Annotated in this window: 54 protein-coding genes, 2 tRNA genes and 1 riboswitch (2 of these 57 cut by a window edge); of the genes, 26 read left to right on the top strand and 30 right to left on the bottom strand. The window is 42.7% G+C overall.

From position 1 onward, the window contains the following. The 3 genes from murJ to ileS form a co-directional block, all read left to right on the top strand. Positions 1-312: the end of a murein biosynthesis integral membrane protein MurJ gene (gene murJ, locus J5A60_RS07440; protein WP_212509950.1), read on the top strand. 1266 nt of this gene lie to the left of the window's left edge; 312 of the gene's 1578 nt are visible here — the last part of the coding sequence; its start codon lies off the left edge, out of view; the stop codon is at positions 310-312. 81 nt (positions 313-393) lie between these two features. Further along, positions 394-1332: a bifunctional riboflavin kinase/FAD synthetase gene (gene ribF / locus J5A60_RS07435; protein ID WP_212509949.1), complete on the top strand. Its 939-nt coding sequence runs from the start codon at positions 394-396 to the stop codon at positions 1330-1332. Positions 1333-1371: 39 nt separating this feature from the next. Further along, positions 1372-4194 carry an isoleucine--tRNA ligase gene (ileS, locus tag J5A60_RS07430; RefSeq protein ID WP_212509948.1) on the top strand — a complete coding sequence of 941 codons (2823 nt, stop codon included), beginning with the start codon at positions 1372-1374 and terminating at the stop codon, positions 4192-4194. Between the two features lie 68 nt (positions 4195-4262). Here the strand turns inward: ileS and J5A60_RS07425 are convergent, their stop codons facing one another. From J5A60_RS07425 to J5A60_RS07410, 4 genes are read right to left on the bottom strand one after another with little or no spacing between them, the layout of a single operon-like run. Beyond that, on the bottom strand, positions 4263-5210 hold the full coding sequence (locus J5A60_RS07425; RefSeq protein ID WP_109104063.1) for an ABC transporter substrate-binding protein: 948 nt from the start codon (positions 5208-5210) through the stop codon (positions 4263-4265). A gap of 18 nt (positions 5211-5228) precedes the next feature. Further along, complete coding sequence (gene tenA, locus J5A60_RS07420) at positions 5229-5876, bottom strand: thiaminase II (protein WP_212509947.1); 648 nt, start codon at positions 5874-5876, stop codon at positions 5229-5231. An 8-nt stretch (positions 5877-5884) separates the two neighbouring features. Beyond that, positions 5885-6631: an ABC transporter permease gene (locus J5A60_RS07415; RefSeq protein ID WP_212509946.1), complete on the bottom strand. Its 747-nt coding sequence runs from the start codon at positions 6629-6631 to the stop codon at positions 5885-5887. Beyond that, entirely contained in the window at positions 6628-7350 is a 723-nt protein-coding gene (locus tag J5A60_RS07410; protein WP_109104060.1) for an ABC transporter ATP-binding protein, read from the bottom strand. The genes J5A60_RS07415 and J5A60_RS07410 overlap by 4 nt, the downstream gene beginning before the upstream one ends. A 71-nt stretch (positions 7351-7421) precedes the next feature. Beyond that, positions 7422-7509, bottom strand: a riboswitch (TPP riboswitch). A gap of 177 nt (positions 7510-7686) precedes the next feature. Here J5A60_RS07410 and lspA point away from each other — a divergent pair. Continuing rightward, positions 7687-8187, top strand: coding sequence for a signal peptidase II (gene lspA / locus J5A60_RS07405; protein WP_006719296.1), 501 nt, complete (start codon positions 7687-7689; stop codon positions 8185-8187). Beyond that, positions 8184-9128 (top strand): 4-hydroxy-3-methylbut-2-enyl diphosphate reductase, encoded by a 945-nt coding sequence (gene ispH, locus J5A60_RS07400; protein WP_109104059.1) that lies wholly within the window; start codon positions 8184-8186, stop codon positions 9126-9128. Before lspA ends, ispH begins: the two co-directional genes overlap by 4 nt. A gap of 184 nt (positions 9129-9312) precedes the next feature. On the opposite strand, the gene J5A60_RS07395 is transcribed toward ispH, so the two are convergent. Further along, entirely contained in the window at positions 9313-12120 is a 2808-nt protein-coding gene (locus tag J5A60_RS07395) for an autotransporter outer membrane beta-barrel domain-containing protein (RefSeq protein ID WP_109104058.1), read from the bottom strand. Between the two features lie 211 nt (positions 12121-12331). On the opposite strand from J5A60_RS07395, the gene J5A60_RS07390 reads away from it, so the two are divergent. The 8 genes from J5A60_RS07390 (at position 12332) to J5A60_RS07355 (ending at position 19624) form a co-directional block, all read left to right on the top strand. Beyond that, on the top strand, positions 12332-12850 hold the full coding sequence (locus J5A60_RS07390; protein ID WP_109104057.1) for a SprT family zinc-dependent metalloprotease: 519 nt from the start codon (positions 12332-12334) through the stop codon (positions 12848-12850). A gap of 239 nt (positions 12851-13089) precedes the next feature. Next, entirely contained in the window at positions 13090-14244 is a 1155-nt protein-coding gene (locus J5A60_RS07385; protein WP_006719285.1) for a bifunctional tRNA (adenosine(37)-C2)-methyltransferase TrmG/ribosomal RNA large subunit methyltransferase RlmN, read from the top strand. Between the two features lie 24 nt (positions 14245-14268). Continuing rightward, positions 14269-14820, top strand: coding sequence for a type IV pilus biogenesis/stability protein PilW (gene pilW, locus J5A60_RS07380; RefSeq protein WP_212509945.1), 552 nt, complete (start codon positions 14269-14271; stop codon positions 14818-14820). Between the two features lie 215 nt (positions 14821-15035). Beyond that, positions 15036-16076 carry a RodZ family helix-turn-helix domain-containing protein gene (locus J5A60_RS07375; protein ID WP_109104055.1) on the top strand — a complete coding sequence of 347 codons (1041 nt, stop codon included), beginning with the start codon at positions 15036-15038 and terminating at the stop codon, positions 16074-16076. Between the two features lie 10 nt (positions 16077-16086). Continuing rightward, positions 16087-17190, top strand: a complete 1104-nt coding sequence (gene ispG / locus J5A60_RS07370; RefSeq protein WP_021615982.1) for a flavodoxin-dependent (E)-4-hydroxy-3-methylbut-2-enyl-diphosphate synthase — start codon at positions 16087-16089, stop codon at positions 17188-17190. A gap of 25 nt (positions 17191-17215) precedes the next feature. Then, positions 17216-18493, top strand: coding sequence for a histidine--tRNA ligase (gene hisS / locus J5A60_RS07365; protein WP_006719281.1), 1278 nt, complete (start codon positions 17216-17218; stop codon positions 18491-18493). Between the two features lie 9 nt (positions 18494-18502). Further along, positions 18503-19117, top strand: coding sequence for a YfgM family protein (locus tag J5A60_RS07360; protein WP_048749277.1), 615 nt, complete (start codon positions 18503-18505; stop codon positions 19115-19117). A gap of 54 nt (positions 19118-19171) precedes the next feature. After that, positions 19172-19624, top strand: coding sequence for an isoprenylcysteine carboxylmethyltransferase family protein (locus J5A60_RS07355; protein WP_212509944.1), 453 nt, complete (start codon positions 19172-19174; stop codon positions 19622-19624). A 6-nt stretch (positions 19625-19630) separates the two neighbouring features. Here J5A60_RS07355 and hda read toward each other — a convergent pair whose 3' ends face one another. The 6 genes from hda to J5A60_RS07325 form a co-directional block, all read right to left on the bottom strand. Further along, positions 19631-20335: a DnaA inactivator Hda gene (hda, locus tag J5A60_RS07350; RefSeq protein ID WP_212509943.1), complete on the bottom strand. Its 705-nt coding sequence runs from the start codon at positions 20333-20335 to the stop codon at positions 19631-19633. Between the two features lie 114 nt (positions 20336-20449). Then, a complete protein-coding gene (locus tag J5A60_RS07345) occupies positions 20450-21694 on the bottom strand; it encodes an NCS2 family protein (protein WP_212509942.1) in 1245 nt (414 codons plus the stop codon). A 132-nt stretch (positions 21695-21826) separates the two neighbouring features. Continuing rightward, complete coding sequence (gene upp, locus J5A60_RS07340; protein WP_006719274.1) at positions 21827-22453, bottom strand: uracil phosphoribosyltransferase; 627 nt, start codon at positions 22451-22453, stop codon at positions 21827-21829. Positions 22454-22578: 125 nt separating this feature from the next. Next, positions 22579-24426, bottom strand: coding sequence for a peptidylprolyl isomerase (gene ppiD, locus J5A60_RS07335; protein ID WP_212509941.1), 1848 nt, complete (start codon positions 24424-24426; stop codon positions 22579-22581). Between the two features lie 126 nt (positions 24427-24552). Next, the gene (gene lon / locus J5A60_RS07330; protein ID WP_212509940.1) at positions 24553-26970 is read right to left on the bottom strand and encodes an endopeptidase La; all 2418 of its coding nucleotides are present in this window, start codon (positions 26968-26970) and stop codon (positions 24553-24555) included. A 193-nt stretch (positions 26971-27163) separates the two neighbouring features. Further along, positions 27164-27253 (bottom strand) — tRNA-Ser (locus tag J5A60_RS07325). 156 nt (positions 27254-27409) lie between these two features. On the opposite strand from J5A60_RS07325, the gene dauA reads away from it, so the two are divergent. Next, positions 27410-29158 carry a C4-dicarboxylic acid transporter DauA gene (gene dauA / locus J5A60_RS07320; protein ID WP_212509939.1) on the top strand — a complete coding sequence of 583 codons (1749 nt, stop codon included), beginning with the start codon at positions 27410-27412 and terminating at the stop codon, positions 29156-29158. A 32-nt stretch (positions 29159-29190) separates the two neighbouring features. Then, complete coding sequence (locus J5A60_RS07315; RefSeq protein ID WP_212509938.1) at positions 29191-29832, top strand: bifunctional 4-hydroxy-2-oxoglutarate aldolase/2-dehydro-3-deoxy-phosphogluconate aldolase; 642 nt, start codon at positions 29191-29193, stop codon at positions 29830-29832. Between the two features lie 71 nt (positions 29833-29903). Here the strand turns inward: J5A60_RS07315 and serA are convergent, their stop codons facing one another. The 6 genes from serA to J5A60_RS07285 all read right to left on the bottom strand — a co-directional run bounded on the left by serA (position 29904) and on the right by J5A60_RS07285 (position 34493). Continuing rightward, positions 29904-31136: a phosphoglycerate dehydrogenase gene (serA, locus tag J5A60_RS07310; protein WP_212509937.1), complete on the bottom strand. Its 1233-nt coding sequence runs from the start codon at positions 31134-31136 to the stop codon at positions 29904-29906. An 18-nt stretch (positions 31137-31154) separates the two neighbouring features. Continuing rightward, positions 31155-31811 (bottom strand): ribose-5-phosphate isomerase RpiA, encoded by a 657-nt coding sequence (gene rpiA, locus J5A60_RS07305; protein WP_212509936.1) that lies wholly within the window; start codon positions 31809-31811, stop codon positions 31155-31157. Between the two features lie 95 nt (positions 31812-31906). Beyond that, positions 31907-33076 (bottom strand): radical SAM family heme chaperone HemW, encoded by a 1170-nt coding sequence (hemW, locus tag J5A60_RS07300; RefSeq protein WP_212509935.1) that lies wholly within the window; start codon positions 33074-33076, stop codon positions 31907-31909. After that, a complete protein-coding gene (locus J5A60_RS07295) occupies positions 33076-33399 on the bottom strand; it encodes a YbjQ family protein (protein WP_212509934.1) in 324 nt (107 codons plus the stop codon). Before J5A60_RS07295 ends, hemW begins: the two co-directional genes overlap by 1 nt. A 42-nt stretch (positions 33400-33441) precedes the next feature. Further along, positions 33442-34041, bottom strand: a complete 600-nt coding sequence (gene rdgB, locus J5A60_RS07290) for an RdgB/HAM1 family non-canonical purine NTP pyrophosphatase (RefSeq protein WP_212509933.1) — start codon at positions 34039-34041, stop codon at positions 33442-33444. 122 nt (positions 34042-34163) lie between these two features. Beyond that, entirely contained in the window at positions 34164-34493 is a 330-nt protein-coding gene (locus J5A60_RS07285; RefSeq protein ID WP_212509932.1) for a helix-hairpin-helix domain-containing protein, read from the bottom strand. Between the two features lie 392 nt (positions 34494-34885). Here J5A60_RS07285 and glpE point away from each other — a divergent pair, with 392 nt between their 5' ends. Next, complete coding sequence (glpE, locus tag J5A60_RS07280; RefSeq protein ID WP_212509931.1) at positions 34886-35212, top strand: thiosulfate sulfurtransferase GlpE; 327 nt, start codon at positions 34886-34888, stop codon at positions 35210-35212. On the opposite strand, the gene J5A60_RS07275 is transcribed toward glpE, so the two are convergent. Beyond that, positions 35209-35523: a DUF5389 domain-containing protein gene (locus tag J5A60_RS07275; RefSeq protein WP_109128229.1), complete on the bottom strand. Its 315-nt coding sequence runs from the start codon at positions 35521-35523 to the stop codon at positions 35209-35211. The genes glpE and J5A60_RS07275 overlap by 4 nt on opposite strands. A 41-nt stretch (positions 35524-35564) precedes the next feature. On the opposite strand from J5A60_RS07275, the gene J5A60_RS07270 reads away from it, so the two are divergent. The 3 genes from J5A60_RS07270 to J5A60_RS07260 all read left to right on the top strand — a co-directional run bounded on the left by J5A60_RS07270 (position 35565) and on the right by J5A60_RS07260 (position 40282). Next, on the top strand, positions 35565-36440 hold the full coding sequence (locus tag J5A60_RS07270) for a rhomboid family intramembrane serine protease (RefSeq protein ID WP_212509930.1): 876 nt from the start codon (positions 35565-35567) through the stop codon (positions 36438-36440). A gap of 64 nt (positions 36441-36504) precedes the next feature. Continuing rightward, entirely contained in the window at positions 36505-37260 is a 756-nt protein-coding gene (locus tag J5A60_RS07265; RefSeq protein ID WP_109431940.1) for a DeoR/GlpR family transcriptional regulator, read from the top strand. A gap of 247 nt (positions 37261-37507) precedes the next feature. Next, positions 37508-40282, top strand: coding sequence for a TonB-dependent receptor domain-containing protein (locus J5A60_RS07260; protein WP_212509929.1), 2775 nt, complete (start codon positions 37508-37510; stop codon positions 40280-40282). A 13-nt stretch (positions 40283-40295) separates the two neighbouring features. Here the strand turns inward: J5A60_RS07260 and J5A60_RS07255 are convergent. From J5A60_RS07255 to rpsU, 4 genes are all read right to left on the bottom strand, one after another. Further along, a tRNA-Ile gene (locus J5A60_RS07255) sits at positions 40296-40372 on the bottom strand. 126 nt (positions 40373-40498) lie between these two features. Continuing rightward, entirely contained in the window at positions 40499-42364 is a 1866-nt protein-coding gene (rpoD, locus tag J5A60_RS07250) for an RNA polymerase sigma factor RpoD (protein WP_109859617.1), read from the bottom strand. Positions 42365-42439: 75 nt separating this feature from the next. Beyond that, positions 42440-44200, bottom strand: coding sequence for a DNA primase (gene dnaG, locus J5A60_RS07245; protein ID WP_109859618.1), 1761 nt, complete (start codon positions 44198-44200; stop codon positions 42440-42442). Positions 44201-44321: 121 nt separating this feature from the next. Beyond that, on the bottom strand, positions 44322-44537 hold the full coding sequence (gene rpsU / locus J5A60_RS07240) for a 30S ribosomal protein S21 (protein WP_005701713.1): 216 nt from the start codon (positions 44535-44537) through the stop codon (positions 44322-44324). A 224-nt stretch (positions 44538-44761) separates the two neighbouring features. Between rpsU and tsaD the strand changes: the two genes are divergently transcribed. From tsaD to J5A60_RS07225, 3 genes are all read left to right on the top strand, one after another. Continuing rightward, positions 44762-45790 carry a tRNA (adenosine(37)-N6)-threonylcarbamoyltransferase complex transferase subunit TsaD gene (tsaD, locus tag J5A60_RS07235; protein WP_212509928.1) on the top strand — a complete coding sequence of 343 codons (1029 nt, stop codon included), beginning with the start codon at positions 44762-44764 and terminating at the stop codon, positions 45788-45790. A 70-nt stretch (positions 45791-45860) separates the two neighbouring features. After that, positions 45861-46094, top strand: coding sequence for a hypothetical protein (locus J5A60_RS07230; RefSeq protein WP_111305210.1), 234 nt, complete (start codon positions 45861-45863; stop codon positions 46092-46094). After that, positions 46094-46672 carry a thymidine kinase gene (locus tag J5A60_RS07225; RefSeq protein WP_212509927.1) on the top strand — a complete coding sequence of 193 codons (579 nt, stop codon included), beginning with the start codon at positions 46094-46096 and terminating at the stop codon, positions 46670-46672. Before J5A60_RS07230 ends, J5A60_RS07225 begins: the two co-directional genes overlap by 1 nt. A 104-nt stretch (positions 46673-46776) precedes the next feature. Here the strand turns inward: J5A60_RS07225 and ligA are convergent, their stop codons facing one another. Both ligA and zipA read right to left on the bottom strand, forming a co-directional pair. Then, the gene (gene ligA / locus J5A60_RS07220) at positions 46777-48792 is read right to left on the bottom strand and encodes an NAD-dependent DNA ligase LigA (RefSeq protein ID WP_212509926.1); all 2016 of its coding nucleotides are present in this window, start codon (positions 48790-48792) and stop codon (positions 46777-46779) included. A gap of 103 nt (positions 48793-48895) precedes the next feature. Next, positions 48896-49921: a cell division protein ZipA gene (zipA, locus tag J5A60_RS07215; RefSeq protein WP_212509925.1), complete on the bottom strand. Its 1026-nt coding sequence runs from the start codon at positions 49919-49921 to the stop codon at positions 48896-48898. A gap of 140 nt (positions 49922-50061) precedes the next feature. On the opposite strand from zipA, the gene cysZ reads away from it, so the two are divergent. After that, positions 50062-50886, top strand: coding sequence for a sulfate transporter CysZ (gene cysZ / locus J5A60_RS07210; protein WP_212509924.1), 825 nt, complete (start codon positions 50062-50064; stop codon positions 50884-50886). Positions 50887-50984: 98 nt separating this feature from the next. Further along, complete coding sequence (gene cysK, locus J5A60_RS07205; protein WP_048749326.1) at positions 50985-51932, top strand: cysteine synthase A; 948 nt, start codon at positions 50985-50987, stop codon at positions 51930-51932. Between the two features lie 75 nt (positions 51933-52007). Here the strand turns inward: cysK and J5A60_RS07200 are convergent, their stop codons facing one another. The 4 genes from J5A60_RS07200 to epmB all read right to left on the bottom strand — a co-directional run bounded on the left by J5A60_RS07200 (position 52008) and on the right by epmB (position 55539). After that, a complete protein-coding gene (locus tag J5A60_RS07200) occupies positions 52008-52589 on the bottom strand; it encodes a uracil-DNA glycosylase family protein (RefSeq protein ID WP_212509923.1) in 582 nt (193 codons plus the stop codon). Positions 52590-52696: 107 nt separating this feature from the next. Continuing rightward, complete coding sequence (locus J5A60_RS07195) at positions 52697-53074, bottom strand: MliC family protein (protein WP_212509922.1); 378 nt, start codon at positions 53072-53074, stop codon at positions 52697-52699. 61 nt (positions 53075-53135) lie between these two features. After that, a complete protein-coding gene (gene oapA / locus J5A60_RS07190; RefSeq protein ID WP_212509921.1) occupies positions 53136-54350 on the bottom strand; it encodes an opacity-associated protein OapA in 1215 nt (404 codons plus the stop codon). A gap of 169 nt (positions 54351-54519) precedes the next feature. Beyond that, positions 54520-55539 carry an EF-P beta-lysylation protein EpmB gene (epmB, locus tag J5A60_RS07185; protein ID WP_212509920.1) on the bottom strand — a complete coding sequence of 340 codons (1020 nt, stop codon included), beginning with the start codon at positions 55537-55539 and terminating at the stop codon, positions 54520-54522. A 31-nt stretch (positions 55540-55570) separates the two neighbouring features. Here epmB and efp point away from each other — a divergent pair, with 31 nt between their 5' ends. Beyond that, on the top strand, positions 55571-56137 hold the full coding sequence (efp, locus tag J5A60_RS07180) for an elongation factor P (RefSeq protein WP_005544066.1): 567 nt from the start codon (positions 55571-55573) through the stop codon (positions 56135-56137). Between the two features lie 58 nt (positions 56138-56195). Here the strand turns inward: efp and J5A60_RS07175 are convergent, their stop codons facing one another. Beyond that, positions 56196-56702, bottom strand: a complete 507-nt coding sequence (locus J5A60_RS07175; RefSeq protein ID WP_212509919.1) for a DUF2301 domain-containing membrane protein — start codon at positions 56700-56702, stop codon at positions 56196-56198. Next, on the bottom strand, positions 56695-57426 hold the full coding sequence (gene lpxH / locus J5A60_RS07170; protein ID WP_212509918.1) for a UDP-2,3-diacylglucosamine diphosphatase: 732 nt from the start codon (positions 57424-57426) through the stop codon (positions 56695-56697). Before lpxH ends, J5A60_RS07175 begins: the two co-directional genes overlap by 8 nt. A gap of 108 nt (positions 57427-57534) precedes the next feature. On the opposite strand from lpxH, the gene J5A60_RS07165 reads away from it, so the two are divergent. Continuing rightward, positions 57535-57671 carry the 5' portion of a 1-acylglycerol-3-phosphate O-acyltransferase gene (locus J5A60_RS07165; RefSeq protein WP_212509917.1) on the top strand. It continues 616 nt past the right edge of the window, so only the first 137 of its 753 coding nucleotides appear in the window; the start codon lies at positions 57535-57537; its stop codon lies off the right edge, out of view.

Here is a 57671-nt window from a genome sequence, read left to right as displayed (position 1 = left end):
TTGGCGATGGCGTCTGCCATGTCGGCAACATTGAACGCGTATCTGCTTTATCGTGGTTTGGCAAAAGCGGACGTTTATCATTTTAGCCGTCAAAGTGCGGTGTTTTTTCTGAAAGTTTTTTGTGCCGCTGCCATGATGGGACTGTTGGTTTGGTATAACAGCCCAACACTCATTGAATGGAATGCCATGAGTTTTCTTACCCGCGTGCATTGGCTAGCGTGGTTGATCGTTTTAGCCGCAATGGTTTATGGTGGAATATTAGTGTTGTTAGGTATTCGTAAACGGGATTTGATGGGCGTGCACACCACATGAAATTCGCTTTTGTGACGCCTTAATTTATGCGTATAATACCGAAATCTTTTTTCACTGAAATTAAATGGAACAAATTTAATAATGCAGCTGATTCGTGGCTTGGGAAATTTACCGCAAAATTTGCACGCTTGCGCGTTGACTATCGGCAATTTTGACGGAGTGCATTTGGGACATCAAGCCATTCTGCGTCATTTGCGGACAAAAGCCGATGAGTTGCATTTACCCATGGTGGTGATGTTGTTTGAACCGCAGCCACGCGAGTATTTCTGTGCTGAAAATGCGCCTGCACGCTTGATGCGTTTACGTGATAAATTGCGTTATCTCAAACAGGCAGGCGTGGACATGGTGATTGTGGCAAAATTCGACCGCACTTTTGCCAATTTACCCGCGCAACAATTTATTGAAGATTGTCTGGTGCGCAAATTAAATGTGAAGTTTTTAAGCATTGGTGATGATTTTAAATTTGGTGCTAAGCGCCAAGGCAATTTTGCACTGTTGCAACAAGCCGGTGAAAAGTTTGGTTTTACCGTAGAGGATAACCGTAGCTTTTGCTTAGATGAATTGAGAATCAGTAGTACAGCGATTCGCGAGGCGTTGGCAAACGACGATTTAACGTTGGCGGAAAAATTACTTGGACGTCCTTATCGTATTTTAGGTCGCGTGATTCATGGCAATGAGCTTGGTCGCACCATCGGCTTTCCGACCGCGAATATTCGCTTGCATCGTCAGGTGAATCCGGTCAAAGGCGTGTATGCCGTCAAAGTGCGGTTAAAATCCGGCGCGTTTTTTAATGGGGTCGCGAATATCGGCACCCGCCCGACCATCAATGGTGTGAATCAATTACTAGAAGCACATTTATTTGATTTTCAAGGCGATCTTTATGCCCAATGGTTGGATGTAGAACTCTGTCATAAAATCCGCAATGAAATGAAATTTCCCTCTTTTGACGATTTAAAAGCACAAATTGCGAAGGATGTAGAAACGGCAAAAAACGTTTTCAAAACTGACCGCACTTTATAGAACACAAATTTTAATTTTTACATAACACTGGAATATAAAATGACTGATTATAAAAATACCCTTAACCTCCCTGAAACGGGCTTTCCAATGCGCGGCGATTTAGCCAAACGCGAGCCTGTGATGTTGAAAAACTGGTATGAGAAAAATCTCTATCAAAAAATTCGTGAAACTTCAAAAGGCAAAAAATCCTTTATTTTGCATGATGGCCCTCCGTATGCGAACGGCAACATTCATATCGGTCATGCGGTGAATAAAATTCTGAAAGATATTATCGTGAAATCCAAAACCGCGTTAGGTTTTGACTCGCCTTATATTCCGGGTTGGGACTGTCACGGTTTGCCGATTGAATTAAAAGTAGAAGGCTTAGTGGGCAAACCAAACGAGAAAATTTCTGCGGCCGAATTCCGGGCGAAATGCCGTGAATATGCAGCGGAACAAGTGGAAGGACAGAAAAAAGACTTTATCCGTTTAGGCGTGTTGGGCGATTGGGATAACCCTTATTTGACCATGAACTTTGATACCGAAGCACACATTATTCGTACGCTTGGCAAAGTGATTGCTAACGGCCACTTATACAAAGGATCTAAACCGGTGCACTGGTGTTTGGATTGCGGTTCTTCTTTGGCTGAAGCGGAAGTGGAATACGAAGACAAAGTTTCTCCGTCCATTTATGTGCGTTTCCCTGCAGTAAGTGCGGTAGAAATTGAAGAGAAATTTAACGCAGTAGGCAAAGGCCATGGCAAATTATCTGCAGTCATTTGGACAACAACACCTTGGACAATGCCATCTAACCGTGCGATTGCGGTAAATGCAGAATTAGAATACAACCTAGTCCAACTTGGTGATGAGCGTGTGATCTTAGCCGCTGAATTAGTGGAATCGGTGGCGAAAGCCGTGGGTGTAGAACAAGTTGAAATTTTAGGGGCCGTAAAAGGTCAAGCGCTTGAGTTAGTACGCTTTAACCATCCGTTCTATGATTTCACTGTGCCGGTGATTTTAGGCGATCACGTGACTACCGATGGCGGTACAGGTTTAGTACACACTGCACCGGATCATGGTTTGGACGACTTTATTGTAGGACAAAAATATAATTTACCAATGGCGGGTCTTGTATCGAATGACGGTAAATTTATTTCAACCACTGAATTCTTTGCAGGTAAAGGCGTATTTGAAGCGAATCCATTGGTTGTTGAAAAATTGCAAGAAGTGGGCAACTTATTAAAAGTTGAGAAAATCAAACACAGCTACCCACACTGCTGGCGCCATAAAACCCCAATTATTTTCCGTGCGACACCACAATGGTTTATTGGCATGGAAACACAAGGTTTACGCCAACAAGCCTTAGGTGAAATCAAACAAGTTCGCTGGATTCCGGATTGGGGTCAAGCGCGTATCGAAAAAATGGTGGAAAACCGCCCGGACTGGTGTATTTCCCGTCAGCGTACTTGGGGCGTGCCGATGACGTTATTCGTGCACAAAGAAACCGAAGAACTTCACCCACGCACCTTAGAATTACTTGAAGAAGTGGCTAAACGCGTAGAGAAAGCCGGTATTCAAGCATGGTGGGATTTAGACGAAAAAGAATTATTAGGCGCCGATGCAGAAACCTATCGTAAAGTGCCTGATACCCTTGACGTATGGTTTGACTCAGGATCAACCTATTCTTCTGTGGTGGCGAATCGTCCGGAATTTAATGGTCAAGATATCGATATGTATTTGGAAGGTTCCGACCAACACCGTGGTTGGTTTATGTCTTCTTTAATGCTTTCTACCGCAACAGACAGCAAAGCACCATACAAACAAGTATTAACTCACGGCTTCACCGTGGATGGTCAAGGCCGCAAAATGTCAAAATCCATCGGCAACATCGTGACGCCACAAGAAGTGATGGATAAATTCGGTGGCGACATTTTACGTTTATGGGTGGCTTCTACCGACTATACCGGTGAAATGACCGTTTCTGATGAAATCTTAAAACGTGCGGCGGACAGCTATCGTCGTATTCGTAACACGGCACGTTTCTTATTAGCTAACTTAAATGGTTTCGATCCGCAACGTGATGCAGTTAAACCGGAAGAAATGATGAGCTTGGATCGTTGGGCGGTGGCTTGTGCATTAGAAGCACAAAACGAAATCAAAGATGCTTATGATAACTATCAATTCCACGCCGTGGTGCAACGCTTAATGCGTTTCTGTTCGGTGGAAATGGGCTCGTTCTACCTTGATATTATCAAAGATCGTCAATACACCACCAAAGCAGACAGCCTTGCGCGCCGTAGTTGCCAAACCGCTTTATGGCACATCGCGGAAGCATTGGTACGTTGGATGGCACCGATCCTTTCCTTCACCGCAGATGAAGTGTGGGGCTACTTGCCACAAACGGCAACTGCACGTGCAGAATTCGTCTTCACTGAAGAATTCTATGAAGGCTTATTCGGCTTGGGTGCGAACGAAAAATTAGATGATGCTTACTGGCAGCAACTGATCAAAGTACGTTCTGAAGTGAACCGTGTGTTAGAAATCGCCCGTAACGACAAAGTGATCGGTGGCGGTTTGGAAGCGGAAGTGACCGTTTATGCTAACGATGAATATCGTGCCTTGTTAGAACAATTAGGCAATGAATTACGTTTCGTGTTAATTACCTCAAAAGCGGAAGTGAAAGCATTAGCAGACAAACCGGCAGATGTGGCTGTTGGCGAGTTAGAGGGGATTGCAGTAAGTGTTGTACGTTCTAACGGTGAAAAATGTCCACGTTGCTGGCATTATTCCGACAAAATCGGCGTGAATCCGGAACATCCGACACTTTGCCCGCGTTGCGTAGAAAACGTTGCAGGTAACGGCGAAGTGAGACGTTTCGCTTAATCATGCAGTAAAGTCTAAATAAAAGTGCGGTCAAAATTGACCGCACTTTTTGATCGTAAAGCATTTATTTATTTTTTCAGTTCCGTGGCGTAATGTTCTACCGCCGTTTTCGATTTCAATAATCCTTGTTGCAACATAAAGTCCGCCATTTTTTCATAGTTCGCTTTATTAAAGCTACCCGGTTGTTTACTCAAATAAGGCAGCGTGTCTTTCCAGGCGCGGCGGTTAAGCTCGTTATCCAATTCTGTCGGTTTATAGCTGACAAAAAGCTGCCAACTTTCTTCCGGGTGTGCATAAAGGTAATCGGTGGCTTGTTGTAGCGCGCTGATAAAATCTTTGTATTTCGCTTCATGAATCTTGTCTTTATTGGCGACGATAATTAATTCATCATAGGTCGGCACGCCATGCTGTTCAGGGAAAAACGCCTTACCTTGATAACCTTCAATGGCTAATTGATTCAATTCAAAATTGCGGAATGAACCTATAACCACATCCACTTGTTTGCTAATTAAAGAAGGGGAGAGAGACCAATTCACGTTAATCAGTTGGACATCTTTATTACTTAAATTGGCCGACTTCAACATGGCATCCAGCAGTGCTGTTTCAAAACCGCTAACGGAATAGCCAATTTTCTTTCCTTTCAAATCCGCTAAGGTTTTGATGCCGCTGTTTTCTAACGTGACCAAGCTGTTTAGCGGAGAATCTGCCAATGTCGCAATACGCACTAAAGGTAGTTTTTCATCTATTTGAATATGCAGTTGCGGTTGATAATCTACGGCTAAATCTGTTTTGCCGGCGGCGACCAATTTAGGCGGTAGCGATGGATCGGCAGGCTCAATAATATCCACTTCCAGATTATGTTCGGCAAAAAAGCCTTTTTGCTGTGCAACGATCAACGCCGCGTGATCCGGGTTGACAAACCAATCCAGCATTAAAGATAGTTTTTGTTTTTCAGCGGCTTGAACGCTAAGTGAAAGCGCGCCGATAATCAATGTTGAAAGAATATGTTTTTTCATAGTAGCTCCTTTTTGTGGTTAAGCGAGATCCAACCCCATTTGCCAGAAGGCAATTTCCATGCGGGTGGCCGTCGTAAAGATGTGTTGAATCTGGTTTTGTTGGGATGGCGTAAATTCAGCACAAAGTGCGGTCAAAAAGTTAGACGTTTCTTCCGCTTCTTGTTGAAAAGCCTCCGAAGCATAGGTGTCGATCCAAGTTTGATACGGATTATTGGCTAAGCGCGGGTAGTTTTCTGTGATATAGCGTGCGATTTGTGCGTAGCCTACGGCACAAGGCGTAATGGCCGCATAAATTTCAGCTAAACCGCCGCTGGCACCGCAATCTAATAAATAGCGAGTATAGGCAATACAAGCGGCGCTTTCTTGGGTGGCAAATATTTCCGCTTCACTGATGCCCCATTGTCGGCAATAGGCCAAATGTAATTGAATTTCCTGACAAATACTTTCAAGGCTTTTTCGAGGTATTTCCATTTGGCTAAAGTCTTTGGCTTTAAAGATACCCAAGGCAAATGCACGACTGTAATGAAACAGGTAAAGGTAATCCTGTTTTAAATAATGACGAAAGCACTCTGCCGGCAAGGTGCCATTTGCCAACTGTTTGACAAAGTCATGTTCTACATATTGTTGCCAATAAGGCTGGGCGTTTTTAATCAGTTGGTTGAGCATTTTTCCTCCTAATGCACATAGCTTACCCACGGCAGGGCTTTGCGCAGTAATTTATCCACGATGAAATACAGGCAAAGCGCCATGAGTAAAAGTAAAAATAGCGCCGCAAACATTAAGTCGATTTGTATTCGGGCATTGGCTTGTAACATTAAATAGCCCAATCCTTCCGAAGAACCGACCCATTCCCCCACAATGGCGCCAATGGGCGCAATGGAGACGGCAATGCGTAATCCTGATGCTAATGCGGGCAATGCCGCCGGTAAACGCACTTTAAATAGCATTGCCGCAGGTGAAATACGCAAGGTTTGGGCAAGTTGAAGCCAGGGTTTCGGTGTGTTGCGTAGGCCGTCATAGCAGGCTGCCGTGACGGGAAAATAGATAATCAAAATCGCCATGGTGATTTTGGATGCCATGCCATAACCAAGCCACAACACCAGTAATGGCGCGATAGCAAACACCGGAATAGCTTGTGAAATCACTAATAATGGCATTAAGAAAGCCGAGATTTTGCGGGAAAGAGTAAGTAGTAGCGCAGAGGATAGCCCGAATAGAAAACCGAAAAATAAGCCTAACAAAATTTCCAGCAACGTAATTTGGGCATGCATGAAGAGCAAGTCCGCTTGCGTCATTAATCGTTGCCATACAGCAAGCGGGGTAGGCAATAAGTAGGGCGGCACATCAAACAGACTGATAATGCCTTGCCAGAACGCAATGAACAGGGCGCTTAATAAGATAAGACGGGCTATTTTTTTCATGTTGGCTCCGCCATTAATTGTTCGATAAGCTTATTTTGTAGCGACCACAGCGCCTCTTGGTGAAGCTGATGGGGCTTTATGGGATCTAATTGAGCAACCTGTTTTATTTGCACCGGTTGTCCTTGCAATACATAAATTTTTTCGCCTAAACGAATGGCTTCTTGCGGATCATGGGTTACCAAAATCACCGTTTTCCCTTGCAACAGTTCGCAGGCAAGATTTTGTAACTGTAAACGGGTGACCGCATCCAGGGCGGAAAAGGGTTCGTCCATTAAAATTAAATCGGCATCTTGCATTAAGGTGCGGGCCAGTGCCACCCGTTGACGTTGTCCGCCGGAAAGTTGATAACAAGGTTTATGCCAATGAGCCGCCATGCCGACGGCATGTAATAGTTCTTTGGCTTTCTCTTGGGTTTTGGCATTTTTCTGACCGCTAAGGTGCTGCGCCAACTGCACGTTATTCAACACAGAAAGCCATGGGAATAAACTGTCTTGCTGTGCTAACCAAGCCGCTTTGGTATGAGGGGCAAATTGGATATGCCCTTGTGTAATCGCTGCATTTTCCAATCCTGCAATGGCGCGAAGTAAGGTGGATTTCCCTACACCGGAACGCCCAAGTAGCACAACCCATTCCCCTTGTTCTACACGAAAATGAAGATCGACAAACAGCGGCTTGTGATCGAATTGCAAGCATAGATGTTGGATATCGAGACAATGCATCGCAGGCTAACTTAGCGAGGGAGGCAGAAAAGTGCGGTGGATTTTAAGAATGTTTTTAAAAAGAATGGCAATATAGACATGATTTAGTTTCCTACGTCAGTGTTAACTGTTTCAGGTTCACGGGTATTATCTCAGCCAATGGCACCCCGACTAATAATGGCGCAGAGTCTATCGAAAAAGAGCAGGAAAAACAAATTGCGCTGTTAAATTTTGTGATCCCCGTCATAGAGAAATTCTGTTCTTTCATGATGTTCCAAATCAGTTTTTCTGTATAAAACCTTGCCTTGTGCTAGAATGGCAACCTAATTTTGATAATGATTTTATTTAGGAAAAACTATGTCCCAACAAAAATCCGGACTCTCTTTTCTCTGGCTAAGTGCGGTCGCTTTTTTGCTTGATTTGCTGACGAAATATATCGTGGTACAAAAATTTGATTTGTATGAAAGCGTGAATGTTCTGCCGGTGTTTAATCTCACTTATGTACGAAATTATGGCGCGGCATTCAGCTTTTTGGCGGATCACGATGGTTGGCAAAAATATTTCTTTATTCTGTTGGCGATTAGTATTTCTCTGATGCTGGCGTATTTCATGAAGAAAAATCGTGCCGACCAAAAATTACAAAATTCAGCTTATGCCCTGATTATTGGTGGTGCACTTGCTAATATGGTGGATCGTGCCTACAACGGTTTTGTGGTGGATTTCTTTGATTTTTATTGGGACATTTATCATTACCCGGTTTTTAATGTGGCAGATATTGCCATTTGTATCGGCGCCGGTTTACTGGCATTAGATGCCTTTAAAGGTGATAAGAATAAACAAAAGAGCGGTCAAAAATGAAGATAATTTTAGCCAACCCACGCGGTTTTTGTGCCGGCGTCGATCGTGCCATCAGTATTGTTGAATTGGCGTTGGAAATTCATGGTGCGCCCATTTATGTACGTCACGAAGTGGTGCATAACCGTTTTGTGGTGAACGGCTTGCGTGAGCGTGGGGCTATTTTTGTAGAAGAACTGAGCGAAGTGCCGGATGGTGCCATTGTAATTTTCTCCGCTCATGGCGTATCCCAAGCAGTACGCCAAGAAGCCAAAGATCGTCGCTTGAAAGTCTTTGATGCAACTTGTCCGTTGGTGACCAAAGTACATATGCAAGTGGCGCGTGCCAGTAAAAAAGGCACGAAAGCGATTCTCATCGGGCACAAAGGCCATCCGGAAGTGGAAGGCACCATGGGGCAATACGGCAACCAAGAGGGCGGCATTTATCTCATTGAAAGTATTGAGGATATTGCTAACCTCCCGGTGAGCCACAACGATGATTTAACCTTTATGACGCAAACCACGCTGTCTTTAGATGACACGGCGGAAACCATCAGCGCGTTAAAAGAAAAATATCCTGCGATTCAAGGCCCGCATAAAAACGACATTTGTTATGCCACAACCAATCGTCAACAGGCGGTGCGTGAACTGGCAAAACAATCGGATTTAGTGGTCGTGGTAGGCTCCAAAAACTCCTCTAACTCTAACCGTTTGGCGGAGTTGGCTTCTCGAATGGGGGTGGCGTCCAAGTTAATTGATGATCCCAATGATATTCAGCCGGATTGGTTTAATGGCGTGCAAACCATTGGTGTCACCGCGGGTGCTTCCGCGCCGGAAGAATTAGTGCAATCGGTGATTGCGCGTATGAAAGAATTTGGCGTCACGGATGTAGAAGAATTGCAGGGGCTAGAAGAAAATATGTTCTTTGAAGTGCCAAAAGAATTGCGCGTAAAAGAGGTGAGTTAATTCTCTCCAACACTTGCTAAAGATGAAAAGAAAGTACGGTCAATATTTGAAACGTTTTGAATATTGACCGCACTTTTTCTTTGTTAAAAAGCGTAAAGAGACAAGCTGAAATAAAAAGCGGATAAATGTTATTGTCATTTATCCGCTTTAAATTAAGAGTAACTTACGTTAATTCACACTTGGATTACCAAGAATATTTAATGCCGACAGAGCCTTTATAGCCTTGACGTTTTGCGCCACTTAAAGAGTGTTCGTAGCGAACATCTGCATAAATATGTGAGTTAGCACTAGTTGCAAGTTGAGTACCTACACCAAATTCCCCCCAAGTTTTCGCAAATTTTTCATTGATATTATCTGCACCAATGTTGCTACCGGCAGTATTTCTGAAGTCATGCCATAAGTTTGCAGTGAAATAAAGGGTTCTGACTTTTTCACGAGCGGTTAGATCGTTGTAAGCAAGACGTGCACCTACGCGACCACGTAAACCGTGTTGTTTGTCTTGGTGTACAGAACGTAGATCATCGTTGAAGCGGCTTAATCCTAGGTATTGATAGATTAACTGTGCTTGCGGTTCAATGATCCAGCTGTCACCGTTATTCATTTTTTCTTTACCTAAAGCAAATGGATGACCAACTTCGCTTGATAATGCAACGCCGAAACCGTGGTTTTTAGCTTGTGAATCAAGAGCGTAATATTTATTTTTCACCCAAGAAAGTTGACCCACTAAGTCTAAGTAGCTGCCATTTTCAGCATAACGCGTATGTGTTACGCCGGCATGGAAGTTTTCGGTTTTCGCTTTGCCGGTGTATTTGTCATTAAGGACAACACCATTTTCAGCACGATATTCGTCATAGAATTTTGAATTTGCGTGCGTGTAACCCGCATAAATACCGGTTAAACGTTTTCCGCCGTTTTCAGTAGAAGTAACATCAAAGTCGTGACCGAATTGGAAACCGGAAAGGTTAGCCGTTAGGTTCAAACGCTCTTTACCATCCAAAGCAAGGTGTTTACCGATAATACGTCCCCAAGTTTGGTTGTTTGCTTGAGATTTTTCCCAAGAAAGCGCCTGATTTTCACCGCGACGTTGGTGTAATGTGCCGACTGTTTCATAGCCCACTTCTAAGTTCAATTTTGGCGCAAGTGTGTAGCCCGGTACGGAAGGTACATAAATTGCGTCACCATTTGTTGAAGTCACTGTCCAGAAATATTCGGTTGCGTTACCGACTCGTTTAGAAGCTAATTGTAGTTCACCTGCACCGGTGGTTCTTGTCATACCGGTAAAGTTATGTAAATTGCTTGAGCCTTGGACACGAATAACTGCGGTACTGTTTTTGCCTAAATCTGAAGCGATAGAGCCAATAGAACCGTCAACTAAGTTTTCCGCACCATTTGCTTTTAGGCTCACAACTTTTGTTACACCTTCTACATTGCCGGTGACTTCTAACAAGTCAGATTTGCCGTTATTCGGATCATTGGTATTCCACTGAGTATTCACTTTTAGAACGCCGTTATTCGCTGTGTAGTTGCCTTCCACAGTGAATTTGTCTCCGTAAGAACCATTGGCAAGTGTGATTTCACTATTATTATTGGTTAATGTGCCGTCAGAACCGTCTTGTTTAACCAGTTTGACTTTATAATCTGTTCCGGCAGAGCCTGTAGGGATGTGTTTAGAAGCATCCAATACACTACCATTATTTAGCGTTAACGCATTAATGGTAGAACGTTGTTCAGCTTCATCTTCTTTTTGGGCCAGTTCCCAAGTAGCTTGATTGTCTAATTTAACATCTAATTTAGAGTTCTCGTTGGCATTAGAACCTTGATGCATTAAACCAATAACTTTTGCTTGATTATCGATAGCAACACTGAGGTTAGATGTTCTCAATTGACCGGCTTTTGCTTCTACTAACCAACCATTTTTAGCAGCTTTCGCTTCACTTTCTTTACCCTTGAGGAGGAATTTAGCATCACCGTCTTTTGCATCGTCTAAATTTTCTTGTGCAACAATGAGGGAAGCGTCATCTGAAACCGTTTTGATTTTAGTATTATTTAAACGAACTTCTTGTTCTCTATATTTTTCTCCACGTAGGAGGACATCCATTGTGTCAAATACGATAGCCGAGCTGCCTGATTTAATTTCACCACTACTTGTGTCTGAATCAGCAATTAAGCGGGATTTTGTGCCAAAGAGACGAACGGCTGCAGAATCTTTCGTTGCTGTCGTATCAAGCACCATTTTTCCGGTAGAGTTGACTACAGCACCTTTATAATCGGCAGGTATATTATCACCAGGTTTGCCGATTTTTATAGCGGCGGAAGAAGTACCATTAGCTTTGATTGTAATCTCTGAATCTTTTAAATTGGCTTCTGCACCATTACCATTAATGTAAATGCCGACTAAATAACTGCCATTTTTGGCGGTTGTTTTATCTTCCACATTGATGGTGAGTTTTTTCTTGGAATTAAAAATTGGAACAGCCCCATTTTTTTGGAAAACTCTTACTCCGGATAATTGGTGACCAAATAAAGGTCTAGTACCTGGCCCGTTATCAACGTTGATTTCAGCATCATCATGTAAAGTCAATTTTGCTGTATCGGTTGGTGCACCACCACGCCAATCATAACCGACTGCAATGCCATAAGCTGCATTGGTATCAGCTGAGGCTAAATCAAGCCAGTTTTCATTGACAAAGGTGACATCAACATTGGTTTTACCTTGAATATCTAATGTTCTATCACCACGGACAATAATGCCTTTAGGACGAGTTTTGTCATGTTTGTTCTTATCTGCTGTGATATCAATCTTAACATCGTTGGTAATAACCGTGTTTTTATCTGTCGGTTCATATCCTACAGGCTCTCCCGTTTCTTGGGTTTTATCAATAGGAGCCAACGTGATATCAGCAGCAACGGCCAGTGTAGGAATTGATAAAGAAGAGACAATCAATGTGCTCAGAAATGTCTTTCTGAATTTTTCCTTGGTATTAAGTAACATAATGTGTTTCCTCCTGTTATGTTATATAGAAATAGAAAAGAACATTTTGTTGGTATAAAAATTATGCTAATTGTAGCAGGAAAATCAATTTAATGCATATGGAATGTTGATGTATAATTAATTGAAATCAAAAGAATAAATTAATTTTTAATTTTTAATTTTTTTATTATATTTAAAAAATGCAACAACCTTTAAACTCAATTTATTTGTTATGCAAACTGAAAATCATTTTCGTATTGTAAAAATGCAAATTCTCCGCCGTATTCAATATGGTTTACAGGTGACGGAAGAATATTTCAAACAAGTTTTTATACCTCCGCAAATTCATTATGAATTAAAAGGTGTCAAGGCAGGTGTTGCCTATTTGCAACGAAATACCATCAATTTTAACCGCACTTTATTGTTGGAAAATTCGGAAGAATTTATTCAGCAAGTGGTATTGCATGAGTTGGCCCATATTGTGGTTTATCAGCATTATGGCCATGTGCAACCTCATGGCAAAGAATGGCAATTTGTGATGCAAGAGATATTCCATTTGCCCGCAGAAACCTACCACCAATTTGATTTATCTTCCGTGCAGGGAAAAACCTTTACATATCACTGTGCTTGTCAAACTCATAAGCTCAGCGTCCGCCGTCATAATAAAATTCAGCGTGAAAGTGCGGTGTATTTCTGTCGCAAATGTAAAACCCAATTAAATTGGATTGGGGTGGAAAATGAAGAAAACTAACCGCTCCGTTTATTGCTTCGTTTCGGCTTATTTCCCATAAAAAAACACCTTCTTTTTTCTCGTTTCTCGATCTGCTTCACAAAAAAGTGCGGTCATTTTTCTGAACGTTTGTGCGGTGCATACAAAATCGCTAGATTAATGAAACCGAAATCAGTACAATCGCACCCTTATTTTTTCTATTGTTTAAAATGTAACCAAGAAATTTCGGTATCCGCCGTAATGTGTAATAACGAGGCTCCATGTCAGAACAAACAGTATCAGCGCAAGCTGTTGCCGAACCGGCAAAAAAAGTCAATTTAATGAATTTAACCCGTGCGCAGATGCGTGAATTTTTTGCCGAATTAGGTGAAAAACCGTTCCGCGCCGATCAGTTGGTGAAATGGATTTACCATTTTGGTGAAGACAATTTCGACAATATGACCAATTTAAACAAAAAATTACGGGAAAAATTAAAGTCCGTGGCAGAAATTAAAGCCCCGGAAGTGGCGGTGGAACAGCGTTCTGCTGACGGCACCATTAAATGGGCGATGCAGGTCGGCGATCAGCAAGTAGAAACCGTGTACATTCCGGAAGCGGATCGCGCCACGTTATGCGTTTCTTCACAGGTTGGTTGCGCATTGGCTTGTACTTTTTGTTCTACCGCGCAACAAGGTTTTAACCGTAATTTAACGGTGTCGGAAATTATTGGGCAAGTATGGCGCGCATCGAAAATCATCGGCAATTTTGGTGTGACAGGCGTGCGCCCGATTACCAATGTGGTAATGATGGGCATGGGCGAACCGCTATTGAATGTGGCGAATGTGGTGCCGGCGATGGAAATTATGTTGGACGATTTTGCCTACGGACTATCCAAACGCCGTGTGACATTATCCACTTCAGGTGTGGTACCGGCGCTCGATAATTTAAGCAAAATGATTGATGTGGCATTAGCGATTTCCTTGCACGCACCAAACGATGAATTGCGTGATGAAATCGTGCCACTAAACAAAAAATACAATATCAAAACCTTGATTGATTCGGTGAATCGCTATTTAAGCGTTTCCAACGCCAACCATGGCAAAGTGACCATCGAATATGTCATGTTGGATCATGTGAATGATCATGTGGAACACGCGCATCAATTAGCAGAAGTGTTAAAAAATACGCCATGTAAAATCAATTTGATTCCATGGAATCCGTTCCCGGAAGCACCTTATGCGAAAAGTTCTAATACGCGTATTGACCGATTCCAAAAAACCTTGATGGAATACGGTTTAACCGTGATTGTGCGCAAAACCCGTGGCGACGACATTGATGCTGCCTGCGGACAATTAGCCGGCGATGTCATTGACCGGACTAAACGTACTGCACAGAAAAAACGTTTTGGCGAGGCGATTGCCGTTCAAGTTCAGTAACCATTCAAACTCGGAGGAAAATAAATGGTTCATTTCTCGTTCTTTACTCGAATCATACCGTTTATTTTCCCCTTTCTGTTTTCTGCCTGTGTTTCCCAACAGGTATCATCTGATTTTGATAAACAACAGGCGGCAAAAGCTCGTGTTGAATTAGCGCTGGGCTATTTGCAGCAACGAGATTACAATCAAGCCAAGGCAAATTTAGATCGCGCGCTTTCTTATGCGCCCGATGACTATTTAGTGCATGCGGTGCGCGCTTATTTTTATCAGCAACAGGGCGATGTGATTCAAGCAGAGAAAGCCTATTTGACTGCTATTAAGTTAGACAAAAAGCAAGGTGATGTTTTCAATAATTTCGGTACCTTTCTTTGTTTGCAAGGTAAATATTCTGCCGCCTATGAGCAATTCCATAAAGCATTAAAGGCGCCTAATTATTATCGGCAGACTGATACTTACGAAAATCTTGCACTCTGTGCTTTATCAGCAAAGGATTTAACGGTTTATCAGGAAAATCTGTTAATGCTTGAAAAAATGGATCCGGAAAGAGCAAAAAAATTAGCTTTGCGGGCACAATAGTCGATCAAAGTGCGGTCATTTTTGCCAGTGTTTTTAGCCAATTATTTTGTGATTGCTTTTGTTCTCCGAAAATAGGTGAAAATGCCATTTAAAATTGATTTTGTACAGTGTGACAATTTCCATGTCAGATAACAATAACGCCATATAACTGTTGCAAAACCTGCCTTACCACCTTAAACTTTAGCACTTAATTTTTAGCTAAAAATACCATTCCTATGAATACATCTAAAACAACTCAAGAATCACAACATAGTGCACAAGAAATCACCATTGGTGATAAATTTCGTTTGGCAAGAGAAGCTTTAAATCTTTCATTGGAAGCCGTTTCTCAAGCCATTTCATTACGTCCTTCAATTCTGCAAGATATTGAAAATAATCGATTTATTCATGGCTCAACGCCTGCAACTTTTGTACGTGGCTATGTGCGTAGCTATGCAAAATTTCTCAAGATTGCAGACAGCGAATGGCTGAATGTGATTGATTTTGGTGACGAGCAACAAAATGACTTAGGTAAAAATGCTCGTGCGACCAGCTCTGTTAATCAATATTCCTCTCATAATCGTTGGGTAGGTTATTTGACCACCTTAGTTGTGCTTGTGGTGCTTGGCATGACAGGCATGTGGTGGTGGGAAAGCCATCAGCAATCCAATGCAGAGCGTGATAATTTAGTGAATTCTTATACCCAATTCTCAACAGAAACGCCAGCGACAGTAACCAATGTTGATAATGTGTCTGTGGTGACACAGCCGATTAGTCAGGCAGAAAATCATCTTGTTGAACCAGTATCGACTGAGGCTACTGTTGAAGTTAAGCCGCAAGAGAATGTGGTTGCGACACCAGTAGTTGTTGAAACAGAAGTCACACCGGCAAATGTGTTGCAATCGGAAATGACCAAAATCAACGGTGCAGAGCAAACGGCAGCCATGCCTGAAAGTTCACCAATGGAAACCGCCGCTACAACTACAACATCTTCTGTAACTGAAAGTGCGGTGGAAAATCCAAATGTTTCTGCGGTCGCGACAAATGATAATTTATACATTGAAGTGATCGGTAATTGCTGGATTAGTGTAAAAGACAAAAATCGTAAGGTGTTAGCACAAAAAGAATATAAGCAAGGCGATGTGTTAAGTTTTAACGAAGAAGAGCCTTATTCTTTAATTATCGGTGCGCCGGGGAATGTCAAAATTATTTATAGAGGCGAAGCTTTCCCATTAACACTTGACGGGCGTGTCGCAAAATTTAAATTACCTCAATAATGGGCGAACAATGTTAGAAAAGCCAAAAATTCAGCGTAGAGAATCCACGAAAATTTATGTGGGGAATGTACCTATCGGTGGTGATGCACCGATTGCGGTACAGTCTATGACCAACACAAGAACTACCGATGTTGAGGCCACGGTCGCGCAAATCAAATCGTTAGAGCGCGTAGGTGCCGATATTGTACGGGTGTCCGTGCCAACCATGGAAGCGGCGGAAGCCTTCAAATTAATTAAACAGCAAGTGAGCGTGCCATTAGTCGCTGATATTCATTTTGATTACCGCATTGCGTTGAAAGTCGCCGAATATGGTGTGGACTGTTTGCGTATCAATCCGGGTAATATCGGACGTGAAGATCGTATTCGCGCCGTGGTGGATTGCGCTAAAGATAAAAATATCCCAATTCGTATTGGGGTGAATGCCGGTTCACTGGAAAAAGACATTCAGGAAAAATACGGTGAACCGACGCCACAAGCCTTGTTGGAATCGGCATTGCGCCATGTTGAAATTTTAGATCGTTTGAACTTCGATCAATTTAAAGTGAGTGTTAAAGCCTCCGATGTGTATTTGGCGGTGGAATCCTATCGTTTACTTGCCAAGGCGATTAAACAGCCCTTGCATTTAGGTATTACTGAAGCCGGTGGTGCGCGTGCCGGTGCAGTGAAATCTGCCATCGGATTAGGTATGTTATTGGCTGAAGGGATCGGTGACACGTTGCGGGTGTCTTTAGCTGCGGATCCTGTAGAAGAAATCAAAGTGGGCTTTGATATTTTAAAATCACTGCGTATTCGTTCTCGTGGCATTAACTTTATTGCTTGCCCAACCTGTTCTCGTCAGGAATTTGATGTGATTGGCACGGTAAATGCGCTGGAACAACGTTTGGAAGATATTATTACGCCGATGGATGTGTCAATTATCGGCTGTGTCGTCAATGGTCCGGGAGAGGCGTTGGTGTCTGATTTAGGTGTCACCGGCGGCAATAAGAAAAGCGGCTATTATCTTGACGGTGAGCGCCAGAAAGAACGTTTTGATAACGATGATTTGATTAATCAATTAGAAGCAAAAATCCGCGCTCGTGTTGCGCAGCAAGATCCTAAAAATCGTATTCTTTAATTTTTAATAAACACAGGAAGTTATTGTGGCAAAAACTATTCAGGCAATTCGTGGAATGAACGATTGCTTACCAACAGAAACTCCCCTATGGCAATGGGTTGAGAATAAAGTGCGGTCTGTTTTAAGTGCGTATGGTTACGCGGAAATCCGTATGCCAATTGTGGAAAGCACACCGTTATTCGCCCGCGCTATCGGTGAAGTCACCGATGTGGTGGAAAAAGAAATGTTTACGTTTGATGACCGTGATGAAGAAAGTTTGACTTTGCGTCCGGAAGGCACGGCAGGTTGTGTTCGCGCCGGTATCGAGCACGGTTTGTTGTACAACCAAGAACAACGTTTATGGTATATGGGGCCGATGTTCCGTTATGAACGTCCGCAAAAAGGTCGTTATCGTCAGTTCCATCAAGTGGGCGTGGAGATTTTCGGGATTCCTAATCCGGAAATTGATGCGGAGCTTATCGCCTTAACCGCCCGTTTATGGAAGGATTTAGGCATTTTTGACCATGTTACGCTTCAACTTAACTCCATCGGTTCATTAGAGGCGCGTAAAAATTATCGTCAAGCCTTAGTCGATTTTTTACAAAATCACATCGATATTTTAGATGAAGACAGCAAACGTCGTTTAACCACCAATCCGTTACGGATTTTGGACAGTAAAGATCAACGTGTTCAAGAAGTGCTAAATGATGCACCGAAATTACACGATTATCTTGACGATGATTCCCGCGAACATTTTGCGCAATTATGCGCCTTGCTTGATAATTTAGGGATTCAATACGAAATCAATCAAAAATTAGTGCGCGGCTTGGATTATTACAACAAAACCGTATTTGAATGGGTGACATCCGCTTTAGGCGCGCAAGGTACCGTCTGCGGTGGTGGTCGTTACGATGGGTTGGTTGAACAGCTAGGCGGTCATGCCACAAGTGGTGTTGGCTTTGCTATGGGCTTGGAGCGTTTAGTCCTGTTGGTACAGGAAGTGAATACACAGATTACCTTGCCAAGTGCGGTGGATATTTACATCGTTTATCAAGGCGAAGGCACTACCGTAGCAGCCTTTAATTTGGCGGAAAAACTTCGTTCAGAATTACCGCACTTACGTACGCTTTTACACTGCAGTGGTGGGAATTTCAAAAAACAATTTAAACGAGCCGATAAAAGTGGAGCGAAGTTAGCCTTGGTCATCGGCGAAGATGAAGTGAAAAACCAACAAGTGGTGGTAAAAAACTTGTTGCAACATAGTGAACAAGCGGTTGTGGCATTAGGCGACATCATTAATCACATTCAAAACACATTCAAATAAGGAAAAAACATGGCGTATACCATTGAAGAAGAACAAGAACTCAGTGCTATTAAAGCGTGGTGGCAAGAAAACTATAAGTTTATTATTGTTTGTTTTGTCATTGCATTTGGTGGCGTATTCGGTTGGAACTACTGGCAATCTCATCAGTTACAGAAAATCCACAATGCCTCTGCCGAGTATGAGCAAGTGTTGTTTAACTATGCAAAAGATCCGAAAGCACAAGAAGAGCAGTTTTCTCAATTTATCAAAAATAATGAGAAAACCGGCTATGCGGTGTTAGCGTTGTTAGATAAAGCAAAGATTGCGGTAGAGAATCAAGATTTTGCACAGGCTGAAGACGCGTTAAAACAGGCAGTAGCACAATCAACGGATGATGTTTTATCTTCTGTCAGTGCATTACGTTTGGCTGCGGTGCAATTCCAACTTGGGCAATTTGATCCTGCGTTGGAAAGTTTGAAGTTAGTGAAAGATCAAGCTTGGAATGGCGCTAAGAATATGTTGGTCGGCGATATTCAGTTGGCGAAAGGTGATAAGGACGCAGCGAAAAGCGCTTATCAGCAAGCTCAACAGAATGCTACGCCGTTAGAGCAACAACTCATTCAAGTGCGGTTAAATAATTTATAGTTTTTGAGGCTTGGTTTTCCCAAGCCTTTCTTTTGTCCTGAATAAGGTATGCCTATGTCATTGAATAAATGTCACATCCCCGTTCCACCGCCATTAATTTTTGTTTTTTGTGCATTGTTGATGAAATTCCTTCCGCCTGTTTTGCAATTTCCCTCTTCTTTGTGGTTGGTGATTGTATTCGGCGGAATGGGTTGCGTCATTGGAGCAGCCAGTGTTTTGCAGTTTTTATTGACGAAAACAACCTTGAATCCCTTTCAACTTGAAACGGCTTCTCAATTAGTCACCGGTGGTATTTATCGTTTGAGCAGAAATCCGATGTATCTCAGCCTTGTTTTTATTTTATTGGCTTGGATGGTTTATCTCGGTTCACTGTCGGCGTTGTTTGGTGTAGGGTTATTTATTTGGTATGTCACCAAATTCCAAATTAAACCGGAAGAAGAGGGACTCAAGCGTTTATTTGGGGCTGAGTTTACAGACTATTGCCAGCGTACGCGTAGATGGTTATAACAGCAATTATAAAGATAAAATTTCTTTAACGAAGGGAATCGTTAGTTTACGTTGCGCCTGTAATGAAGCTTGATCGAGTTTTTCTAACGCATTAAATAAGGTTTTCATATCCCGTTCTAAACGTTTGAAGAGAAAATTAGCCGTTTCGTCAGGTAATTCAATGCCGCGTTGATGTGCCGCCAGTTGTAAGACCGCTATCTTTTGTTGATCATTTACCGGCATTAATTGATACACTTCGCCCCATGTAAGACGAGACGCCAAATCCGGTAAATGGGCTGATAAATTGGTCGGAGATTGATCCGCGCTGATCACTAAAAGCGTTTTTCCGGTTTCTCGGATTCGATTAATTAAATCGAAAATAGCCACTTCCCAATCCGGATTGCCAATCACTTCTTGTAAATCATCCAAACACACTAATTCTTGTTGCTCTAGATTTTCCAGTACTGCCGGAGAGAAATATTGTGCTTTATTCAAAGGCACGTATAGCGCAGGTCGTTGATGCGTTAAGTAATGATGACAAATAGCTTTTAATAGATGGCTTTTCCCGTAACCACGCTGACCCCAAAGATAGAAAAAAGGTTGGCTGAGATGGGAAAAGTTTTTTTGTAGAGAGCTGAGCAGAAGCTGATTGTTTTCCGCGTAGAAATTTTCCAGGGTGTCATTATCAAATTGATGAATAGGGAGAGGAAGTTGGAAATATGGCTCGCTCAAATCAAATACCGAAAATGCTGAAATAAAGTCTGGTAAGAATAAACGAAATTTTTAAAATTAGAAAGTCATTAGCGGATATTTTTCCTTTCCGCTAATGACTGTTACATATGCCTTTTATGCGGCTTCGTTTTTCGCTTTAGGTAATACCAAGTTCAAAATGATGGCAACCACGGCACAAAGGCTGATTCCTTTTAAGGACACACCACCGACGTCAACGAACATGTTACCGATACCAAATGTCATGACCACCGCAATGATGCAAAGGTTACGTGCCTCGGTGACATCGACTTTGGCGCGGATCAAGGTGCTCATGCCCACAACGGCAATGGAACCAAACACCAACATCATGATACCGCCCATCACGATGGTTGGGATGGTAGATAAAAAGGCACCGACTTTTCCACAGAAGGAAATGGCAATTGCCCAGACCGCCGCCCAAGTCATGATATTTGGATTGAAATTACGGGTGAGCATGACTGCACCGGTGACTTCTGCATAGGTTGTATTTGGTGGACCGCCTAATAATGATGCTGCGCTCGTTGCGATACCATCACCCAACAAAGTACGATGTAAGCCCGGTTTTTTGATGAAGTCTTTGCCGGTGACGGAACTAATCGCCATAATGCCGCCTACGTGTTCCACGGCGGGCGCAATGGCAATTGGCAGTAAATATAAAATGGCTTCCAATTTAAATTCAGGTGTGGTGATGTTTGGCAGACTAAACCAAGGCGCCTCTAAAACCGGTTGGAAATTAATGAGCCCCATGAAAAGGCATAGAACATAACCGACGGTGATACCGAACATAATTGGGATAAGTTTCATTAGCCCTTTGGAGAAGACCGCCACGCACAAGGTTGTGATGAGGGTTACCATAGACACTAAAACAGCATCATTGTATTGGTAAGCGCTATTTTTACCGAGTGCCATATCGACAGCGACCGGCGCTAAGCCCATACCGATGATAATAATGACCGGACCCACGACTACTGGAGGGAAAATGCGTTCTAATGCTGCAGCACCACGTAATTTGACTAATGTACTCAGCGCTAAATAAACCAAGCCTGCACAGGCTAAACCGCCCATTGTGGCAGGAATACCCCAAGTGGCGACACCATATTGAATCGGGGCAATAAAGGCAAAAGAAGAGGCCAAGAAAATCGGCACTTGTTTGCCGGTACAAAGTTGGAATAATAAAGTACCGATACCAGCGGTGAGCAAGGCTGTATTGGCATCTAATCCGGTAATTAACGGTACTAAAACCAATGCACCAAAGGCAACGAATAGCATTTGTAAACCCACAAATGCTTGTTTAATGGAGCTCTGTTGCTCCGTGATTGCAGCTTGTGTTGTATGTGCCATGTAAGTTTCAACTCTCTGTCTGAATTAACTTAAAAAGTGCGGTCATTTTTCGAAACATTTTCATTTCTTTTGACCGCAAAAGAGGCGGATAAAAATCCGCCTAACGTGTTAATAAAATTTCCGGTTTCAGGATTATTTCGTACCGAAAATTTTATCTCCTGCATCACCTAAACCCGGAATGATATAACCGTTTTCGTTTAAGTGATCATCAATTGCCGCGGTGTATAATTCAATGTCCGGATGCGCTTTTTCTAATGCAGCAAGACCTTCTGGTGCGGCAACTAATACTAAAACTTTAATGTGTTTGCACCCTTTTTGTTTGAGCAAATCGATGGTTGCAATCATGGAACCACCGGTTGCTAGCATCGGGTCAACAACGATAGCTAAACGTTCATCTAAATCGCTGGCTAATTTTTGGAAATAAGGCACCGGCTCAAGGGTTTCTTCATTACGGTACATACCGACAACGCTGATACGCGCACTTGGAACGTGCTCTAACACACCGTCCATCATGCCAAGGCCTGCACGTAGAATCGGTACAACAGTGACTTTTTTACCTTTGATTTGGTCAATCTCAACCGGACCGCACCAACCGTCAATAATGACTTTTTCCGTTTCTAAATCGGATGTCGCTTCATAAGTTAATAGACTTCCGACTTCTGTTGCCAATTCACGGAATTTTTTCGTGTTAATTTCTGCTGCGCGCATTAAACCCAATTTGTGTTTCACTAAAGGGTGTTTGACTTCAACTAATTTCATTTTTATCTCCTTAATATTAGACGGTTCGCTGCGAAAAATAAATCGCGGAATAATATATCAAAGCCTGTTGCTTCTCAAATTTAGCTCAAAAATAATGCCTATGACATCATAGGCATTACGCTTGATTATTGCTCTTGGTTAATAAATGAGTCGTTTATCTCAATTTTCGCTTTAGTGCGTAGTGCATTTAATAAACTGTTTTGTAAGCTCACTTGAGAGAGTTGCTCAATTTGCACGGCAAATTGCTTTTGCTCTTGTTCGGTTAATTTGCCATCAACCACTTTATCTAATGCAATGATAACGACATCACCATTTGCATTGCTAGCGGCTTTATAGGTAGTTTTACCTTCTTCCGGCTTCGCCATGGAAAATACCGTATTGTTTAACACAGGATCTTTATTTTCGGCAAAGACCCAAGTTTGTTCTGCACCAAATTTTACGCCTTCAACAGACTTGCCTTCAGATAAATTTTGGACAATTTGTTCTGCTTGAGCTAATACGACTGCTTCTGCTTTTTGATGTTTTAAATGTGCGGTAATGTCAGCTTTGGCTTCATCTAATGTTTTGATGCTTTGAGGTTTATGATCAAGCACACGAACGACGACAGAATGTTGTTCACCCACGTTCATCGGTTCAGAGTTGCTACCGCCTTGGGAAAGATCAGAATCGAAAACCGCAGAAACGACATTAGGATAATTCAGTTCAGCAGGAATATCATCACGAGAAAAATATGCCGTTTCTTGTACTTTGACACCGCCTACTTCTGCAGCCGCATTCAATGAAGAAGGATCTTCAAATGCTTTTTCTGCAACACGTTTTTCAACGGAATAAAATTGTGTATTGACTAAGTTTTGACGGATTTGTGCCGCGATCTGCGCTTTTACGCTTTCTAATGGTTGTAACTGTGGCTCTTTGCGTTCTTCCACCAAAATAATATGGTAGTGATTGTCAAGATTTACCGGTTGGCTATATTGACCAACAGCTAAGGCATTTGCAGCATCTTCAAAAACTTTTGGAAATTCACCCGCACTTACCCAGCTTAAATCCCCACCGCGCTCTGCACTGGTTGGATCAATCGAGTGATTTTTTGCCAAATCTGCAAAATTTGCTCCATTTTGTAGCTGTTGGTATAGCTCTTGTGCTTGCTGTTCTGTTTTTACTTGAATATGGGCTAAGCGTTGTTGTCCTTGGGTTGTGAATTGGGGTTTATTATCTTGATAATATTGTGCAATTTCTACATCAGTAATGTTGATATTGTTCTCCATCGCCGCGCCGGATAAGTCGAGGTATTGTACTTTTACAGTTTCCGGAATGGTAAACTCAGCTTTGTGTGCATCGTAGTAAGCTTGAATTTCTTCATCGCTAACTTCTTGTTTGGCAATTTCATTGGCTAAAGGTAAATTTGCTAAACGAATTTGACGGCTTTGGAAGAAAAGTTTTGCTAATTTTTCTTGTTGAGCAGGGACGCTAAAGGTAGTAGTGCCTAAACCGCTTTGTAATTGTTCTAGGCGTAATGCTTCGCGAACATAACCGGCATAGGTTTCAGCAGAAATCCCATTATTTTGTAGTGTTTGTTGATATAGCGTATTGTCAAATTTGCCATTATTTTGGAAAGTTGGCGTGGTGACGATTTCTTGTTTAATACGTGCATCGCTAACACCTAATTTAAGTTCGTTAGCGTATTGGCGTAGTAGTTCTTGATCAATTAAAGAGGCAAGTACTTGACGTTTAAGATTGGCCACTTGTGCCGGTGAATCGATTTCTTGAGGCGTTAAATTACGTGATGCAATATTGTATTGATTTTGAAACGCTTGTTGTGAAATTTCTTCTCCGTTCACTTTTGCTGCTGAGTTATCCACTCGGGTATAAAGATAACCTGCCATCGAGCTGATAACAAATGTGACAGTAATAAAACCAAAAAGAAACTTGGAGGCCCAGTTAGTTGAGGCTCCGTGTAGTTTTTCCATTACCATGAAACGTATCCTATAAAAATAAAGCAAAAGTTTGCACGATTATAATCTAAAGCGCCTTTACACGCACTAGCAAAATAAAAAAAGCCAAATTATTCGATGATAATTTGGCTTTTTAAAAACGTTTAATTAATTGACCGCACTTGGAGAAATACTTTTCTTACGACGACTGCTTTTCACCGCAGAAATCGGTTCAAGCTTTACGAACTCAACACTGCTTGGTGGGTTTTCCAACGCAATGGTTAACACTTCATCGATGGTTTCTACCGCATGAATGTTCAAATCACGTTTGGCGTTTTCCGGAATATCTTCCAAATCTTTCACATTGTCTTTTGGAATAATCACTGTTTTAATGCCGCCACGGTGGGCTGCCAATAATTTTTCTTTTAAACCGCCAATTGGTAATACTTTGCCACGTAGGCTGATTTCACCGGTCATCGCCACTTCCGATTTCACCGGATTACCGGTTAAGCAGGATACCAATGCGGTGCACATGGCAATCCCTGCGCTCGGACCGTCTTTTGGTGTCGCACCGTCCGGAACGTGAATATGAATATCGCGTTTTTCGTGGAATTCCGGATTAATGCCTAATTTATCTGCACGGGCGCGTACGACAGTCATTGCCGCTTGAATGGATTCTTTCATTACATCGCCCAAGGAGCCTGTGTAACTGAGTTTACCTTTCCCTAGCACTGAGGCGGTTTCAATCGTCAGTAAATCGCCGCCGACTTCCGTCCATGCCAAACCGGTGACTTCGCCAACACGATTTTGCGTATCTGCACGACCAAATTCAAAGCGTTTCACGCCAAGGTAATCGTGTAGATTTTTCGCCGTCACTTTGATGGATTTTAATTTCTTATCTAACAGTAACGTTTTTACGGCTTTACGGCATATTTTTGAAATTTCACGTTCTAAATTACGCACACCGGCTTCGCGAGTGTAATAGCGGATAATATCCACGATCGCACTGTCATCAATGGTTAATTCACCAGCTTTTAACCCGTTGCGTTCCATTTGTTTGTTGATCAAATGGCGAGTGGCGATATTCAGTTTTTCATCTTCTGTATAACCGGATAAACGAATCACTTCCATACGATCTAATAATGGCGTTGGAATGTGCATGGAGTTTGAGGTCGCCACAAACATGACATCGGATAAATCGTAGTCCACTTCCAAATAATGATCGTTGAAATGGGCGTTTTGTTCCGGATCCAATACCTCTAATAAAGCAGAAGCTGGATCGCCACGCATATCAGAAGACATTTTGTCGATTTCATCTAACAAAAAGAGTGGGTTTTTTACACCGACTTTTGCCATTTTTTGAATCAATTTGCCTGGCAAGGAACCAATATAGGTTTTACGGTGACCACGAATTTCTGCTTCATCACGCACGCCGCCTAATGCCATACGCACATATTTACGCCCTGTTGCATTGGCAATAGATTGTCCTAAAGAGGTTTTACCGACACCAGGAGGGCCTACCAAGCAAAGAATTGGCCCTTTTAATTGATTTAAACGGGTTTGCACGGCAAGGTATTCCAAAATACGCTCTTTCACGCGCTCCAAACCATAGTGATCGGCATCTAAAATTTCTTGTGCTTTAGCGAGATCTTTTTTCACTTTGGTGCGTTTATGCCAAGGCACTTGAATCATCCAGTCAATATAACTGCGCACAACAGTGGCTTCAGCCGACATTGGCGACATCATTTTCAGTTTTTGCAATTCAGCTTCGGCTTTTTCACGTGCTTCCAAAGGCATTCTTGCCTCTTCAATTTTTTGACGAAGCTGTTCAATTTCACTTATCGCATTTTCTTCTTCGCCAAGTTCTTTTTGAATGGCTTTAATTTGTTCGTTTAAGTAATAATCGCGCTGACTTTTTTCCATTTGTTTTTTCACGCGACTACGAATGCGTTTTTCCACCTGTAATAGATCCGCTTCGGACTGCATTAAACCCAGCAAATACTCAAAACGTTCCACTACATTGGTCATTTCTAGTACGGTTTGTTTTTGGGCAACGGAAACCGGTAAATGGGAGGCTAAGGTGTCACTAACTTGTTCCAAATTTTCAATTTGTTGAAGTGCGGAAAGGATATCCGGCTGTACTTTCTTATTCAAATTCACATAGTTTTGGAATTCATCTAAGGCTGCTTTGTGAACAACTTGTAATTCTTTTTTATTACCAAGCGTGCTATTAAGCGGCTCTACCTGTGCTTGAAAATGTTCACCGGAATCTTCAATTTGATGAATTTTGGCGCGCTGTTGTCCTTCCACTAACACTTTCACGGTGCCATCAGGAAGTTTGAGCAACTGGATAATATTGGCAATGGTGCCGACATCATATAAATCGTCAATGGACGGTTCTTCTAATTCTGCCTGTTTTTGCGAAACCAATAACAGCTGTTTGCCATTATTCATGGCATCATCAAGGCTGCTAATGGATCTTGGTCTGCCTACAAATAACGGCATGACCATAAAAGGAAACACGACGACATCGCGCAATGGCAATACCGGTATGGTTTGTAATTCTGATTTTTTTGCTCTCATCATGTACTCTCTTATCTAAATTCCGTTGATTTCGCCTAATATTGGGGTGGATTCCGTAAATTCAAGCATCAAAAGGATATGCCAACACATAAAAGTGCGGTGATTTTTTAACGTGTTTTTATTGTTGAAAATGTTGCTCAGTATAACTGAAATAGATTGGAACAAATAAAGATTAAAAAAGAAAATTCATTAAGAATGGCGGTGAGAGAGGGATTCGAACCCTCGATGCAGTTTCCCACATACACGCTTTCCAGGCGTGCTCCTTCAACCACTCGGACATCTCACCGTGATTAGGACGTGCGAACTATAAGGATTTCATTGAGCCTCGTCAAGTATTTTTGTGATTTGCCCCATCAGACGATAAAAATTTCGCCAATAATCAGGTAAAATAAGCATCCACTCATGGTTATTCCATTCAATTTCTCATCTACGATTATGAATTATGTTAAAAAAATGGTTTCTTTCTAAAAATGTGTTTCTTGCGGTGAAACCTTTCAGTGCGTTGAAAGACAGCTTTCACGCGGGCTATAGCTCCCGTCATTTGGTTAAAGATATTATTGCCGGTTTGACTGTGGGGATTATTGCTATTCCGCTTTCCATGGCATTGGCGATTGCCAGTGGTGTGCCGCCGCAACATGGTTTGTACACGGCAATTATTGCGGGAATGATTATTGCGTTAACGGGGGGATCCCGTTTTAATATTTCGGGGCCTACCGCCGCATTTGTAGTCATTTTATATCCTGTGACGCAACAATTCGGACTAAGTGGCTTGTTGATGGCGACATTATTGTCAGGCATTATTTTAGTATTAATGGCGCTGTTCCGTTTAGGGCGACTAATTGAATATATCCCGTTGCCGGTGACACTCGGTTTTACATCGGGGATCGGTATTGTGATTGCCACGTTGCAAATTAAGGATTTTCTCGGTTTAAGTATTGAAAAGATGCCTTCTCATTACCTTGAAAAAGTACAAGTTATTTTGACCGCACTTTCAAGTATCAGCTGGGCGGATACCGCAGTAGGCATTATCACACTCATCGTATTAACCCAATGGCATAAACTTCGTTTACCGATTCCGGGTCATTTACCGGCAGTCATTATTGCGACTTTATTATCTTTAGGCTTAACTCATTTTGGCTTTTCTGTGGCGACGATCGGAACCGAATTCCAATATACGCTTTCCGATGGCAGCACAGGTTTTGGTATTCCAAATGTTTTGCCTGAATTTGTACTGCCGTGGAATATTCCTGATCTTCATGGCAACGTAATTGACTGGAATTTCGATACCATTCAACGACTGCTTCCTGCAGGGTTCTCAATGGCGGTTTTAGGTGCCATTGAATCTCTCTTATGTGCTGTTGTGTTAGATAACATGACGGACACCAAGCACCATTCCAATAACGAATTATTGGCGCAAGGATTAGGCAATATCGCATCACCGTTCTTCGGTGGTATTACCGCCACTGCGGCAATTGCCCGTTCAGCCGTTAACGTTAAATCTGGTGCGGTGTCACCACTTTCCGGCGTGGTGCATGCGCTATTAGTGCTGTTTGCCTTGTTATTTTTTGCGCCGGCGCTTTCTTATTTGCCGTTGTCGTCTATGGCAGCATTATTGCTGGTGGTGGCTTGGCACATGGCGGACTTGCCACAAATTATTCAGTTAATTCGTCGCTCCGGGCGTAATGAAATCACCGTGTTATTGGTTTGCTTGGTATTGACCGTGTTATTCGACATGGTGATCGCCATTTCTGTGGGCGTGTTGTTGGCAAGCTTGCTGTTTATTCGCACCATCGCTGAAATGACCAAATCCATCAGCATTGCTGTGCCGGAGGATTTAGATGATGTCTTAATTTATCGTATTAGCGGACCGCTCTTTTTCGCTGCAGCAGATAATTTATTTGCTGATTTACATGATAAGACTGTACACACCGACCACGAAATTAAACACATTGTTTTACAATGCGATGCGGTGACGGTATTGGATACCGGGGGAATTCACGCACTTACGCGTTTTGTGCAACATATGCTCCCACATCAACAGCTTTATATGTGCAATATGCAATTCCAACCGTTACGTACTATCGTGAAATCCGGTAGCTTACCGGAAATTAAAAAAATTAATTTCACGGCGGATTTGGCGGAGGCACTGAATAAAATTCTGGAATTTGAGGGCATCGAAATTAAACACTAGCCCGACAATAAAAAGATAAAAAAGGAGAGAGTATGTCTTTGACGTTAGCCCAAATTACCGAGCAACTTCGTGAACTTAAAGTCGTGCCGGTGATTGCCTTGGATCGAGCAGAAGATATTTTGCCACTGGCAGATACGTTAGCAAACAATGGTTTACCGGTAGCGGAAATTACATTTCGTTCGCCAGCCGCTGCGGAAGCCATCCGTTTACTGCGCCAACAACGACCGGACTTTTTGATTGCTGCTGGAACAGTGTTAAACGCTGAGCAGGTTGTCGCCGCGAAAAACAGTGGGGCTGATTTTGTGGTCACACCGGGGTTTAACCCGAAAATTGTGCAATTATGCCAAGATTTAGATTTACCGATCACGCCGGGGGTCAATAATCCGATGGCTATTGAAGCGGCATTAGACATGGGGATCGAAACCGTGAAGTTCTTTCCGGCAGAGGCTTCGGGCGGAGTAAAAATGATCAAAGCCTTGTTGGGGCCTTATTCTCAGTTAGACATCATGCCTACAGGAGGCATTGGGATGCAGAATATTAAGGAGTATTTGGCGATTTCAAATGTATTGGCATGTGGTGGTTCTTGGTTTGTTGAGAAGAATCTGATTAATGCGAAAAATTGGCAGGAAATTGGGCGATTAACAAAAGATGTTGTGGAATGGGTTAATTCCTAGTTAAAGGTAATAAAAAGTGCGGTGGGTTTAAAAACAGGTTCAAAATCCACCGCATTTTTTTTATTTTATTTTTAGAACAACACGCGTGTGCGAATTGTGCCCTCAATATGACGCAATTTATCGATCAATGGTGCGGAATCGTCGGTTTCCACATCAATGACAACATAGCCGATTTTCGGATCGGTCTGTAAATATTGCGCAGCGATATTAACATTGGCCTCAACGAAAATTTGGTTGATTTTGGTCAAGATACCCGGACTGTTTTCGTGAATGTGCAACAAGCGTTTGGAGCCTTCGTGTTCCGGTAGAGACACTTCCGGGAAGTTAACGGAAGATAAGGTTGAGCCGTTGTCGGAATATTTCACAAATTTTCCGGCGACTTCAAATCCAATATTTTCTTGTGCTTCAGCGGTAGAACCACCGATGTGCGGCGTTAAGATCACATTATCGAATTTGCGTAATGGGGAAATAAATTCTTCGTTAATGGATGCCGGCTCTTCCGGGAATACGTCGATTGCCGCACCGCGTATTTTGCCTTCTTCTAATGCTTTGGCTAACGCGTCAATGTCCACAACGGTTCCGCGTGCCGCGTTAATCAGAATGGCGTCTTGTTTTAATTGGGCAATACGTTCTGCGCTGATTAAGTTGCGGGTAGATGGCAATTCAGGTACGTGCAGGGAAATGACATCGCAAGAACCGAGCAATTCTTCCAAGCTACGAACTTGTTTGGCGTTGCCTAGAGGAAGTTTGTTTTCAATGTCGTAGAAATGGACATCCATCCCCATGGATTCGGCAATAATACTCAGTTGTGAACCGATATGGCCGTAACCCACGATCCCTAATTTTTTGCCACGTACTTCGTGTGAACCCACCGCCGATTTATTCCATAAACCACGGTGCACATCGGCATTGGCTTGCGGAATGTTGCGCATTAATAATAGGATTTCACCTAACACTAATTCTGCCACAGAACGCGTATTAGAGAACGGCGCATTAAAGACCGGAATACCGCGTACTTTCGCCGCATTTAAATCCACTTGATTGGTACCGATACAGAAACAGCCGATGGCGATCAATTTCGGTGCGGCTGCAATCATTTCTTCGGTTAAATGGGTGCGCGAACGTAAGCCGATAAAGTGGGCATCTTTGATGGCTTCTTTTAATTCATCACCGTCTAACGCTTTTTTGTAGTAATCAATGTTGGTGTAGCCTGCGGCGTGCAAGGTGTCTAGAGTGCTTTGGTGAACTCCTTCCAACAACACAAATTTGATTTTATTTTTATCTAATGAAACTTTTGATGTCATATTTGTCTCCGATTATTTTTAAATGATTTTTGCACCTTCCGGTGTGCCGACAATCACGGTGTTTGCCGGGCGTAAAGCGAATACGCCGTTAGTAACGACGCCTGCAATGTTATTTAATTCTTTTTCCATTTCCACCGGATTCATAATAGCAAAATTATGTACGTCTAAAATGATGTTGCCGTTATCGGTGACGACGCCTTCGCGGTATTCCGGTGCGCCGCCAAGTGTGACTAATTTACGTGCCACTTGTGAACGTGCCATTGGGATAACTTCAATCGGTAACGGGAAAGTTGAGCCTAACACATCCACTTGTTTGCTGCTATCCACGATGCAGATGAAATTTTTTGCAAGTGCAGCCACAATTTTTTCACGGGTTAATGCCGCGCCGCCGCCTTTGATCATCATTTTTTGTGGGTTGATTTCATCCGCGCCATCCACATAAATATCTAAACTGGAAACGTCATTTGTACTAAAAACTTCAATACCTTGCTGGCGGAGGCGTTCTTCTGAATTTTTCGATGCTGCCACCGCGCCTTTAATTTGATCTTTTAGCGTTCCCAAGGCTTCGATAAAGCAATTCACGGTCGAACCGCTCCCCACGCCTACGATCATATCCGGCTTCACAAATTGCAAAGCCGCTTGCGCGGCGATTTTTTTCATTTCAAGTTGATTCATTTTTTCTCCTTACATCACAAAATTACGCGGTTAAATCGCGTAAACGATTGCGTTTACTTTAATCAGTTTCCTTGGCATAAACAAGTAGAGATACGTTATTCCGGCAAAAAGGCTTCTAATAGCTCGTTTAAAAACAGTTTTCCATGCTCGGTGACTTGCCAAGTGCGGTCGGTTTCCGTGATGAATTTTTGATCCAGCGCCCAAGCCATCGTCTTATCTACCGCACTTAATGACAAGCCGGTGAATTGTTCAAATTCACCTTTCGGCACGGCTTCCAACAAGCGAAAACGATTCATAAAGAATTCAAAAGGGCGATCTTCAGCGCTGACGTCCCGTTCTTCGTACAAATATTCGCCGCGCATGTAGCCTTTTGGGTGTTTGGTTTTGCTGTAACGCAAAATTTTCCCGTTTGGAAAACTGAGTTTGCCGTGTGCACCGCAACCAATGGCAAGATAATCGCCGAAGCGCCAATAATTTAAATTGTGTTGGCACTGAAAGCCCGGTTTGGCGTAGGCTGAAGTTTCGTATTGTTGATAGCCTGCAGCCGTTAATAACTGATGACCTTGCTCAAAAATATCCCACAATTCATCGTCATCAGGCAGTTTCGGTGGACGGTAGGCAAACATCGTATTCGGCTCGATGGTGAGCTGATACCAAGACAAATGCGGCGGTGCCAGTTCAATGGCTTGATGTAAATCATCTAAGGCTTCGTTTAATGTTTGGTTGGGTAAACCGTGCATTAAATCCAAATTAAAACTACGCAGAGAAGAAACACGGGCAAAACCTACCGCACTTTTCGCCTCGGCAGCATTATGAATACGCCCGAGTTTTTGCAATTTTTCATCAGAAAAACTTTGAATGCCCATGGAAATACGATTGACGCCGGCTTGTACATAACCTAAAAAACGTTCGGCTTCAGCCGTACCAGGATTGGCTTCGAGGGTAATTTCAATGTTGGGTTCAAAAGGAATGCGTTGCTCGATTTGATGTAATAAATAGGCGATGTTTTCTGCGCTAAACAGGCTCGGTGTGCCGCCACCGATAAAAATAGAATGTAATGGGCGCTGTTGCACGCTTTCCTGATAACGTGATAAATCCGCCGTTAAATCGGTAAGTAAATGGCGCACATACGCCTGTTCGGGAATAGTGCCTTTTTGCGCATGCGAGTTGAAATCGCAATACGGGCATTTTTGCACACACCAGGGAATATGAATGTATAAACTCAGCGGTGGTAACCGCAACGGATTTAACGGCGGTGTTATCATTAGTGAACGACCACCGCAGTACCGCTTGCCACAATCATAAACATGCTTTTGGCATCGGAGGTGATGGTGGTGTAATTAACTTCTACGCCCACAACGGCATTAGCGCCTAATGCTTGAGCATTTTTTTGCATTTCATCTAACGCTTCTTTGCGCGATTTGGTAATGCGTGATTCATACATGCCTGAGCGTCCACCGATAATGTCGGTAATGCCGGCAAAAAAGTCGCGGATAAAATTCGAACCGGCAACCACTTCGCCGAACACCAGTTGTTTATATTCGACAATTTGTTTGCCTTCGATGTGAGGCGTAGTGGTAATAATCATCTTTTACTTTCCTTAAAATTCATTGTGAAAACTGACCGCACTTTAGGCGCCCAATTTGGCTTTAAGTACGGCTAATGCACGGGCACGGTGGGAAATTTTCTTTTTCTCGGCAGTTTCCAGTTCGGCAAAGGTGCAACCTGTCTCCGGGCTGAAAAAGAGTGAGTCATAACCAAAGCCATTGTCGCCTTTTTCTTCAAAAGTAATGACACCGTGACATGCGCCTTGCGCAATAATCGGGGACGGATCGGTTGGATGTTGTAATAACACGATGGTGCTAACAAATTGCGCACTGCGGTGCTCGGTTGGCACATTCGCCAATTCCGCTAACAATTTTTCACGATTTTTCGCATCAGCCTGTTCACCATCTACGCCGGCATAACGTGCGGAATATAAGCCCGGCGCGCCGTTTAACGCTTCAACCACTAAGCCGGAATCGTCAGCAATCGCCGGTAAACCGGATTTTTCCGCTGCATAGCGGGCTTTTAAAATGGCGTTTTCTACAAAGGTTAGGCCGGTTTCTTCCGGGCTGTCGATGCCTAAGTCGGTTTGGGCGATAACCTCAAAACCGAAATCTGCTAACACATCTGCCATTTCTCTGACTTTACCCTGATTGCCGGTGGCTAAAACAATTTTTTGTTTCATGCTTGCTCTCTTACTTGTTTTGTGAAGTGCATTTTGAAAAATGCCTCGTATTATAACGCACCCAATAAAAAAGACGAGGCGCATTGCCTCGTCTTACATAAAAACAAAGTAGAGGAGAGAGATTACAGTGCGATGCGATCGCGATTTTTTTCGAGCGTAGCTTTGCCGATGCCTTGCACTTCTAATAATTGCTCGATAGCACTAAACGCGCCGTGTTTTTCACGGTATTGCACAACGGCTTCCGCTTTTTTCGCCCCGATACCCACAAGCGCTTTTTGAATTTCAGCGGCGGAGGCGGTGTTGATGTTGACTTTCTGGCTAACGGTGGTCGTTGCGGCAGTTTGCTCTGTTTGTGCTGCAGGTTCTGCCGCCTTTTCTGTTGCCATGGCAGTGCCGGTAAACACCGTTCCTAACACGAACAGAGAAGCCAAAAGATGTTTCATTACTTTCATAGTGATTCCTTTTCAGACTAAAGTTAAATACACGTTGAATTAATCAACGGGCGTACTTTGCCGAAAATCGAAAAAATGCACGAGAAAACGACCGCACTTTTGGGAGCTTGATCGCAAAACAAAAAAAAGTGCGGTAGAAATAGGGGCGGTTTTGTCAGAGGTGATGATTTTGAATGCTGTTTTATTTGTTAAAAAAACGTTGAGTTTTTGGCTGAAAAAGGTTAATTTTGCCCACCTTTTATACTGATATTTGGAAGAAAATCGTTTATTCGTAAGTCAATCGTTACTATTTTTACTTTATGTTGAAAGGTAGTGCTTAAACATCGTTGTTGATATATACGGCTAAATACCTTACGACATAAGCTTCAATACGTATTAATGAATAAAATGTTATGACAGATTTTATTGAAATCACGCCACAACAAGCGTGGGAAATGTTACAAAAGGATGAAAATGCTGTGTTGGCGGATGTGCGGGATTCGGCGTGCTTCAGTTATTCTCATGCTCAAGGTGCGGTGAATTTAACAGAACACACTTGGCCGGATTTTGAAGCGGAATATGACTACGATCAGCCGATTCTGGTGAGTTGCTATCATGGCGTGAGCAGTCGCAGTGTTGCCACGTTTTTACTGCAACGTGGCTATGAAAAGGTTTACAGTGTGCAAGGCGGATTCGCCGCTTGGGTGGGCGCTAACTTACCGCTGGAAACGGCATATTAATTAAATCCAACGGCGATGATATAACCTAAAACGCCGTAAAATATGACCGCACTTAAGGCTAAACCTCGACGTGCAAAAGCTGGTTTACGTTGATGTAGTCGATAAAAAATCCGCGCTAGGATGACTAATGCCAATGGATAACACCAGAGAAAAATCGACATGACGCGGACTTGAATGTCGCTGAGGTGCGGATTGTTCAATAAATGCGGTGAAACCAATTGTGCCAAAGGCCAAAGTAAAATTGGCAAACAAAAGAGAGCAATTGCCCAACTGAACGGGCTAAATCCTTGAGGCAAATTTGAATTTCTCATTTTTTCTCCATCGGTTAAATTTTGGAAAAGGAATATAGCAAATGCAGCATTTGTTTGGTAGTGAAATCCCTGACTTAGTGCGTGATTTTCAGGCGCATATTCGTACGAAATATCACGCGGAAGTGCTTGTTGAAGAAAACCGAAATGCGCAGGGCAAGATCGTCTATGATGTTTTTCTATCGGAAAACACACCGCACTTTTTTGCGATTGAACAGGAAACCGACGTTTTTTTAATGGAATGGCTGGGCCGAAAAAATGCGCAAGCGTGGCAAAACGGCACCAGTCCACTCAATGTTTTTCATGAAGTGCCTTCCGCTAACTCTCAGGCAAATAGTCGCTTTTCTTTTTTATCTTATTTCCAACAGCAAAAAATAACCGTCTTTCTGACCGCACTTTGTGCCTTGATTTACCTTTTGATGTTTTTAGGTTTTGCCGAACCTATTTTATTACTCTCCCATTTCCCGGCTGAACTGGGGCAAGAAGACGAGATTTGGCGTTATCTCAGCCATACGTTAGTGCATTTATCCAATATGCATATTCTGTTTAATCTCACCTGGTGGTGGATTTTTGGTGGAGCGATTGAACGGCAGTTAGGGAGCATTAAATTACTTCAGATTTATCTACTTGCCGGGGTGGTCAGTGGCGTGGCGCAAAATATCGCAAGCGGACCGGCATTTTTCGGTTTGTCTGGCGTGGTGTACGCCGTATTGGGCTATGTGTTTGTATTGGACAAACTGAATAAACAGACCGATTTTGAAGTGCCGGATGGCTTTTTTTATATGTTAGTGGTGGGGATTTTGCTCGGTTTTGCCGGCCCGTTAGTGGATATCAATATTGGGAACACAGCGCATATTTCCGGTTTATTGGTGGGAATGTTAGTGGCGTTTTTGGATCGAAATATTCGCGTAAAGTCGTGATCTTCGAGTAAAAATAAGATAAATTAACAGCCCGAAGTGTTATTTTAACAACTAAGGAATACACATGAGACAATCTCTTCGTCATCAAAAAATTGTCGAATTGGTTAAACAAAAAGGATATTTAAGTACAGATGAGTTGGTGGCGTTATTTGATGTGAGCCCCCAAACAATTCGACGTGATTTAAATGAACTGGCAGAAGCGAACGTGATTCGCCGTCATCATGGTGGCGCGGCCTCACCTTCTACCGCAGAAAATAGCGATTATCACGATCGCAAACACTTTTTCTCTCAAGAAAAAAATCGCATTGCGAATCAAGTGGTGCAACTTATTCCTAACGGCGCTTCACTCTTTATTGATATCGGTACGACCTCTGAAGCGGTTGCCTTTGCCTTATTAGCCCATCAAAAACTGCGTATTGTGACCAATAACCTCAACGCGGCACATATTCTCATGCAAAATGACTCTTTTGATATCACCATCGCCAGTGGGTCTTTGCGTCAAGACGGCGGCATTATCGGTGAGTCAACGGTGGAGTTTTTATCACAGTTCCGTTTGGATTTCGGGATCTTAGGTATCAGCGCCATTGATTTGGACGGTACGTTGTTGGATTACGATTATCATGAAGTACAAGTAAAACGGGCGATCATTGAAAATTCCCGTAATACCTTGTTGGTAACAGACCATTCTAAGTTTAGTCGACGCGCGATGGTCAAACTGGGCTCCATTACAGATGTAGAGTATGTGTTCACCGATTCGGATGTCCCGCCAAGCATTGATGAGTTATTAAAAAATAAGAACGTCAATCTTGTTGTTTGCTAGCGTTTAACTCGCTTTCCTTTCATTTTCAGTAAAAAGTGCGGTGGATTTTCACCGCACTTTTTTTATTTCTCTTTCCTCTCCTTTTATTTTTTATTTGCTTATATCTTATTTTTCAACTTAAAATAAGTCCATCATCAAAAATGGATAAATATACGTAGTCATAAATTTTTATGTATGTCATTGCTTGTTTATTTGTGATGTTGTTTTTTATTGGATAAAAACTTTTATTAGGATCTTGAGGAGAAAAATGCGTAACGCCATCAAATTTAATGTAATAACACTTTGTGTGTTTAATGTGATCAACATTGCCTATGCTGAAGAGCAATTAGATCAAATTGACGTGGTTGAAAGAATCATTGCTAATGAGAAAAAACCGTTTACTGAAGCGAAAGCGAAAAGCACGCGAGAACATGTTTTTAAAGAAACACAAAACATTGATAACGTTGTTCGTAGTATGCCGGGCGCATTTACCCAACAAGATAAAGGCTCCGGCGTCTTGTCGTTAAATATTCGTGGAGAAACTGGTTTTGGGCGGGCAAATACTATGGTGGATGGTGTTACACAAACATTTTATTCCACTTCAATGGATTCCGGGCAAGCTGGTGGTAATTCTCAATTTGGCGCATCCTTAGATCCGAATTTTATTGCCGGCATTGATTTAACGAAGGGAAACTTTAGTGGTACAAACGGTGTGAATTCTTTGTATGGCTCGGCAAATTTCAGAACATTGGGCGTCAATGATGTGATTGTAGGGGATAAGAATATTGGTTTTATTATCAAAGGGATGACCGGCACCAATGCAACAAAATCCAACTATATGGCGATGGCAGCTACCCGAAAATGGTTGGATAACGGCGGTTATATGGGCATGTTATATGGATATAGTCGCCGAGAAGTCTCGCAAGATTATAAAATCGGCGGAGGTGGTCAGAAAATCGCGGATGTAGGCGATGATTTTTTACAACAACAAAAAAAGAAAGAATTTACCGAAGCCGGGTTTGTGTTTGATCACGCTAAAGGCCGTTGGATGCCGGATATGAATAAAAATATGTGGGCTTGTAATGCCCCCACACCATCTCAACCGGAGGCCTATCCTTGCAGTTATTATCGTAATGCGGAGCGAAGACGAATTTTACAGGATCCGGAACACTCTCCTGAATTACAAAAACAAATTGATGAAACTAACGCGGCTTTTGAGCGCAATAACGACCAATATCGTTTGGCGCCATTGGATCCAAGCAGTATTCGTCAAAGCGCTCATAGTCATTTAGTCAAGTTTGAATATGCTGACGATCGCCATACGTTAAATCTACAATTACGTGCTTTGGATAATGCTATTGGTACTCGCAAAATTGAAAACCGTAATTATCAACTTAACTATAACTTCAATGATAATGGCTATGTTGATATGAATGTGTTGTTAGCGCATAACGTGGGCAAATCCAAATATCCGCAAGGTTCACGGTTTACCGGCTGGGAAGTATTGAAATATTTAGAAACGAAAAATACAGCTAATATTTTTGACATCAGTAACAGTTACAGATTTACCTTGCCAAAAGACGTTGATTTAAAAACTATCTTAGGTTTTAACTTCTTCAAAAATGAATATAGCAAAAATCGATTCCCTGAAGAGCTTAGCTTATTTTATGACGGTTCTTCGCAGCAGGGTGGTTTATACGATTTCCTTGGACGTTATAAAGGTTCAAAAGGGCTTTTGCCACAAAAATCGAGTATCTTGCAGCCTTCCGGTGAACAAAAGTTTCAGACCTTTTATTTAGATACGTCACTGACTCGTGATATCTATCAGCTGGATTACAGTGTGAATTTGATTAAGTATAAATTTAATGGCGAATACGCGGGTTACTATAATTCTCCGGAAGATTTTGAAAAAGCTTTTGGCAAGGATTCTCAAATTTATAAAAAATATTGTGATCCTAACGGCGGTTGTCAAATTTATGAACCCTTAGAAAGAAGAGCCGGCCACAAAACAGCAATAAACCATTCTGCGATTTTCAGTGCGCGTCTTCATGACTACTTTATGCCTTTCGTGGGCTATGCCAGAACGAACCGTATGCCAAATATTCAGGAAATGTATTTTTCTCAAGTCTCCGATGCGGGTGTTAATACTCATTTAAAACCGGAGCGTGCTTCGACTTATCAATTGGGTTTTAATACCTTTAAGGAAGGTGTTTGGAGAAATGATGATGTGCTAGGAATAAAAGTCGTCGGGTATCGTAGTGACATTAAAAATTATATTCATAATGTTTGGGGCGAATGGTGGCAAGGCGGTGCGCCTACTTGGGCAGAAAGTAACGGTTTTCAATTTACCATTGCACACCGTAATTATGCTAAAACGGTGAAAAAGAGCGGTGTGGAATTAGAGTTAAATTATGATATGGGTAGATTCTTTACGAATCTCTCGTACGCTTATCAAAGAACCAATCAGCCAACCAATTATAGTGATGCCAGCCCTCGTCCGAATAATGCGTCAAAAGAAGATATTTTAAAACAAGGTTACGGTTTGACTCGAATTTCTGCGTTACCAAGAGATTATGGTCGCCTTGAGCTTGGTAGCCGTTGGTTTGATCGGAAATTAACGGTCGGCGGTGCAGTTCGCTATTACGGTGAAAGTAAACGTGCTTCCATTGAGGAACGGTATATTGATGGTACCGCATTTGAGAAGAATGCCTTAAGACGTGGCCATCATGCAATTAAAGAAACGGAAACCATTGAAAAACAGCCGTTGATTTTTGATTTATATGTCAGTTATGAGCCGATTGAAAATCTGGTTTTAAAAACAGAAATTCAGAATCTGTTTGATAAGAAGTATATTGATCCGCTGGATGCCGGTAACGATGCGGCAACACAACGTTATTACAGTAGCGTAAGTAGCGCACCATCACAGCCTTGCTCACCGGGAGAATTATGCCATACGGATGACCATGGCGGAAAAACACAATCCATTTTAAATAACTATGCTAGAGGACGAACCATCGTGTTCAGCTTGAGTTATCAATTTTAGAGGAAATTTAGGGTGGTGCCCCCAACAGGACTTGAACCTGTGACCAATCGATTATGAGTCGACTGCTCTAACCGACTGAGCTATGGGGGCGGTAAGAGTTGCGGTGGGATTATAGGGAAATATCGGGTTAAAGTCTAGCCACGCCATCTTGTGTGTGTTTAATTTAAACAAAAAAGGATAAGCCTTTTGACTTATCCTTTTTTCTTGTATTAAAAATTACTCGTCCAAGAAACTGCGTAAAGTTTCGGAACGGCTCGGGTGGCGTAATTTGCGTAGTGCTTTTGCTTCGATTTGACGAATACGCTCACGGGTCACGTCAAATTGTTTGCCGACTTCTTCTAATGTGTGATCGGTGTTCATGTCGATACCGAAACGCATACGAAGCACTTTCGCTTCACGCGGCGTTAAGCCTTCCAACACTTCGTGTGTCGCGGCTTTTAAGCTTTGTGCGGTGGCAGAGTCCAGAGGAAGCTCTAAGGTAGAGTCCTCGATGAAATCACCTAAATGGGAATCATCGTCATCACCGATTGGGGTTTCCATGGAAATCGGTTCTTTGGCAATTTTCAGCACTTTACGGATTTTGTCTTCCGGCATGCCCATGCGTTCCGCTAATTCTTCCGGTGTAGCTTCGCGTCCCATCTCTTGTAACATTTGGCGAGAAATACGATTGAGTTTGTTGATGGTCTCAATCATATGCACCGGAATACGAATAGTACGTGCTTGGTCTGCGATAGAACGGGTAATTGCCTGACGAATCCACCAAGTGGCATAAGTTGAGAATTTGTAACCACGACGGTATTCAAATTTATCTACGGCTTTCATTAAACCGATGTTGCCTTCTTGAATTAAATCAAGGAATTGTAAGCCACGGTTGGTGTATTTTTTGGCAATGGAAATCACCAAACGAAGGTTTGCTTCCACCATTTCTTTTTTCGCACGGCGGGCTTTGAGTTCACCTTGTGAGATACGTTCACCAATTTCTCGAATTTGCGGAATAGTCAACTGCGTGTCTTGTTCAATTTGAACTAAATGAGCAATCGCTTGGCGCAATTCATTTTCATACTGGGCGAGTTTTTCAGACCAAGACTTCCCGGCGGAAAGGGCTTTTACCAACCATACATCGCTGGTTTCGTGGCCGATAAAGCTTTTTTGGAAATTGGATTTTGGCATTTTAGCGTTATCCACCACAAGGCGTTGAATCAGACGCTCTTGATGACGAACACGTTTCATCACATCTCTCATGGAGAGCACTAACGTATCGAATTGTTTCGGCACTAAGCGGAACTGAGTGAATATATCAGATAATGCCTGAATTTCATCTTTCGCTTTTTTGCCGGTTCGACCGTGTTTTGCAATGATTTCTAGGGTTTTTTGATGTTGTTGTCTAAGTGCGGTGAATTTTTCACGTGCTACTTCAGGATCAATGCTGTTATCGCTATCGCTGTCGTCACTGGCGCTTTCTTCGCTATCTTCTTCGTCTTCGCTTTCATCATCAATTTCAGCTGCAGCAACGTTTTCTTCGCCTTCTTCTGACTGGAATTCATCTAATTCTGCGGTTTCTGATTCGCTTAATACGTTTGGATCCACGAAACCGGTAATTAGGTCAGCTAAACGAACGCCACCACTTTCTACCAAATCATATTGTTCAATGAGATAGGTAATGGCTTCAGGGTAAGCGGCAATAGCGCTTTGAACTTCGTTGATGCCTTCTTCAATTCGTTTAGCAATATCAATTTCACCTTCACGGGTGAGCAATTCTACGCTACCCATTTCGCGCATATACATACGTACCGGGTCAGTCGTGCGACCGAGTTCTGCTTCTACGCTGGATAATACTTGGGTCGCTTCTTCAACGACATCTTCATCGGTGATATTTTCATTGAGCATTAGATCATCCGCATCCGGTGCGGTTTCCAACACTTGAATCCCCATGTCGTTGATCATCTGAATAATATCTTCAATTTGATCCGCATCGACTAATTCTTCAGGGAGGCTGTCATTCACCTCAGCATAGGTTAAATAACCTTGCTCTTTCCCTTGAGCGATGAGTAGTTTCAATTGAGATTGTGGATTTTGATCCATATTTGATATCCGCCTTGCTTACTTATTTGGAGAAGATAAAATGCTAGGGATTCTAACATTCTTACTCAGGTTTAACTATTTCTTTTCTTGTTTTTTTACCAACAAATGTGAAAGCTCTTTTTTCTCGTTGAGATCCAATCCTTCCGCACGATCTTTAGCGATGAGCCAATGGATGCGTTTATCAACCAGTTGCAGGTAAAAGTAACGTAATGTTTCGCGGAACGTGTCCTCGATCTTATCGTCTTCAATCAAGTGGTTCCACGCCAGTAGTTTTTCAAGTGTTTTTTGTTGTTTTGTATCACGCCAGTGCTCCAGTAACTGCCCTGCACTGATGCCCACTTTTTCGCGGCAAAGTGCGGTCAATTCTGCAAGTAAATCGTAGCCCGGCTCGTCCAAATTTTTGAGCGGCTCCAAATCTGGTACGAATTTCACCAGCTCTGGGTTTTGTAACAATAACGCGATTAAAATACGCATGGGGGTGGGCTTAAATTGAATCCCTTGTGTTACAGGTTCATTTTCCTGTTTTGCCTGCTTAGGCATCAAACTTTCAAGTTGTGCGGGATCTAGAATACCTAATTTCTTGGCAAGCATATTGCGTAAATCCAAACGTAACACATCGCCCGGAATTTGTTTAATCAGCGGAATTGCCAGTGCGGCAAGTTTCGCTTTGCCTTCTTTGGAGGAAAAATCCACTTTTGGAGTTAAGTGAGCGAACAAAAATTCACTTAAAGATTGTGCGTTCTCAATGTATTCCTCGAAGCCTTGCTTACCGTATTGACGAATGAAACTATCCGGGTCTTCGTCATCAGGTAAAAAGATAAATTTCAGTTGGCGACCATCTTCCATATAAGGCAACGCATTTTCCAGTGCACGCCATGCTGCATCACGCCCGGCGCGATCGCCGTCATAACAACAAATGACTTGTTCCGTGGAGCGAAAAAGTAATTGAATTTGTTCCGAGGTAGTGGAGGTGCCAAGCGAGGCCACAGCGTAATTCACCCCGAATTGGGCGAGTGCCACCACATCCATATAGCCCTCTACAACCAGTAATTTTTGTGGTGAATCATCCGCTTGTAGCGCTTCAAATAAACCGTAGAGCTCGCTGCCTTTGTGATAGGTGACGGTTTCCGGTGAGTTTAAGTATTTTGGTTTTTCATCGGTTAACACGCGTCCGCCGAAAGCCACGGTGCGCCCGCGACGATCGCGAATTGGGAACATAATTCGATTGCGGAATTTGTCGTACACATTGCCGCGATCATTGCGCGACAACATGCCTAAATCGAACAGTTTTTGTTGCTCTTCACGTGTTTTACCAAATTGACGATAAACGGTATCCATGGCGTTTGGCACATAACCGATTTGAAAACGTTCAATGATTTCCGCAGATAAACCACGCTGTTGCAGATAACTTTGTGCAGGAATATTTAACGGCAATTGTTGCTGATAAAACTTAGCAATCTCCTGCATAAGTTCGTACAGATTACGCTTGGTTTGATAGCCAACTTGCTTGCCGTTATCGTTAAAGTGCGGTCGTTTTTCGTAGGGAATTTCCAAGCCGAGAAAGCCTGCCAGTTCTTCCACCGCTTCCACAAATTCCAGCTTGTCGTATTCCATCAAAAAGGAAATAGCATTGCCATGCGCACCACAACCGAAACAATGATAAAACTGCTTTTTATCGCTGACGGTAAAAGAAGGCGTTTTTTCATGGTGAAACGGGCAACAGGCTTGATAATCACGGCCGGCTTTTTTCAGTTTTACGCGGGAATTAATTAAATCGACGATGTTAATTTTGGTTAAAATATCGTCTATAAATATGCGGGGAATGGAACCTTTCATCGAGTATTTTGCCTCTTATTGTGAACGAAATATGAGCCTAACTGATGAGATTGAGAGAAAATAAAACCGTGAGCCTTGGAAGATTCACGGTTTTTATAACTCGAGTTAAAAATACTGCTAATTAGTATAAACGTGTATTGCGAGCGTTTTCACGAGCAACGCGTTTTGCGTGACGTTTTGCGCGAGTTGCATTTTCACGTTTACGAATTGTCGTTGGTTTTTCGTAGAATTCACGAGCACGAACTTCCGCTAAGATACCAGCTTTTTCGCAAGAGCGTTTGAAACGACGTAATGCTACGTCAAAGGATTCATTTTCACGAACTTTAATTACAGGCATAAGCCAATCACCTCAATGAGTTTAATTAATTTAATTGCAATTTAAATTTTACTTGTTGCCACAAGTCGTGGCAGATTCAATAAAGGTCGCAATTTTAATCCAACTTAACAGGAAAAGTAAAGGGAAGATTCACCTTTTCCTGAAATCCGTTTTGATAAACTGGTTAAACCCTTGTAAAAAAGGTAAAATTCGCCCTAATTAAATCCCATATAAAGAGAACACAAATGCGAATTTTAGGCATTGAAACGTCTTGTGATGAAACGGGCGTTGCCATTTATGACGAAGAAAAAGGCTTGATTGCTAATCAACTTCATACGCAAATTGCGCTACATGCCGATTACGGCGGCGTGGTGCCGGAACTGGCTTCGCGTGATCATATCCGAAAATTAGCACCATTATTACAAGCTGCCTTACAAGAAGCCAATCTTACTGCGAAAGACATTGACGGCGTGGCCTATACAAGCGGCCCCGGTTTAGTCGGCGCATTGTTAGTGGGTTCTACCGTAGCACGTTCTTTAGCGTACGCATGGAATATCCCTGCCATCGGTGTACATCATATGGAAGGGCATTTACTGGCACCCATGCTGGAAGAAAATCCACCGCACTTTCCTTTTGTAGCGTTGTTGGTGTCTGGCGGGCATACTCAATTAGTGCGTGTGGATGGTGTTGGACGCTACGAATTATTAGGCGAATCTATTGATGACGCTGCAGGTGAGGCGTTTGATAAAACGGCAAAATTACTCGGATTAGATTATCCTGGCGGTGCGGCACTAGCTCGTTTAGCGCTAAATGGCACGCCAAATCGTTTTGCTTTTCCTCGCCCGATGACTGACCGCCCTGGTTTGGATTTTAGTTTTTCCGGTTTAAAAACCTTTGCCGCCAATACGCTTCATCAAGTGATGCAAGAAGAAGGGGAGTTAACCGAGCAAAGCAAAGCGGATATTGCCTATGCGTTCCAAGAGGCGGTGGTGGACACGCTCGCCATCAAATGTAAGCGTGCGTTAAAGCAAACAGGCTTGAAGCGTTTAGTGATTGCCGGTGGCGTGAGCGCCAATAAACAGTTGCGCCAAACCTTGGCGGAGCTGATGCAACAATTAGGGGGAGAAGTGTTTTACCCACAACCGCAATTTTGTACCGATAACGGCGCCATGATTGCCTATGCCGGTTTTCTACGTTTAAAACAAGGACAGCAGCAAGATCTTACCATCGAAGTGCATCCCCGCTGGGCAATGACCGAATTAACTGCTGTTTAATTCGATATCAAATCAAAGTGCGGTCAAAAATTTAAACGTTTTTTGACCGCACTTCAGTTAAGGAAACATTATGGACAACATTAAATTTAGAGCAATGCGAGCCGCCGGCATCGGCTGTTTTGTTATGTTAGCGATTATCGGTTTCTTTGTGTTTACCACACCGACAAATGAGCTGATTGATTTCTTAACAGAGATTGGCCAAATGGCAGGTGGGCGAACCACTATCGGTGTCTTTATTCTTGCCTCGTTACCGCCCTTCACCGGTTTTATCTGCTATTACTTTTGGAAATGGGTGCTCAAATAATGGCTAAGTTGTATTTTTATTATTCCACTATGAATGCAGGAAAATCGACAACTTTGCTGCAATCTTCCTATAACTACCGTGAACGCAATATGAACACGCTGGTTTATACGGCGGCGATAGATGATCGTTTCGGCGCCGGGCGCGTGACTTCGCGTATTGGGATCAGTGAACAGGCGAATACCTTCGCACGTGAGACGGATTTATTTGCAGAAATTCAACAACACGTAACGAAAGAGCCGTTGCATTGTATTTTGGTGGATGAAGCACAGTTTTTAACCAAAGAACAGGTTTATCAACTGAGCGATGTAGTGGATAAACTGAATATTCCTGTTTTATGTTATGGCTTGCGCACCGACTTTCAAGCAGAACTTTTTGAAGGGAGTCGCTATTTGTTGGCATGGGCGGATCAGTTGGAAGAACTTAAGACTATTTGTTATTGCGGACGTAAAGCCAATTTCGTATTGCGTTTAAATGAACAAGGCGAGGTCGTCAAACAAGGGGATCAAATTCAAATTGGCGGCAACGACAGCTATTTATCGGTCTGCCGATTGCATTATAAAGAACGCATGGCTGAATAGATGGTTTCAAAGTGCGGTTGTTTTTTTAGTTTTTTTTGTAGGGACAGGCTTTATGCCTGTCCTTATTTTTTGCTTTGGGATAAATGGATTTCTGTCCTTACACTTTATCCATTAACCCACGCCAAGAACTCCTCCTCACTCAATACCTGCACGCCTAATTCTGCCGCTTTGCTGAGTTTGGAACCTGCCGCTTCACCGGCGATAACATAGTCGGTTTTGGCTGAAACACTACCACTGACTTTGGCGCCGAGTTGTTGTAGCAGTGCTTTGGCGTCGTTGCGTCCCATTTGGGAAAGGGTGCCGGTGAGCACCACGGTTTTGTCTTTGAACGGATTTTCTTTCACATCCTGCACTTCAACAGTTTCCCAATGTACGCCTTGAGCGATGAGATCATTCACCACGGCAACATTGTGTTCTTCACGCCAGAACACAAAAATGCGATTCGCGACCACTTCGCCCACATCAGGCACTTGTTGTAGCTGTTCTAAATCGGCATTTTGTAAGGCTTCTAAGGTTTTGAAATGGTTTGCCAGATTTAATGCCGTGGCTTCACCCACATCACGAATACCCAACGCAAAGATAAAACGGGCGAGGGTCGTGTGTTTGGCTTTTTCTAAGCTGGCTAACGCATTTTCAGCCGATTTCGGCCCCATGCGTTCTAAGCGGGTGAGTGTGGTTAAATCCAACTTAAACAAATCTGCCGGAGTATGAACTAATTCGCGATCCACCAGTTGCTCAATCAGTTTGGCACCTACACCGTCGATGTCCATGGCTTTGCGTGAGACGAAATGTTTTAGCGCTTCTTTGCGTTGTGCCGCACAGAATAACCCGCCTGTGCAACGTGCCACCGCTTCGCCTTCAATGCGTACGATTAAGGACTCGCACACCGGACAGCGCGTTGGAAAGACAATTTGGCGCGCATTGGCCGGGCGGCGATCATGTACGACGCCAATAATTTGTGGGATCACATCGCCGGCACGGCGAATAATCACCGTGTCGCCGATAGCAATGTTGAGACGCTCGATCTCGTCGCCGTTATGTAAGGTCGCGTTACTTACCGTTACGCCGGCAACGAACACCGGTTGTAGTTTAGCCACAGGCGTGATGGCACCGGTGCGACCGACTTGGAATTCCACGTCATTTAATACTGTTAGTTCTTCTTGTGCAGGAAATTTGTAAGCGATTGCCCAACGCGGTGCTTTGGAAATAAAGCCCAGTCTTTGTTGCAATTCGATGTCATTGACTTTTAATACCGTACCGTCAATGTCATAACCCAAGGAACTACGTTTTTCCATCATAGTGCGGTAGAAATTTAAAACGTTTTCAACGCCATCACATAAACGGATTTCGCTATTTACCGGCACACCGACGGATTTCAACCATTGCAAACGTTCATAGTGTGTTGGTGGCAAATCGATGCCTTCAGCAATACCAATGCTGTACGCGTTGAGCATTAACGGACGTTGGCTAGTGATTTTGGGATCCAATTGGCGTAAGGAACCTGCTGCTGCATTACGCGGGTTAGCAAAGGTTTTTTCTCCCTGTTCCAAGGCGCGTTCATTTAGGCGCTCGAACCCCTCGTGCGGCATAAACACCTCACCGCGCACTTCCAAGCGTGCTGGCGGATTGTCCGTCAATAGCTGCAAGGGAATGTTACGAATGGTACGAATGTTTTGTGTGATGTCTTCGCCCGTTGTACCATCGCCGCGAGTTGCCGCTTGGGTCAGCACGCCATTCACATATAAAATGCTGACTGCCAATCCGTCCAATTTAGGTTCGCAACAAAAGGTCAATGGTTCTGGCACAAGTCCTAAACGATCCTGAATACGTTTCACGAACGCCAAAAATTCCTCATCAGAAAAGGCGTTATCCAACGAGAGCATCGGAAGTTCATGTTTAATTTGCGCAAATTCTGACAACGGCCGCGCGCCTACACGTTGGGTCGGCGAATCGGCGGTGATCAGTTCGGGATGTTGTTGTTCTAAGGTTTTGAGCTGATGAAAAAGGCGATCGTACTCGCTGTCGGGAATCTGCGGATCGTCTAACACATGATATTGATATTCGTGATAACGCAGAGTTTTTCTAAGGTCGTCAATTTGTTGTTGGATTGAAGTTGTCATTGTGATTCCATAAAAATAATCGAAAAAACGACCGCACTTTTTAGGTGCTCAGCGAGCCAAAAGTGCGGTCGTTTTTAAAAACGTTTTTAAGCCGCGTGATGAATTAAGCTACTTTGGCCAAATATTCCTGTTCGGCGTGGTCGTTGAAAATTTCTTGTTTATCCGTGAGGACGAAACCGCCAAGTTCATCCGCCAAACTACGGGCGGCGCGAATCATGGTTTTCAGATTGACGATGTCATTGCCCGGTGAAGGTAATTGCATGAAAATGGCAATACCAACGGTGACCAGATTGTCCATGTCATAAGGATTAAAGGTGCCGGGCTGTTGTAAATTCGCCACGCTGAATAGCACTGGACTGGCAGCAGTTAAATCCAAATGGCGATGATAAATATGCTGATCGCCAAAAATAAAACCTAGGCCATCGAGTGCTTGTGCTAAGCGTCTACCGTTAAATTCACGATTTTCTGGCGCAACTACATATAACATAATGAAGTCAGGCGTACGTTGATTTTCTGAGACCGTCTCCACCGCAGAGGTTGTTGATTGGGTAGTCGTCGTGTGTTGTTCATTTGCCTGGTTTAATGAAACGGTTGGCGTCACATATTCGTTTTCTGTTTGAAGCGAGTTTCTTTCAGATGGGGAAACTGTGCTTGGCTCGGCATAAGACGGTTCATCATAAGATTGAAATGACGTATTAGCTTGTGTCATTACGGGTTGAACAGGTTGCGTCGGTTGTTCATGAAAGGAATAGGACGCCGTTGATTCAACGTTATTCAATGTTGTGTTGGAAGTTCCATTCGGTAAGGTAATTTTAATTTCATCGACGGCACGCTCAATGGAATGAGGCTCGTTTATGCTTGGTGTGGCAGTAGCTTCAAAATCCAATGCTTGTTGTTGTGGAGGCGTTTCTTCGACAAAAGAATGCACCGGTTTGTCGGCAATCGGTGTTTCTGTTATCGGCTGTGCCGGTTGCGGCGCATTAAAACGATTGGGTTGATGATTTTGTGAAAAAGTATTGGCGTTTTTGAAATATTGGGATTTCTCGCGACGGTTTGACCAAATGCCGTGCGCAATCAATGCCAATAGGGCGATAACCCCCAAGATAATCAAAATAGTATTTAAATCCATTGCCGACTCTCCCATCATGTAAAACTCATGTATAAGTGGGCGTAAGCTTATCATATTTTTACAAAATTGATGAGAGACAACGTTTGATTTTTTTCGCCGCACTTTGTATTCTGGGCCTCTTTTCCTTGGGGGAGAACGTGATGTTGAAAGAGCAAGAAATAAAAGCCGGTTTTGAGTATTTTGTGATGGGCTGGCACTTAATTTTACAAAAGGGGTTACGCCGTTTTGTGATCCTGCCGATTTTATTAAACGTACTATTGTTAGGCGGCTTATTTTGGATGTTTGTGAGTCAAATAGGAGGTTATATTGACGGCATTATGTCCTATGTTCCTGATTGGCTTGCGTGGCTGAGCGGCATTTTATTGCTGGCTTCCATTTTGATGATTTTAATCCTGTTTTACTTTATTTTTACGACGTTGTCGGGTTTTATCGCAGCGCCGTTTAATGGCTTATTAGCAGAAAAAGTCGAAAAAATGCTGACAGGGGAAGATTTGCAGGAAATGTCTTTATGGGATTTTCTGAAAGATGTGCCTCGTATGTTAGGGCGTGAATGGCAAAAGTTGGTTTATAGTTTGCCTAAAATTATCGTCTTGTTTTTATTAGGTTTTGTTCCGTTACTCGGGCAAACTGTGGTTCCGATTGCCACTTTTGTATTTACGGCTTGGATGTTTGCAATTCAATATTGTGACTATCCTTTTGATAATCACAAGATTCCTTTTGACGTAATGAAAAATGAGTTGGCCATTAAGCGTAATGTAACCGTTACTTTCGGTGGTTTGGTTTCATTATGCACGTTTGTACCGGTCGTGAATTTAGTGATTATTCCTGTCGCGGTGTGTGGTGCAACGGCAATGTGGGTGAATGAATATCGCCGTTTATTTAAGCGCTCTTCGCAAGACAAAACCGGCACGGAGGTGAGCTTGCATCATGCTCATTCCGTTGGCGGACAAATCGTAAGTAAATAGCTTTTAGTTATTATTTATAAAAAATAGCTATTTTTTTATTGCGAGCTCTCGTGTTAAAACTAGTGCCATAAAATATTCCTTATGCTTTGGAGAACAGTATGACTATTTATAACGACAATTCTTATTCTATCGGTAATACACCGTTGGTGCGTTTAAAACATTTTGGCAACGGCAATATCGTGGTGAAAATTGAAGGGCGTAACCCAAGTTTTAGCGTGAAATGCCGTATCGGCGCGAACATGGTTTGGCAGGCCGAAAAAGACGGTTCTTTGACGAAAGATAAAGAAATCGTGGATGCGACCAGCGGGAACACCGGTATTGCTTTGGCCTATGTAGCAGCGGCACGCGGTTATAAAATTACGCTTACCATGCCGGAAACTATGAGCAATGAGCGTAAGCGTTTATTGCGCGGTTTGGGCGTGAATTTAGTGCTTACCGAAGGTGCTAAAGGCATGAAAGGCGCGATTGCCAAAGCAGAAGAAATTGTGGCATCTGATCCGAGTCGTTATGTGATGTTAAAACAGTTTGAAAATCCGGCAAACCCGGAAATTCACCGTAAAACCACCGGTCCAGAAATCTGGAAAGACACTGAAGGTAAAATTGATGTATTGGTTGCAGGCGTAGGCACTGGTGGTACCATCACCGGGATTTCTCGTGCCATTAAATTAGATCATGGTAAACAAATTATCTCCGTTGCCGTAGAACCGGCTGAATCACCGGTGATTACTCAAACTCTTGCTGGTGAAGAAGTTAAACCTGGTCCACACAAGATTCAAGGTATCGGTGCAGGCTTTATTCCGAAAAACCTCGATCTTTCCTTAATTGATCGAGTGGAAACGATTGATAGTGAAACGGCGATCGTGACTGCCCGTCGTTTGATGGCAGAAGAAGGGATTCTTGCCGGTATTTCTTCCGGTGCGGCTGTCGCTGCGGCTGATCGCTTGGCGAAACTGCCTGAATTTAAAGATAAACTGATTGTGGTGATTTTACCGTCTGCGGCAGAGCGTTATTTAAGTACCGCACTTTTTGACGGCATTGAAGTGTAATAAAGGAAAGCAAAATAATGTTTGGTAAAAAGCCTGTCATTTGACAGGCTTTTTTGTATGCCTTATTTACATCATTTAGCGGGCGAGGATTTGTTTAACCCGTTGTTGCAATGCCGGGATGGCTTCTTGCACAAACCAGGGATTTTTAGCCAACCATAGCTGATTGCGTGGGGATGGATGCACGAGCGGCAAAAAGTGCGGTAGAAATATTCGGTAATTTTTTACGGTTTCTGTCACATTAAGTTTGTTCTGTGGCAGATAATATTTTTGTGCGTATTGTCCGATCAAGATGGTCAGTTCAATATGAGGTAAATTCGCTAGAATCTGTGAATGCCATTTTTCTGCAAAGCCTTTGCGTGGTGGCAGATCGCCTGATTTGCCTTTCCCTGGATAGTAAAAATCCATCGGAATCACCGCAAACAAGCCGGAATGATAAAACACCTCTCGATCGACACCCAACCATTCGCGTAGGCGATCACCGCTTTGGTCATTCCAATACAAACGCGTTTGTTCTGCTTTTGTACCAGGCGCTTGTCCGACAATGTTAATGCGGGCAGTTGTCGGGGCAGCAAATAGCGGCTCAATACCACGTTCAGTGAAGGATTGATTTTGCGGATCGCGCATAATGGCGTTTTTGATTTGGCTCAGAGTTGACATAATGGCGTTTTTAATAAAGTTTTTGTGTGGGATGAAAACTCAATAAGCCAGGGTATCCGGCTTATTGAAGAAAAAGTGCGGTGGTTTTTTGCGGTGTTTTCACGCTATTAACGTGGCACACATTGTTCTGCGAGAACTTCCCCAACACTGGTTTTTAAGGTGGAAACATCTTTGCGTTCTAGCCACACCCAATGAATGTTGGCATAATTTCGCCCATTTTCCGCAATGGTCGGGCTTAGTTTATGGGTCACATTGTTAAACGTTAAACTGATGGAACGCGTTTTGTTTTTTTTGTGCTTGGTAGTGTGAAACACGATACGAACGATTTTGTCGTCCTTACAAAGGTATTCTTTCATCTCTCCTTTTTGAGTGGCTTTTTGTAAAACCGGTTGTTGCGGTTTTTCGGAGGCTTTAGGTTCGATTGGCTTGGAGGTACAAGCAGCAATACCCAGTAACATCAGTAATATAAAGCTCGCTCTTAACATAATGTGTACCCTTCTAAATGGAATAAGCGTAGTTTTGACTACGCTTATTGAATTTTACGGATTATTTTTTAAATTGGTAGCTACCGTCAGCTTGGCGAACAAAGCGTGCGCCATTGGAAAGGCGAAGCTCGTTAACACGACCTTGTGCATTGACAGTTACCTGAACTTTATCGCCCGGTTTGAAACTGCTTAGCGCGTTGCCGGCGCCATTGGCTTTTGTCATGGCATTCACATCGGCAATAGGTAGGTTGTTATTACGAAATACCTGCATTAAAGAAACGCCTTGCGGAACGACTAAGGTTTTGCTTTCTGCACTCGTATTAACTGTTTTAGTCGTTGCCGGTTTCGCTTCTAAAATTTCAACCACTTGTTTTTCGGTTTTCGCACTTTGGGCTTTTACCGGTGGATTTTTATGCTCAACTTTTTGTGGTTTTTCAACCGTTTTTGTTTTCACCGGTTCCGGTTTTTTCACTGTTTCATGTGGTGTGCTTTGCGGCTTAACCATTTCTTGTGGTTTAGCCGGTTCCACGGCTTTTGGTTGTTCCGCCGGTTTGTTTTCGGAAACCGAATTCATTGCTTGAGGTTCTGCTACCGGGGTATTTGCCATCGGTTCATTGCTTTGCGCAGGAACAATATTTTCAGCAGTATTTGGCTGTGTACCGGTGCTGGTCGGGTTATCCAACACAGTTGGCTCGTTCACTTGTGATTGATCCAGTTGTTGGAATTGAATTGGTACGTCATTGTTGCTTTGTTGTTCATAAGATTGCACCGTATCTGAACTCGGTTTCATCCATAAAATGAACATAAGCAGTAGCACCAGGGCTAAAATGGTGACAAAAAGACGACGATGTTTTTGCGGTAGCATCGCTAACATCGGCCAGGTTTCAGGGTTTTTAAGGCTGACGACCGGTTTTTCTACGCTTTCTGCTTGCGGTTTTGTTTCATTTGTTGCGGCATTAAGTACAGGCTCGACAACCACATTCGTGGTTTCGATGGATTCTTCAGCAATAATGGTTTCTTCTGCTACATTTGAACTTGCAGCGGCTACATCCGCAGGTGCTGAATCACCGAATACCGGTTCTTTGCGGGTAGCAAATTGATTTTCTGTATTTTTTTGTTCTTTTTTAGCGAACATGCCTTTCGCTTTTTCAAAGAAGGACGGTTCCGGTTTTGTCGGTTTTTTCGGGGTGATTGGTTCCATTTTATTAAAACCTAAATCCAATTCATTTTGCGCCGGATTATTTTCATTTTCCGGGGTTATTTTTTCAGAATCCACAATATACCTCTGATTAACGAATGATGATCTGCCATAAAAGTGCGGTTGTTTTTCTCTGCGTTTTTTCGGTGATGAACGAAATGAGAAATCGAATCTATTACGACATAAATTGATAAGTAAAAAATCGCGCCTATTTTAAAACATCTTTTGCTTTTTTGATACCGTCTTCTCAAGACGAATATAAGGTTTTATTCGGTTCTCCGCCGATTTCACGGGCAAGTTTCGGTACTAAATAACCGGAGCTAATGCGTTGTAGTTCTTTATAAATTTTCAGGGCTTGGGCGTCATCCAGATAAAAATGCGTTGCGCCTTCGACTTTATCCAGCAAATGCAAATAATAAGGCAAAATACCCACTGAAAATAAGCGGTCGCTCAATGTTTTCAGAATTAGTGCGTCATCATTCACATTTTTGAGTAAAACCGATTGGTTTAATAAAACGACACCGCAATTCTTTAATTTCGCCATAGCATGGGCAAAAGCTTCATCAATTTCATTGGCGTGATTGACATGGGTGACCAAAATTTTTTGCAACCGGGTTTGCGCTAAAAGGCGACAAAACGCATCGGTTATCCGTTGCGGAATAACGACCGGTAAACGGGAATGAATACGAAGGCGTTTTAAGTGCGGTATGTTTTCTAAGTGTTTTATCAGCCACTCGAGCTCATGATCTTTTGCCATCAGCGGATCGCCACCGGAAAAAATCACTTCCTCAATTTCAGGACATTCCGCAATATATTGCAACGCTTTTTGCCAATTTTGCTTGGTACCTTTGTTGTCTTCATAAGGAAAATGACGGCGAAAACAATAGCGACAATTTACTGCGCAACCGCCTTTTACCATAAATAACAAGCGATTATGGTATTTGTGCAAGATATTGGGAACGACGTTCTTATCTTCTTGTTCTTCCAACGGATCTTTGCTAAATCCCTCGGCTTGTAAAAACTCATCCGCAGAAGACATGACTTGTAAAAACAAAGGATCCTTTGGATTGCCCTTTTCCATCTTTTCTACAAAAGGCAGCGGTACGCGCATGGCAAATAATTTGCGCGCTTCAATGTCTTGTTTGAATGATTCAAGAGGGAGTTCGAGGTGTTGTAATAAAATTTTCGGATCGGAAATCCCGTTTGCCAAATGTGTTAGCCAACTTTGTTCTTCTCTAATCGGGATGTTTTGATGTAGAATAGCCACTTTAAAAAAACAATCTTTTCTTGAGGATAATATGGCTACATATACTACCAGTGATTTCAAACCAGGTCTAAAATTTATGCAAGACGGCGAGCCTTGCGTGATCGTTGAAAATGAATTCGTTAAACCCGGCAAAGGTCAAGCGTTCACCCGCACCCGTATTCGTAAATTAATTTCCGGCAAAGTATTGGATGTGAACTTCAAATCCGGTACTTCTGTTGAAGCTGCTGATGTAATGGATTTAAACTTAACTTATTCTTATAAAGACGATGCGTTCTGGTATTTCATGCACCCGGAAACATTTGAACAATATTCTGCGGATGCGAAAGCCGTAGGCGATGCAGAAAAATGGTTGTTAGACCAAGCAGATTGTATCGTTACCTTATGGAATGGTGCACCAATCACAGTAACTCCGCCAAACTTCGTTGAATTAGAAATCGTTGACACTGATCCAGGTCTTAAAGGTGATACTGCAGGTACCGGCGGTAAACCGGCAACATTAAGCACCGGTGCTGTGGTGAAAGTGCCATTATTCGTACAAATCGGTGAAGTGATTCGCGTTGATACCCGTTCCGGTGAATACGTTTCTCGCGTGAAATAATTTTTTCTTGCATAAAAATAGCCTACATGATGTAGGCTATTTTTTTATCTGAAATTTATCAAACCTGATATTTGCTTTTATCGCCAATATCAAAATGCAACGGCATGCGCCATTTTTGAATGCTTAATAACAAAATTAAAAGTCCGGTGATAAAGCATAATAGGCTGCTTAACCAAGTAATATTGAATAATAAGGCAAACCATAACACCGCAAAAAATATCGGTTGTAGATTTAAGGCAAAGACACGGAAACAAAAATATTCTTTATAACTTAATCCGCCGAGGACCAAAAATGCCGCTCCTAGTGCCAGTTGCGGAAAACCTAACACTTGGCATAGCAACCCCACCCACATGGCAAATTGAAAAATATAACGGAAGTTTTTCATATATAAATGGACGCAAGCGGCACATAACGTCGCTGCGATAAGCAAACCAAAGTGTGCTGTTGTGGGATACCAAGGCAGCATAAATAACATTGGAACGGCAAGGACAAAGCCTAAACGATAAATGATTACTGTTGCGTAATCCCAACGATCCATAGGCGATTTAATATGCGGATCAGCCATTTTTTCTCCTTAACGTATCATTAATAAATTCGATTGAATGGGGCGTGACTTCTAAAAGGGAAGAGGTTTCTCCCCAATCACCCAGCACGATGCGATGAAAGTGCGGTGGGATTTCATGGTGTTTTTGGCGATGCGTATGTCCGTGAATCATTTGCGTCACATGAAATTGCGCAAAAATTTGCTGCACAAAAGCGGCATTCACATCCATGATTTCCGTCGATTTTAATTGTTTATCTTGGCGGCTTTTCGCGCGAATTTTCTCTGCGATTTTTAACCGCACTTTTAACGGTAAATGTAAGAACAGCCACTGGCGCCATTTTTGATGAACTTTTTTGCGATATTGTTGATATTTCACATCGTCCACGCAAAGGGTGTCACCGTGGCATAAGAGGGTGGGGGTGCCGTATAAATCGATTAATTGGTAGGTGGGCAATAAACTTAAACCACATGCTTCAGCAAATTTTTTGCCAATCAAAAAATCTCGGTTCCCATGCTGAAAATAACAAGGCACGCCTTGTTCCGTCAGATGTCTGATGAGCTGTTGCACTTCGCTGATGAGATCAGATTTTTCATCATCGCCAATCCAAAAATCAAATAAATCGCCCAGAATATAGAGTTTTTCCGCGTGCGGTGCTTGTTCTTGCATAAATTGACGAAACAGGGCTAATAAGTGCGGTCGATTTTCGGAGAGATGTAAATCCGCAATAAAATAGGTTTTTTGCATAGAAATTCAATTAAAAAATTTTTGATTAGATTAGCACATTTCATCGTTATGAATACACTTAACGGGCTAATTTCGTTATACTTACGCAAATTTTTAAGGGGCTTTATCATGCTAAAAATCGCCAGAATTTTCATCATTGTTATTTGTTGTATTCTTATTTGTATCCTCGGTACGCTTTATTCTTTCATTCGTTTCCGTAATCCGAGTAATGTAGGCATTTTTGCCCGTTGGTTTGGACGGTTACA

The organism is Aggregatibacter sp. oral taxon 513, assembly GCF_018128305.1.
Taxonomy (GTDB): Bacteria; Pseudomonadota; Gammaproteobacteria; order Enterobacterales; family Pasteurellaceae; genus Aggregatibacter; species Aggregatibacter segnis_A.
Note: the sequence above shows the minus strand (reverse complement) of the source record. Positions and strands in the feature narration are given on the sequence as shown.

Coding starts and splice junctions, on each gene's coding strand:
- ribF (WP_212509949.1), top strand. CDS start 394: ATGCAGCTGATTCGTGGCTTGGGAAATTTACCGCAAAATTTGCACGCT.
- ileS (WP_212509948.1), top strand. CDS start 1,372: ATGACTGATTATAAAAATACCCTTAACCTCCCTGAAACGGGCTTTCCA.
- J5A60_RS07425 (WP_109104063.1), bottom strand. CDS start 5,210: ATGAAAAAACATATTCTTTCAACATTGATTATCGGCGCGCTTTCACTT.
- tenA (WP_212509947.1), bottom strand. CDS start 5,876: ATGCTCAACCAACTGATTAAAAACGCCCAGCCTTATTGGCAACAATAT.
- J5A60_RS07415 (WP_212509946.1), bottom strand. CDS start 6,631: ATGAAAAAAATAGCCCGTCTTATCTTATTAAGCGCCCTGTTCATTGCG.
- J5A60_RS07410 (WP_109104060.1), bottom strand. CDS start 7,350: ATGCATTGTCTCGATATCCAACATCTATGCTTGCAATTCGATCACAAG.
- lspA (WP_006719296.1), top strand. CDS start 7,687: ATGTCCCAACAAAAATCCGGACTCTCTTTTCTCTGGCTAAGTGCGGTC.
- ispH (WP_109104059.1), top strand. CDS start 8,184: ATGAAGATAATTTTAGCCAACCCACGCGGTTTTTGTGCCGGCGTCGAT.
- J5A60_RS07395 (WP_109104058.1), bottom strand. CDS start 12,120: ATGTTACTTAATACCAAGGAAAAATTCAGAAAGACATTTCTGAGCACA.
- J5A60_RS07390 (WP_109104057.1), top strand. CDS start 12,332: ATGCAAACTGAAAATCATTTTCGTATTGTAAAAATGCAAATTCTCCGC.
- J5A60_RS07385 (WP_006719285.1), top strand. CDS start 13,090: ATGTCAGAACAAACAGTATCAGCGCAAGCTGTTGCCGAACCGGCAAAA.
- pilW (WP_212509945.1), top strand. CDS start 14,269: ATGGTTCATTTCTCGTTCTTTACTCGAATCATACCGTTTATTTTCCCC.
- J5A60_RS07375 (WP_109104055.1), top strand. CDS start 15,036: ATGAATACATCTAAAACAACTCAAGAATCACAACATAGTGCACAAGAA.
- ispG (WP_021615982.1), top strand. CDS start 16,087: ATGTTAGAAAAGCCAAAAATTCAGCGTAGAGAATCCACGAAAATTTAT.
- J5A60_RS07360 (WP_048749277.1), top strand. CDS start 18,503: ATGGCGTATACCATTGAAGAAGAACAAGAACTCAGTGCTATTAAAGCG.
- J5A60_RS07355 (WP_212509944.1), top strand. CDS start 19,172: ATGTCATTGAATAAATGTCACATCCCCGTTCCACCGCCATTAATTTTT.
- J5A60_RS07345 (WP_212509942.1), bottom strand. CDS start 21,694: ATGGCACATACAACACAAGCTGCAATCACGGAGCAACAGAGCTCCATT.
- upp (WP_006719274.1), bottom strand. CDS start 22,453: ATGAAATTAGTTGAAGTCAAACACCCTTTAGTGAAACACAAATTGGGT.
- ppiD (WP_212509941.1), bottom strand. CDS start 24,426: ATGGTAATGGAAAAACTACACGGAGCCTCAACTAACTGGGCCTCCAAG.
- lon (WP_212509940.1), bottom strand. CDS start 26,970: ATGATGAGAGCAAAAAAATCAGAATTACAAACCATACCGGTATTGCCA.
- dauA (WP_212509939.1), top strand. CDS start 27,410: ATGTTAAAAAAATGGTTTCTTTCTAAAAATGTGTTTCTTGCGGTGAAA.
- J5A60_RS07315 (WP_212509938.1), top strand. CDS start 29,191: ATGTCTTTGACGTTAGCCCAAATTACCGAGCAACTTCGTGAACTTAAA.
- serA (WP_212509937.1), bottom strand. CDS start 31,136: ATGACATCAAAAGTTTCATTAGATAAAAATAAAATCAAATTTGTGTTG.
- rpiA (WP_212509936.1), bottom strand. CDS start 31,811: ATGAATCAACTTGAAATGAAAAAAATCGCCGCGCAAGCGGCTTTGCAA.
- hemW (WP_212509935.1), bottom strand. CDS start 33,076: ATGATAACACCGCCGTTAAATCCGTTGCGGTTACCACCGCTGAGTTTA.
- J5A60_RS07295 (WP_212509934.1), bottom strand. CDS start 33,399: ATGATTATTACCACTACGCCTCACATCGAAGGCAAACAAATTGTCGAA.
- rdgB (WP_212509933.1), bottom strand. CDS start 34,041: ATGAAACAAAAAATTGTTTTAGCCACCGGCAATCAGGGTAAAGTCAGA.
- J5A60_RS07285 (WP_212509932.1), bottom strand. CDS start 34,493: ATGAAAGTAATGAAACATCTTTTGGCTTCTCTGTTCGTGTTAGGAACG.
- glpE (WP_212509931.1), top strand. CDS start 34,886: ATGACAGATTTTATTGAAATCACGCCACAACAAGCGTGGGAAATGTTA.
- J5A60_RS07275 (WP_109128229.1), bottom strand. CDS start 35,523: ATGAGAAATTCAAATTTGCCTCAAGGATTTAGCCCGTTCAGTTGGGCA.
- J5A60_RS07270 (WP_212509930.1), top strand. CDS start 35,565: ATGCAGCATTTGTTTGGTAGTGAAATCCCTGACTTAGTGCGTGATTTT.
- J5A60_RS07265 (WP_109431940.1), top strand. CDS start 36,505: ATGAGACAATCTCTTCGTCATCAAAAAATTGTCGAATTGGTTAAACAA.
- J5A60_RS07260 (WP_212509929.1), top strand. CDS start 37,508: ATGCGTAACGCCATCAAATTTAATGTAATAACACTTTGTGTGTTTAAT.
- rpoD (WP_109859617.1), bottom strand. CDS start 42,364: ATGGATCAAAATCCACAATCTCAATTGAAACTACTCATCGCTCAAGGG.
- dnaG (WP_109859618.1), bottom strand. CDS start 44,200: ATGAAAGGTTCCATTCCCCGCATATTTATAGACGATATTTTAACCAAA.
- rpsU (WP_005701713.1), bottom strand. CDS start 44,537: ATGCCTGTAATTAAAGTTCGTGAAAATGAATCCTTTGACGTAGCATTA.
- tsaD (WP_212509928.1), top strand. CDS start 44,762: ATGCGAATTTTAGGCATTGAAACGTCTTGTGATGAAACGGGCGTTGCC.
- J5A60_RS07230 (WP_111305210.1), top strand. CDS start 45,861: ATGGACAACATTAAATTTAGAGCAATGCGAGCCGCCGGCATCGGCTGT.
- J5A60_RS07225 (WP_212509927.1), top strand. CDS start 46,094: ATGGCTAAGTTGTATTTTTATTATTCCACTATGAATGCAGGAAAATCG.
- ligA (WP_212509926.1), bottom strand. CDS start 48,792: ATGACAACTTCAATCCAACAACAAATTGACGACCTTAGAAAAACTCTG.
- zipA (WP_212509925.1), bottom strand. CDS start 49,921: ATGGATTTAAATACTATTTTGATTATCTTGGGGGTTATCGCCCTATTG.
- cysZ (WP_212509924.1), top strand. CDS start 50,062: ATGTTGAAAGAGCAAGAAATAAAAGCCGGTTTTGAGTATTTTGTGATG.
- cysK (WP_048749326.1), top strand. CDS start 50,985: ATGACTATTTATAACGACAATTCTTATTCTATCGGTAATACACCGTTG.
- J5A60_RS07200 (WP_212509923.1), bottom strand. CDS start 52,589: ATGTCAACTCTGAGCCAAATCAAAAACGCCATTATGCGCGATCCGCAA.
- J5A60_RS07195 (WP_212509922.1), bottom strand. CDS start 53,074: ATGTTAAGAGCGAGCTTTATATTACTGATGTTACTGGGTATTGCTGCT.
- efp (WP_005544066.1), top strand. CDS start 55,571: ATGGCTACATATACTACCAGTGATTTCAAACCAGGTCTAAAATTTATG.
- J5A60_RS07175 (WP_212509919.1), bottom strand. CDS start 56,702: ATGGCTGATCCGCATATTAAATCGCCTATGGATCGTTGGGATTACGCA.
- lpxH (WP_212509918.1), bottom strand. CDS start 57,426: ATGCAAAAAACCTATTTTATTGCGGATTTACATCTCTCCGAAAATCGA.